Annotated in this window: 53 protein-coding genes and 2 pseudogenes (1 of these 55 running past the window's edge); 32 read left to right on the top strand and 23 right to left on the bottom strand. The window is 73.0% G+C overall.

What is annotated here, in order from left to right:
- From AB0D45_RS16720 to AB0D45_RS16710, 3 genes are all read right to left on the bottom strand, one after another.
- A protein-coding gene (locus AB0D45_RS16720) for a sialidase family protein (protein ID WP_362459379.1) crosses the window boundary here: on the bottom strand, positions 1–123 show its beginning. 1,767 nt of this gene lie to the left of the window's left edge; 123 of the gene's 1,890 nt are visible here — the first part of the coding sequence; it begins with the start codon at positions 121–123; its stop codon lies off the left edge, out of view.
- 134 nt (positions 124–257) lie between these two features.
- Positions 258–992, bottom strand: coding sequence for a hypothetical protein (locus AB0D45_RS16715; RefSeq protein WP_362459377.1), 735 nt, complete (start codon positions 990–992; stop codon positions 258–260).
- A gap of 65 nt (positions 993–1,057) precedes the next feature.
- The gene (locus tag AB0D45_RS16710) at positions 1,058–2,794 is read right to left on the bottom strand and encodes a FadD3 family acyl-CoA ligase (RefSeq protein WP_362459374.1); all 1,737 of its coding nucleotides are present in this window, start codon (positions 2,792–2,794) and stop codon (positions 1,058–1,060) included.
- 94 nt (positions 2,795–2,888) lie between these two features.
- Here AB0D45_RS16710 and AB0D45_RS16705 point away from each other — a divergent pair, with 94 nt between their 5' ends.
- From AB0D45_RS16705 to AB0D45_RS16695, 3 genes are read left to right on the top strand one after another with little or no spacing between them, the layout of a single operon-like run.
- On the top strand, positions 2,889–4,040 hold the full coding sequence (locus tag AB0D45_RS16705) for a lipid-transfer protein (protein WP_362459371.1): 1,152 nt from the start codon (positions 2,889–2,891) through the stop codon (positions 4,038–4,040).
- An 11-nt stretch (positions 4,041–4,051) separates the two neighbouring features.
- Complete coding sequence (locus AB0D45_RS16700) at positions 4,052–4,498, top strand: OB-fold domain-containing protein (RefSeq protein ID WP_361605708.1); 447 nt, start codon at positions 4,052–4,054, stop codon at positions 4,496–4,498.
- Positions 4,495–5,271, top strand: coding sequence for an enoyl-CoA hydratase/isomerase family protein (locus AB0D45_RS16695; protein ID WP_361605711.1), 777 nt, complete (start codon positions 4,495–4,497; stop codon positions 5,269–5,271). Before AB0D45_RS16700 ends, AB0D45_RS16695 begins: the two co-directional genes overlap by 4 nt.
- A 24-nt stretch (positions 5,272–5,295) precedes the next feature.
- Here the strand turns inward: AB0D45_RS16695 and AB0D45_RS16690 are convergent, their stop codons facing one another.
- Positions 5,296–5,970 (bottom strand): hypothetical protein, encoded by a 675-nt coding sequence (locus tag AB0D45_RS16690; RefSeq protein WP_362459367.1) that lies wholly within the window; start codon positions 5,968–5,970, stop codon positions 5,296–5,298.
- Positions 5,971–6,195: 225 nt separating this feature from the next.
- Between AB0D45_RS16690 and AB0D45_RS16685 the strand changes: the two genes are divergently transcribed.
- Both AB0D45_RS16685 and AB0D45_RS16680 read left to right on the top strand, forming a co-directional pair.
- On the top strand, positions 6,196–6,639 hold the full coding sequence (locus AB0D45_RS16685; protein ID WP_362459364.1) for an SRPBCC domain-containing protein: 444 nt from the start codon (positions 6,196–6,198) through the stop codon (positions 6,637–6,639).
- Positions 6,640–6,711: 72 nt separating this feature from the next.
- Positions 6,712–7,212 (top strand): hypothetical protein, encoded by a 501-nt coding sequence (locus AB0D45_RS16680; protein WP_362459361.1) that lies wholly within the window; start codon positions 6,712–6,714, stop codon positions 7,210–7,212.
- 31 nt (positions 7,213–7,243) lie between these two features.
- On the opposite strand, the gene AB0D45_RS16675 is transcribed toward AB0D45_RS16680, so the two are convergent.
- The 3 genes from AB0D45_RS16675 to AB0D45_RS16665 all read right to left on the bottom strand — a co-directional run bounded on the left by AB0D45_RS16675 (position 7,244) and on the right by AB0D45_RS16665 (position 11,310).
- Positions 7,244–7,738: a peptidylprolyl isomerase gene (locus tag AB0D45_RS16675; RefSeq protein ID WP_361605723.1), complete on the bottom strand. Its 495-nt coding sequence runs from the start codon at positions 7,736–7,738 to the stop codon at positions 7,244–7,246.
- Positions 7,739–7,921: 183 nt separating this feature from the next.
- Positions 7,922–10,378, bottom strand: a complete 2,457-nt coding sequence (locus AB0D45_RS16670; protein WP_362459358.1) for a PQQ-binding-like beta-propeller repeat protein — start codon at positions 10,376–10,378, stop codon at positions 7,922–7,924.
- A 98-nt stretch (positions 10,379–10,476) separates the two neighbouring features.
- Complete coding sequence (locus AB0D45_RS16665; RefSeq protein WP_362459355.1) at positions 10,477–11,310, bottom strand: VOC family protein; 834 nt, start codon at positions 11,308–11,310, stop codon at positions 10,477–10,479.
- A 409-nt stretch (positions 11,311–11,719) separates the two neighbouring features.
- Here AB0D45_RS16665 and AB0D45_RS16660 point away from each other — a divergent pair, with 409 nt between their 5' ends.
- Complete coding sequence (locus AB0D45_RS16660) at positions 11,720–12,367, top strand: TetR family transcriptional regulator (protein WP_362459352.1); 648 nt, start codon at positions 11,720–11,722, stop codon at positions 12,365–12,367.
- Positions 12,368–12,433: 66 nt separating this feature from the next.
- Here the strand turns inward: AB0D45_RS16660 and AB0D45_RS16655 are convergent, their stop codons facing one another.
- Positions 12,434–12,907, bottom strand: a complete 474-nt coding sequence (locus AB0D45_RS16655; protein WP_361610801.1) for a nitroreductase family deazaflavin-dependent oxidoreductase — start codon at positions 12,905–12,907, stop codon at positions 12,434–12,436.
- Positions 12,907–14,106 (bottom strand): acyl-CoA dehydrogenase family protein, encoded by a 1,200-nt coding sequence (locus tag AB0D45_RS16650; protein WP_362459349.1) that lies wholly within the window; start codon positions 14,104–14,106, stop codon positions 12,907–12,909. The genes AB0D45_RS16655 and AB0D45_RS16650 overlap by 1 nt, the downstream gene beginning before the upstream one ends.
- 268 nt (positions 14,107–14,374) lie before the next feature.
- On the opposite strand from AB0D45_RS16650, the gene AB0D45_RS16645 reads away from it, so the two are divergent.
- Positions 14,375–15,574: an acetyl-CoA acetyltransferase gene (locus tag AB0D45_RS16645; protein WP_362459346.1), complete on the top strand. Its 1,200-nt coding sequence runs from the start codon at positions 14,375–14,377 to the stop codon at positions 15,572–15,574.
- Positions 15,575–15,683: 109 nt separating this feature from the next.
- A complete protein-coding gene (locus tag AB0D45_RS16640) occupies positions 15,684–16,217 on the top strand; it encodes an NUDIX hydrolase (protein ID WP_362459402.1) in 534 nt (177 codons plus the stop codon).
- A gap of 481 nt (positions 16,218–16,698) precedes the next feature.
- Here the strand turns inward: AB0D45_RS16640 and AB0D45_RS16635 are convergent, their stop codons facing one another.
- Positions 16,699–17,286, bottom strand: coding sequence for a hypothetical protein (locus AB0D45_RS16635; RefSeq protein WP_362459344.1), 588 nt, complete (start codon positions 17,284–17,286; stop codon positions 16,699–16,701).
- A gap of 140 nt (positions 17,287–17,426) precedes the next feature.
- On the opposite strand from AB0D45_RS16635, the gene AB0D45_RS16630 reads away from it, so the two are divergent.
- Entirely contained in the window at positions 17,427–17,933 is a 507-nt protein-coding gene (locus AB0D45_RS16630) for a DinB family protein (RefSeq protein ID WP_362459342.1), read from the top strand.
- A gap of 41 nt (positions 17,934–17,974) precedes the next feature.
- Complete coding sequence (locus AB0D45_RS16625) at positions 17,975–18,640, top strand: pyridoxal 5'-phosphate synthase (protein ID WP_362459339.1); 666 nt, start codon at positions 17,975–17,977, stop codon at positions 18,638–18,640.
- Here AB0D45_RS16625 and AB0D45_RS16620 read toward each other — a convergent pair.
- From AB0D45_RS16620 to AB0D45_RS16610, 3 genes are all read right to left on the bottom strand, one after another.
- Positions 18,589–19,104, bottom strand: a complete 516-nt coding sequence (locus tag AB0D45_RS16620; protein WP_362459336.1) for a Zn-ribbon domain-containing OB-fold protein — start codon at positions 19,102–19,104, stop codon at positions 18,589–18,591. The two genes, AB0D45_RS16625 and AB0D45_RS16620, sit on opposite strands and share 52 nt — an antisense overlap.
- Positions 19,101–19,553, bottom strand: coding sequence for a DoxX family protein (locus tag AB0D45_RS16615; protein ID WP_361601015.1), 453 nt, complete (start codon positions 19,551–19,553; stop codon positions 19,101–19,103). The genes AB0D45_RS16620 and AB0D45_RS16615 overlap by 4 nt, the downstream gene beginning before the upstream one ends.
- 66 nt (positions 19,554–19,619) lie before the next feature.
- A complete protein-coding gene (locus tag AB0D45_RS16610) occupies positions 19,620–20,390 on the bottom strand; it encodes a maleate cis-trans isomerase (RefSeq protein WP_361601012.1) in 771 nt (256 codons plus the stop codon).
- Positions 20,391–20,549: 159 nt separating this feature from the next.
- Here AB0D45_RS16610 and AB0D45_RS16605 point away from each other — a divergent pair.
- The 3 genes and pseudogenes from AB0D45_RS16605 (at position 20,550) to AB0D45_RS16595 (ending at position 25,344) form a co-directional block, all read left to right on the top strand.
- Positions 20,550–21,702, top strand: a pseudogene (locus AB0D45_RS16605) (NAD(P)/FAD-dependent oxidoreductase).
- Positions 21,703–21,864: 162 nt separating this feature from the next.
- Positions 21,865–24,099, top strand: coding sequence for an acetate--CoA ligase family protein (locus tag AB0D45_RS16600; protein ID WP_361601006.1), 2,235 nt, complete (start codon positions 21,865–21,867; stop codon positions 24,097–24,099).
- A 429-nt stretch (positions 24,100–24,528) separates the two neighbouring features.
- The gene (locus tag AB0D45_RS16595) at positions 24,529–25,344 is read left to right on the top strand and encodes an enoyl-CoA hydratase-related protein (RefSeq protein WP_362459331.1); all 816 of its coding nucleotides are present in this window, start codon (positions 24,529–24,531) and stop codon (positions 25,342–25,344) included.
- Positions 25,345–25,396: 52 nt separating this feature from the next.
- Here AB0D45_RS16595 and AB0D45_RS16590 read toward each other — a convergent pair whose 3' ends face one another.
- Both AB0D45_RS16590 and AB0D45_RS16585 read right to left on the bottom strand, forming a co-directional pair.
- Complete coding sequence (locus AB0D45_RS16590; RefSeq protein WP_361601033.1) at positions 25,397–26,191, bottom strand: VOC family protein; 795 nt, start codon at positions 26,189–26,191, stop codon at positions 25,397–25,399.
- A 124-nt stretch (positions 26,192–26,315) separates the two neighbouring features.
- Positions 26,316–26,927, bottom strand: coding sequence for a hypothetical protein (locus tag AB0D45_RS16585; RefSeq protein WP_362459328.1), 612 nt, complete (start codon positions 26,925–26,927; stop codon positions 26,316–26,318).
- Positions 26,928–27,044: 117 nt separating this feature from the next.
- On the opposite strand from AB0D45_RS16585, the gene AB0D45_RS16580 reads away from it, so the two are divergent.
- Together AB0D45_RS16580 and AB0D45_RS16575 are read left to right on the top strand one after the other, a co-directional pair.
- Positions 27,045–27,659 carry a flavin reductase family protein gene (locus AB0D45_RS16580; RefSeq protein ID WP_362459325.1) on the top strand — a complete coding sequence of 205 codons (615 nt, stop codon included), beginning with the start codon at positions 27,045–27,047 and terminating at the stop codon, positions 27,657–27,659.
- Between the two features lie 53 nt (positions 27,660–27,712).
- Positions 27,713–28,612 (top strand): hypothetical protein, encoded by a 900-nt coding sequence (locus AB0D45_RS16575; protein ID WP_362459322.1) that lies wholly within the window; start codon positions 27,713–27,715, stop codon positions 28,610–28,612.
- A gap of 18 nt (positions 28,613–28,630) precedes the next feature.
- Here AB0D45_RS16575 and AB0D45_RS16570 read toward each other — a convergent pair whose 3' ends face one another.
- Genes AB0D45_RS16570 through AB0D45_RS16560 form a run of 3 tightly spaced genes read right to left on the bottom strand, consistent with a single transcriptional unit; the run spans position 28,631 to position 31,821 of the window.
- The gene (locus AB0D45_RS16570) at positions 28,631–29,698 is read right to left on the bottom strand and encodes a Zn-dependent alcohol dehydrogenase (RefSeq protein WP_362459319.1); all 1,068 of its coding nucleotides are present in this window, start codon (positions 29,696–29,698) and stop codon (positions 28,631–28,633) included.
- On the bottom strand, positions 29,695–30,897 hold the full coding sequence (locus AB0D45_RS16565) for an acyl-CoA dehydrogenase family protein (RefSeq protein ID WP_361600988.1): 1,203 nt from the start codon (positions 30,895–30,897) through the stop codon (positions 29,695–29,697). Before AB0D45_RS16565 ends, AB0D45_RS16570 begins: the two co-directional genes overlap by 4 nt.
- Positions 30,898–30,909: 12 nt before the next feature.
- Positions 30,910–31,821: an SDR family oxidoreductase gene (locus tag AB0D45_RS16560; RefSeq protein WP_362459316.1), complete on the bottom strand. Its 912-nt coding sequence runs from the start codon at positions 31,819–31,821 to the stop codon at positions 30,910–30,912.
- Positions 31,822–31,909: 88 nt separating this feature from the next.
- Here AB0D45_RS16560 and AB0D45_RS16555 point away from each other — a divergent pair, with 88 nt between their 5' ends.
- From AB0D45_RS16555 to AB0D45_RS16515, 9 genes and pseudogenes are all read left to right on the top strand, one after another.
- Positions 31,910–32,836: a cyclase family protein gene (locus AB0D45_RS16555; protein WP_362459313.1), complete on the top strand. Its 927-nt coding sequence runs from the start codon at positions 31,910–31,912 to the stop codon at positions 32,834–32,836.
- Positions 32,837–33,102: 266 nt separating this feature from the next.
- A complete protein-coding gene (locus AB0D45_RS16550; protein ID WP_361600979.1) occupies positions 33,103–33,630 on the top strand; it encodes a hypothetical protein in 528 nt (175 codons plus the stop codon).
- Positions 33,631–33,804: 174 nt separating this feature from the next.
- On the top strand, positions 33,805–36,426 hold the full coding sequence (locus AB0D45_RS16545) for a hypothetical protein (RefSeq protein ID WP_362459310.1): 2,622 nt from the start codon (positions 33,805–33,807) through the stop codon (positions 36,424–36,426).
- An 11-nt stretch (positions 36,427–36,437) separates the two neighbouring features.
- Positions 36,438–37,295, top strand: a complete 858-nt coding sequence (locus tag AB0D45_RS16540; protein WP_362459307.1) for an immunity 49 family protein — start codon at positions 36,438–36,440, stop codon at positions 37,293–37,295.
- 100 nt (positions 37,296–37,395) lie between these two features.
- The gene (locus AB0D45_RS16535) at positions 37,396–38,049 is read left to right on the top strand and encodes a DNA alkylation repair protein (RefSeq protein ID WP_362459399.1); all 654 of its coding nucleotides are present in this window, start codon (positions 37,396–37,398) and stop codon (positions 38,047–38,049) included.
- Positions 38,050–38,269: 220 nt separating this feature from the next.
- Positions 38,270–38,784: pseudogene (locus AB0D45_RS16530) on the top strand (DinB family protein).
- A gap of 22 nt (positions 38,785–38,806) precedes the next feature.
- Positions 38,807–38,962, top strand: coding sequence for a hypothetical protein (locus AB0D45_RS16525; protein ID WP_362459305.1), 156 nt, complete (start codon positions 38,807–38,809; stop codon positions 38,960–38,962).
- Entirely contained in the window at positions 38,959–39,666 is a 708-nt protein-coding gene (locus AB0D45_RS16520) for a hypothetical protein (protein ID WP_362459302.1), read from the top strand. The genes AB0D45_RS16525 and AB0D45_RS16520 overlap by 4 nt, the downstream gene beginning before the upstream one ends.
- Positions 39,667–39,948, top strand: a complete 282-nt coding sequence (locus AB0D45_RS16515; protein ID WP_362459299.1) for a hypothetical protein — start codon at positions 39,667–39,669, stop codon at positions 39,946–39,948. It begins immediately after the preceding gene.
- Positions 39,949–40,230: 282 nt separating this feature from the next.
- On the opposite strand, the gene AB0D45_RS16510 is transcribed toward AB0D45_RS16515, so the two are convergent.
- The gene (locus AB0D45_RS16510; protein ID WP_362459296.1) at positions 40,231–41,643 is read right to left on the bottom strand and encodes an FAD-dependent monooxygenase; all 1,413 of its coding nucleotides are present in this window, start codon (positions 41,641–41,643) and stop codon (positions 40,231–40,233) included.
- A 71-nt stretch (positions 41,644–41,714) separates the two neighbouring features.
- Between AB0D45_RS16510 and AB0D45_RS16505 the strand changes: the two genes are divergently transcribed.
- The 5 genes from AB0D45_RS16505 (at position 41,715) to AB0D45_RS16485 (ending at position 48,435) form a co-directional block, all read left to right on the top strand.
- Positions 41,715–42,368 carry a TetR/AcrR family transcriptional regulator gene (locus AB0D45_RS16505; RefSeq protein ID WP_362459293.1) on the top strand — a complete coding sequence of 218 codons (654 nt, stop codon included), beginning with the start codon at positions 41,715–41,717 and terminating at the stop codon, positions 42,366–42,368.
- Complete coding sequence (locus AB0D45_RS16500) at positions 42,365–43,738, top strand: pentapeptide repeat-containing protein (RefSeq protein ID WP_362459290.1); 1,374 nt, start codon at positions 42,365–42,367, stop codon at positions 43,736–43,738. The genes AB0D45_RS16505 and AB0D45_RS16500 overlap by 4 nt, the downstream gene beginning before the upstream one ends.
- Positions 43,739–44,094: 356 nt before the next feature.
- Positions 44,095–46,608, top strand: a complete 2,514-nt coding sequence (locus AB0D45_RS16495) for a hypothetical protein (protein ID WP_362459287.1) — start codon at positions 44,095–44,097, stop codon at positions 46,606–46,608.
- 5 nt (positions 46,609–46,613) lie between these two features.
- Complete coding sequence (locus tag AB0D45_RS16490) at positions 46,614–47,486, top strand: immunity 49 family protein (RefSeq protein ID WP_362459284.1); 873 nt, start codon at positions 46,614–46,616, stop codon at positions 47,484–47,486.
- Positions 47,487–47,628: 142 nt separating this feature from the next.
- Entirely contained in the window at positions 47,629–48,435 is an 807-nt protein-coding gene (locus AB0D45_RS16485) for an immunity 49 family protein (RefSeq protein WP_362459281.1), read from the top strand.
- Between the two features lie 165 nt (positions 48,436–48,600).
- On the opposite strand, the gene AB0D45_RS16480 is transcribed toward AB0D45_RS16485, so the two are convergent.
- The 4 genes from AB0D45_RS16480 to AB0D45_RS16465 form a co-directional block, all read right to left on the bottom strand.
- Positions 48,601–49,053: an ATP-binding protein gene (locus tag AB0D45_RS16480; RefSeq protein ID WP_362459278.1), complete on the bottom strand. Its 453-nt coding sequence runs from the start codon at positions 49,051–49,053 to the stop codon at positions 48,601–48,603.
- Positions 49,054–49,410: 357 nt separating this feature from the next.
- The gene (locus tag AB0D45_RS16475) at positions 49,411–50,349 is read right to left on the bottom strand and encodes an acyl-CoA dehydrogenase (protein WP_362459275.1); all 939 of its coding nucleotides are present in this window, start codon (positions 50,347–50,349) and stop codon (positions 49,411–49,413) included.
- A gap of 5 nt (positions 50,350–50,354) precedes the next feature.
- Positions 50,355–51,509, bottom strand: coding sequence for an acyl-CoA dehydrogenase (locus AB0D45_RS16470; protein ID WP_362459272.1), 1,155 nt, complete (start codon positions 51,507–51,509; stop codon positions 50,355–50,357).
- Complete coding sequence (locus tag AB0D45_RS16465; protein ID WP_362459269.1) at positions 51,509–52,717, bottom strand: amidohydrolase family protein; 1,209 nt, start codon at positions 52,715–52,717, stop codon at positions 51,509–51,511. The genes AB0D45_RS16470 and AB0D45_RS16465 overlap by 1 nt, the downstream gene beginning before the upstream one ends.
- 154 nt (positions 52,718–52,871) lie before the next feature.
- Between AB0D45_RS16465 and AB0D45_RS16460 the strand changes: the two genes are divergently transcribed.
- The 3 genes from AB0D45_RS16460 to AB0D45_RS16450 all read left to right on the top strand — a co-directional run.
- On the top strand, positions 52,872–54,515 hold the full coding sequence (locus AB0D45_RS16460) for an AMP-binding protein (RefSeq protein WP_362459266.1): 1,644 nt from the start codon (positions 52,872–52,874) through the stop codon (positions 54,513–54,515).
- Positions 54,516–54,795: 280 nt separating this feature from the next.
- On the top strand, positions 54,796–55,074 hold the full coding sequence (locus AB0D45_RS16455) for a hypothetical protein (protein WP_362459263.1): 279 nt from the start codon (positions 54,796–54,798) through the stop codon (positions 55,072–55,074).
- Between the two features lie 219 nt (positions 55,075–55,293).
- On the top strand, positions 55,294–56,360 hold a 1,067-nt coding region (locus tag AB0D45_RS16450; protein WP_362459260.1), incomplete at its 3' end, for a CHAP domain-containing protein.

Here is a 56,360-nt window from a genome sequence, read left to right as displayed (position 1 = left end):
GGTCAGCCCGGGCGCCTTCTTCGGTGTCGCGGGGGTGCCGCCGCCGGCCGGGCCGGGCGTCGGGACGAGGGTGAACCAGCCCAGGGTGCACAGGCCCAGCGCGCCGGTGACGGCCCAGGCCACGCCCGCCGCCCGGACCGGGCGACGGGACCGGAAGCGGAATCGGAATCGGACGCCTGACTGATTCGACCTCATCCGTGCAGGCTAACGCCCTCCCGGGGCCCGGCCGTCGGTCGGCCCGTCCGGTTCCGGTTCCGTCACTTGCCCCATACGACGACGTCGAACGTGCCGTTCGTGCTGCCGCCGCCCCCGGCGAACCGCTTGACGGTCAGCCGCACGACGCGGCCCTCCTTCGTCTTGCCGCAGAAGACCCTGCCGGTCTTGAGGTCCGCCTCCTTGGTGGTCCCGAGGGTGTCGACGACCCCGGCGCAGTCCTCGTACGAGGGCACCTTCGACGGGCCCTCCCACACCAGCATCTTGGCTCCGCCTTCGGGACGCAGCCGCTCGCTGCCGAAGGAGTAGACGGAGAAGTCGTTGTCGCTGTTGACCTCGGACTCCTCCGGGGGCGCCGCGTCCAGGTCCTTGGGGCCGGCGTACTCGATCACCAGGGCGCCCTCCCACTGGACGGTGCCGGGCGGCTTCCCGGAGGGCGTCCGGGGGGCCGGCGCGGCCGGGGACGGCGAGGACTGCGGCGGGGCGGGGTCCGACGGGGCGGCGGCCGCGCCCGGGTTCTGCGCCGCGGGGGCCGCGGCGGCGGCCGCCGGGTTCTTCGCGGGGGACGCCGGGCTGGTGTTGCCGGCCACCATGTACGTGCCGACGACGCCGATCACGGCGGCCACCAGGGTGGCTCCCGCGCCGATCCAGGCGCCCCGGTGCGAGGAGGCGCTCGGCGGGGCGGCGGGCTGCGGCGCCCCGGGGGCTCCGTACGCGGGGCCGGGCGGCGGGTACCCCGGGGGTGTCGGCCAGTCCTGACGGGGTGCGTCGCTGCTCATCGTGCCCATCTCCATACGATCCGATCTTCGGAGGGCACAGCGTACTGACGGCGGCCGACGGGGCGTCATGCAGGGTTTGGGCCACCTCCGTTGGCCGTTTCCGCCGCCGTCCCGCGGCGGGCCCGCAGTTCCGTCTTCAGGACCTTGCCGCCGGCGTTGCGCGGGAGGGCGGTGAGGAACTCCACCTCCCTGGGGACCTTGTAGTTGGCCATCTCGCGGCGGGACCAGGCGATCAGGTCGTCGGCGGTGAGGGTGGAGCCCGGGCGGCGGACCGCGTACGCCTTGCCGACCTCGCCGAGCCGGGGGTCGGGGATGCCGACCACGGCGACGTCGGCGACGTCCGGGTGCAGGCCGAGGAGCTGCTCGATCTCGGCGGGGTAGGCGTTGAAGCCGCCGACGATGAACATGTCCTTGATCCGGTCGGTGATGCGCAGGTTGCCCGCCGCGTCGAGGACGCCGATGTCACCGGTGCGCAGCCAGCCGTCGGGGGTGATCGCGGCGGCGGTGCCCTCGGGGTCCTCGAAGTAGCCGCGCATGACGTGGTGGCCGCGGACCCGCACCTCGCCGGCCTCTCCGGCGGCCAGGGCGGTCCCGTCGGGGCCGGTGACGCGCACCTCGGTGTCGGGGATGGCCCGCCCGGAGGTGGCGGCGACGGTCTCGGCCGGGTCGTCGCGCCGGCACATGGTGACGATGCCGCCGGCCTCGGAGAGCCCGTACGCGGTGAGGACGGTGGCGATGCGCAGCTCGGCGCGCAGCCGTTCGACGAGCTGGAGGGGGACCACGGCGGCGCCGGTGACGACCAGGCGCAGGGCCGACAGGTCGTGCTGGGCGCGCTGGGGGTGGTCGAGGAGGGACTGGTGGAGGGTGGGCGGGCCGGGGAGGACGGAGATCCGCTCGGCGGCGATGTTGGCGAGGACGGTGTCCACGTCGAACACGGGCTGGGGGACCATCGTGGCGCCGCGCATCAGGCAGGCGATGATCCCGGCCTTGTAGCCGAAGGTGTGGAAGAAGGGGTTCACGATGAGGTAGCGGTCGCCTGCGCGCAGTCCGGCGAGCTCGCTCCAGACGGCGTAGCAGCGCAGGGTCTGGGCGTGGGTGATGACGGCGCCCTTGGGGCTGCCGGTGGTGCCGGAGGTGTAGATGATGTCGGAGGGGGTGTCGGGGCGTATCGCGTCGGCGCGTGCGCGGACGGTCCGGGCGGGTACCGCGTCCCCGCCGGCGAGGAAGTCCTTCCAGGTGCGGAAAACCTCGGGGGCGTCGTCGGCGAGGACGACGACCTGCTCCAGGTGGGGCAGCGCGGGCAGGGGCCCGGTGCCGGGCCCTTCGGCCGCCGCCCGGCGCAGGGAGGCGACGTAGGAGGTGCCGAGGAAGGTGCCGGTGACGAACAGCAGGCGGGCCCGGCTGCGCCGCAGGACGTACGCCGCTTCCGCGCCCTTGAAGCGGGTGTTGAGGGGGACGAGCACCGCGCCGGCGGAGACGGCGCCGAGGGCGGAGACGATCCATTCCAGGCTGTTGGGCGCCCAGACGGCAACCCGGTCGCCCGCCGCGACGCCGGCGGCGAGGCAGGCGGCGGCGGCCCGCTCGACGCGGGCGCCGAGCTCGGCGTAGGTGATGCGGACCCGCCCGTCGGCGACGGCCTCGCGGTCGCCGTACCGTTCGGCGGCGTCCCGGACGAGCCCTGCGACGGTGCCCCAGCGCAGGTCGCCCCGGGGGCCGGCGGGGGCCTGCGGGGGCGGGTCCTCCTGGCCTGTGCCGCCTTCCGAGCCGTGGTCGAGACCGTCCGCGCCCGTGCCCTCGTACATCCGCCCGCCCTCCCTGGATCCCAGTAGCTGACTATCCGTCAGATTAGCTGTAGCCTTCGCGGCTGTCAGTACTGGCGCACCCCCGGAGGTGGCGATGGCGGCAACGCTCAAGGACGCTACGGCAATCGTCGGCATCGGCCAGACCGCCTTCGCCAAACGGCTGCCGGCGTCCGAGAAGGAACTGGCCTGCCGGGCCGTCCTCGCGGCCCTCGCCGACGCCGGCATCGAACCGTCCGAGGTCGACGCCTTCGCCTCCTACACGATGGAGGAGACCGACGAGGTCGAGGTCGCCAAGGCCATCGGCGCCGGCGACGTCACCTTCTTCTCCAAGGTCGGCTACGGCGGCGGCGGCTCCTGCGCCACCGTCGGCCACCTCGCCGCCGCCATAGCCGCCGGCCAGGCCACCGTCGGCGTCGCCTGGCGCTCCCGCAAACGCGGCTCGGGGCCCAGACCCTGGAAGAACACCGCCGTCCAGCTGCCCACCCCCGGCCAGTGGACCCGCCCCTTCGGACTGCTGCGCCCCGCCGACGAGATCGGCATGCTGGCGCGGCGCTACATGCACGAGTACGGGGCCACCCGCGACCACCTCTTCAACGTCGCGATGGCCTGCCGCAACCGGGCCAACGAGAACCCCGCGGCGATGATGTACGAGCGCCCGCTGACCCGCGAGATGTACATGACCTCCCGCATGATCAGCGACCCGCTCTGCCTGTTCGACAACTGCCTGGAGACCGACGGGGCGCTCGCCTGCGTGGTCGTCTCCGCCGAACGCGCCCGCGACTGCCGCCAGAAGCCCGTCTACGTGCACTCCGTCGCCCAGGGGCTGCCCTCCCAGCACCACGGGATGGTCAACTACTGGAACGACGACCCGCTGTCCGGCCCCGCCTGGACCGCCGCCCGCCACCTGTGGAAGCAGGCCGACTTCGGGCCGCAGGACGTGGACGTCGCCCAGATCTACGACGCGTTCACCCCGCTCATCCCGCTGTCGCTGGAGGGCTACGGCTTCTGCGGGCGCGGCGAGGGCGCCGCCTTCACCGAGGGCGGGGCACTGGAGACGGGCGGCCGGCTGCCGATCAACACCGGCGGCGGCGGGCTCAGCGAGGCCTACGTCCACGGGTTCAACCTGATCAACGAGGGCGTCAAGCAGCTGCGCGGCACCTCAACCGCCCAGGTGCCGGACGCCTCGACCTGCCTGGTGACGGCGGGCGAGGGCGTGCCGACGTCCGCGATCCTGCTGCGTGCGTGAGGAGCCGACCGATGACCACCGCCGAAGAGTCCCTCCTGCTGCCCGTGCCCGACGAGGACGGCGCCCCCTTCTGGGAGTACGCCGCCCGCGGCGAACTGCGCGTCCAGGCCTGCGCCGCGTGCGGCCGGCTGCGCTTCCCGCCCCGGCCCTGCTGCCCGCACTGCCGGTCCTTCGACTCCGAGTGGCGCCCGATGAGCGGCCGGGGCCGGATCTGGTCCTACGTCCGGCCGTACCCGCCGCTGCTGCCCGCGTACGCCGCGCAGGCCCCGTACAACGTCATCCTCGTGGAGCTGGCGGACGCGCCGCGGATCCGGCTGGCCGGGAACCTGGTCGCCTCCGCCGACGCCCCGCTCGACTCCGTGGACCCGGCCCGGCTGCGCATCGGCGCCCGGGTGCAGGTGGTGTTCACCGAGACCGGCGGGATGAGCGTGCCGCGCTGGATCCTGGAGAAGCCGTGACGCTGCGCGTGGAGCGGGACGAGGGGGCCGGGGTCGCGGTCGTCACCCTGGACCGGGAGCACCGGCACAACGCGATCGACCTGGAGACGGCCGCCGCGCTGGCCGCGGTGTGGCGCGAGCTGCGCTTCGACGCCGGCGTGCGGGCGGTGGTGCTGACCGGTGCGGGCACCGCCGCCTTCTGCACGGGGATCGACCGGTCGGCGCGGGTGCCGCAGCCGGCGTCCCCGTACTCCGTCGACGACCCGCTGACGGCGATCGGGCCCAAGGCGAACGACCTGTGGAAGCCGGTGATCGCCGCCGTCAACGGCATGGCCTGCGGCGGCGCGTTCTACCTGCTGGGCGAGGCGGAGTTCATCGTCTCCTCCACGAGCGCCACGTACTTCGACCCGCACACCTCCTACGGCATGGTCAGTGCCTACGAGGCCGTGTACATGACGCAGCGGATGCCCTTCGGCGAGGCCGCCCGGATGTCCCTGATGGGCACGGCGGAACGGCTCTCCGCGCGGCGGGCGTACGAGATCGGGCTGGTCTGCGAGCTGGCGGAGCCCGGGGAGCTGCTGGAGGCGGCGCTGCGCTCGGCGCGGACCCTGGCGGGGTTCCCGACGGAGGGCGTCCAGGGCACCGTGCGGGCCCTGTGGTCGGCGAAGCGGGCGGCGCTGAGCCAGGCCCTGGACCAGGCGCCGGCGCTGATCGCGCTGGGCAACCTGCCGCCGGAGCGGCAGGCGGAGCTCTTCGCGTCCCGGCGGCCGGGGGCGGAGTTCCGGCTGCGCTGATCAGCGGGTGCGGGTGGGCGCTGATCAGCGGGTGCGGGTGGGCCTGGGCGCGCCCGGCTTCGGGGCCCCCGGCTTCGGCACGGTCGGCGGGGCGGTCGCCTTCGGGGCGTCCGGCTTCGAGGTGTCGGGCGTCGAGGCGTCCCGCGTCGGCCGGGTCGGCTTCGGGGAGGCCGTGCCCGCGGCGGTCGACACCGGCCCGATCCGGCAGTTCTTCACCTCGCCGGCCTTCTCGGGCGCGGTCATGGCGATGACCAGGTCACCCCGTCCGCGCGCTTCGAGGGTCAGCTCCCCGCGGGCCGACTCCACGGTGACGCCGTTCGCGTCCTCCCGGTACAGCACCACCTCGAAGGCCGCCGGCCGGTCCAGGCGGGAGGTGACCGCGATGACGGTGGAGCGGCCGTCGGCGCCGCCGAGGCACGAGGTCACGACGGCCGTGGCCGGCTCCTGTGTGCGGCGGGGGGCGGGTGTGCTGTCGCCGCCCTTGCCGCTGCTGACGTGGCTCTTCTTCTTCGCGCTCTTCGAACTGGAGCAGCCGCCCCCGCCGCTGCTCTTCCCCTTGCTCTTCCCGCTGCTCCCGCCGCTGGTGGAGAACCCGGTGAGGGCCAGCACCACCGCCACGAGCACCGCGGCGAACCTGAGCCGTCTTCCACGTCCGGACATCATGACCTCGACCCCTCCCCGGGCGGCAAAGGCGGTCACCGTAGCAGGCGGCCCCGGCGAACGGCACTGCCCGACGTGTCGGCATTCACCACCCGACACCCGGAACGCACTCCTCCACTCTCTGCGCCACCAGCGAAGACGCCCCCCGGCCGGCGCTCGGGCCGCGGAAAGCGTGGTTGCATCCCGAGCACCGAACCCGGCGGCGAACCGCACCTGCCCGCGTCCCTTCGGTGGCCGCCAACCACCACGAGGAGCACGCCACCAGTGCGCACCATCGCCACCGAGATCGCCATCGACGCACCCCCCGAAGAGGTCTGGGCGGTTCTCACCGACTTCCCCCGCTACTGCACCTGGAACCCGTTCATCCGGGCCGCCGCCGGCGAGGCGGTGCCCGGGGAGCGGCTGACCCTCACGACGTACCCGCGGTCGGGCAGGCCGACGACCTTCCGGCCGACCGTCGTGGTGGCCGTTCCCGGCACGGAGCTGCGCTGGACCGGCCACTTCCTCGTCCGCGGCCTCTTGGACGGCGAGCACTTCCTGCGCCTGTCCGAGGGCCCCGGCCGCTCGACCCGGCTGCAGCACGGCGAGCGCTTCCGCGGTCTGCTGGTCCCCTTCCTCGGCCGGCTGCCGGCGGGGACCGCGCGCGACCTCACCGCGATGAACGACGCCCTGCGCGCCCGCGTCGAAGCGGCCCGCGCCACGTCCTGACGCGCCCCGCGTGCGACGCCCGGGGGCCGGGCGTAGCGTCGGGATCATGACCCCCACCCCCGAGGCCCGGACATGATCCGCAACGTACTCGGCTCGCTCATGGGCCTGATCGGAGCGGCGGCCGCCGTCTGGAGCCCCTTCCGGGCCTGGTACGACGGCCGTCGCGGGCGCGACTACCGGGTCGAGGAGCTGTTCTCCGGCCCGGGCATCACCGGGGACGGGGCCTCGCTGTGGGGGTCGCTGCTGCTGCCGTCCCTCGTCGCGGCGCTGCTCGTGCTGTTCGCGATCGTGCGGCGCTCGCGGCTGCTGATGGCGCTCGCCGGGGTCGTCGTGCTGGGCTTCGCGGTGCTCTGGGCGGTCCGCCAGGGGCAGGCGGCCGGGGGCCTGTCGGTCGGCTCCGACGGGACGGGCATCGGCGACGGCGTCGCCAACGCCTTCGGCGCGGGCGCGCTGCTCCTGCTGGCGGCGGTGGTCATGCGCGGCCGCCCCCGGCGGGCCCGCCGCGCGCTGCCGAGGGACACGACGGGCCCCGGGCCGGAGTACGGGAACGGCGGCGGCCCCGCACCCCGGTGAGGGGAGCGGGGCCGACCGGCGCGTGCGTGGATCAGGCCTCGACGGTGCCGGAAGCGGCGATCTCGATCTTGCCCTTGGTGGAGCCGGACGGGGTGCCCAGCTTCTCGATCTTGTCGACGATGTCCTGGCCCTGGACGACCTCGCCGAAGACGACGTGCTTGCCGTCCAGCCACGGGGTGACGACGGTGGTGATGAAGAACTGCGAGCCGTTGGTGTTGCGGCCGGCGTTCGCCATCGACAGCAGGTACGGACGGTCGTGCTTCAGCTGGAAGTTCTCGTCCTCGAACTTCGCGCCGTAGATGCTCTTGCCACCGGTGCCGTTGTGGTTGGTGAAGTCACCGCCCTGCAGCATGAACTGCGGGATGACGCGGTGGAAGCCCGAGCCGGCGTAGCCGAAGCCGTTCTGGCCGGTGGCCAGCTCGCGGAAGTTCCGGGCGGTCTTCGGGACGACCTCGTCGAAGAGGGCGAAGACGATGCGGCCGGCGGGGGCGCCGTCGATGTTGATGTCGAAGTAAACGTTGCTCATGGGTCCCATCCTGTCACTCCCGGTACGAACCGCACCCCGCCGGGGGCCGCAGACGCCCCCGTGGCGCGCCCGGCGACCCGTCCGGGTCACTCCGGAGGATCCGCCGGGACGCCTCGTGCCCGGGGCCGGGCCCGGGCACGGCGGCGGGCCCCCGCCGCCTCGTCCGGGGGCCGTTCGCGCGGGTCAGGCGCCCGTACGGGTGCCCGTGCCCTTGGCGGCGTCCAGGGCGTAGACGCAGCGGTCCTTGCTGCACGCGTAGACCACGCCCGCCTCCGCCACCGGGGCGCCGGTGATCTCGCCGCCCGTGGCCAGCTTCCAGCGGAGCTGCCCGCCGGCCGCGTCCAGGGTGTAGAGGCAGTGGTCGGCCGAGCCGAAGTGGACCCGGCCGTCCGCGACCACCGGGGGGCCGGTGATCTCGCCGCCCGCCGCGAACCGCCACTTCGGGGTGCCGGTGACCGCGTCGAGGGTGTACAGGGCGCTGCCGGCGCCCAGGTGGACGTTGCCGTTCGCCACCAGCACCGGGTCCACCGCCGGGCGCGGCTCGGTGGCGATGCGCCAGCGGTCCTTGCCGGTGGCGGCGTCCAGGGCGTAGACGGTGCCCAGGTAGTCGGCGAGGTAGACCCCGCCGCCGGTGACCGCGGGGCCCGGGGCGAAGGCGGGCGGCGCCAGGAAGACCGCCGGGGCCTCGAAGTGCCAGCGGACCCGGCCGGAGGCCCGGTCCACGGACAGCACCCGCGTGCCGGCCGCGACGTAGACGTTGCCGTCGGGGGCGGGGGTCACGCGGACCGGGACGTTGCCGCAGGAGGCCGCGTCGCCGACCGGGTACGACCAGGCCTCCTGCCCGGAGCGGGCGTCCAGCGCGCGCAGCCGGGCGTCCTGCCAGACGTAGACCGTGCCCTCGTGGAGGACGGGGGCGGCCTCCGGGGTCTCGAAGTCGGACTGGGCGCCGCTCAGCTCCCACAGCTTCTGCCCGCTCGACGCCTCCCAGCCCTGGACGCCCCCGCCGCGCGTGGCGGTGATGACGGTGCCCCGCTCGGCGCGCAGCGCGTACACCCAGGCCTCGGTGGACAGCCGCCACCGCTCGGAGCCGTCGGTTGCGTCGAGCGCGTACAGGGAGGGCCCGTCGGAGGCGTGGATGCGGCCGTCGGCGACGGCCATGGACCAGGCGACGTCCCGCGTCTTGAACTGCCGCCGGCCGCTGCCGACGTCCAGGGCGTGCACCTCGAAGGAGGTCACGTACAGCAGGTCGCCGGCGACGGTCGGGGTGCCCCACACCTCGTTGGACATGCGGAAGCGCCACGGCCGCCAGCGGCCGCTGTCCGGGGACGGCCCGGGCGCGGGCACGGACGGGGTGGCCACCGGGGCCGCGGCGGCAGCCGGGGTGCCGGCCGGCGGGCGCACCCAGCCGGTCGCCGAGTCCGCTGCGGCGAGCCCCGCCGGGGCGGAGGCCGTCGCGCGCGGGCCGGGCCCGATCGGCACCGGCGAGCCGCCGAGCCGTACGGGCATGCCGGGCATGGAGGACACCGGCACCGGGGCAGGGCCCTGGACCGGCACGGGAGCGGGGCCCTGCACCGGGGCCGGGGTCAGCGGCGGCCGGTCCGGCCGCGGCGGCGCGGCCTGCCCGGTCCGCGGGTCCACCCACGGGTCGGCGGCGCCGCGCGGGGGCCGGCGGTGCGTGGCGGGGCCGGCGGGCGGGGCCGACGAGCCGCCGGGGGCCCGGCCCGCCGGGGCCGGGGTGGTCCCCGTACGGTTGCCGGCCCGCCGGGCCTCGATCATCGCGACGGCCCGCTCCGGGAGCCACGCCGAGGCGGTCCCGCTGTCGTCGCCGCCGTCGAACAGGTGCGGGGCGAGCTGCGCCTGGAGGTCGGCGGGGGTCGGGCGCTGGGTGGCGTCCATCTGCATGCACGAGTCGATCAGCGGCCGCAGTTCGTCGGGCAGGCCCTCCAGGTTGGGGCCCTCGCGCAGCAGCATGAACACCGTCTCGACCGGGTTCGCCCCGTGGTACGGCGGGTGCCCGGTCGCAGCGAAGACGAGGGTCGAGCCGAGCGAGAAGACGTCGCTGGCGCCCTTGACGCTGCGCGAGTCCTTCGCCTGCTCGGGCGACATGTACGCCGGGGTGCCGACGGCGACGTTCGTCATGGTCAGGCGGGTGTTGGACACCCCGCTCGCGATGCCGAAGTCGATCACGCGGGGGCCGTCCTCGACGACGAGCACGTTGGACGGCTTCAGGTCGCGGTGCACCAGGCCCGCGCCGTGGATCGACTGCAGCGCCTCGGCGATGCCGGCCGCGAGCCACCGTACGGCCTGGGCGGGCATCGGCCCGCACTCGTTGACGATCTCCTCCAGCGAGGGCGCGGGGACGTACGCGGTGGCCAGCCAGGGCACCGCCGCGCGCGGATCGGCGTCCACGACGGCCGCCGTGTAGAAACCGGACACGGCGCGCGCCGCCTCCACCTCGCGGGTGAAGCGCACCCGGAACAGCTGGTCCTCGGCGAGTTCGGTCCGCACCGTCTTGATCGCGACCCGGCGCCCGGATGCCGACCGTGCGAGATAGACCAGCCCCATGCCGCCGGCGCCGAGCCGTCCCAGCACCTCGAAGGGGCCGATCCGTCTCGGGTCGTGCTGCGTCAGCTGCTCCACCACTCGCCTCCACTACCTCCCCGTACGGGCCCCTGCCGGACCCGCTTCCACCCGTGCGCGCCTGCCAGCCGCGCGCGCACCGGTACGACCCGATTCTGTCAGGCCCGCGCCTGGTCCGGCCCCGGCTGCGGGTGTGCGTTCGCGCGCGGCTCCGACAGGAGGGCGAACACGGCCCCCTGATTGTCGGCGACGACCGCGATCCGCCCGTACGGCGTGTCGAACGGGTCGGCGGTGACGCGCCCGCCGAGCCGCTGCACCGTGCCGACGGCGCGGTCGCAGTCGGCGACGGCGAAGTAGACGAGGAAGTGCGCCGGCATGATCTCCGGGAAGGCGTCGGTGATCAGGCTGCGCCCCAGGACGGCCGTGTCGGGGCCGGGCGCGCTGCCGGGCGGGGACCAGACGCGGTACTCGACGCCGCTCTCGGAATCGTCCTGGTCCTGGGGGACGTAGCCGAAGACGTTGGCGTAGAAGACGTCGACGGCGTCGCGGGCGCGCGTGTAGACCTCGGCCCAGCAGTACGTGTTCGGCTCGTCCTGGGCGTCGAAGCCGTGGTGGGTGCCGGGCTGCCAGAGGCCGAAGACGGCGCCACCGGGGTCGGCGGCCATGGCGGCGGTGCCGTACGGGCCGACGGGCTGCGGGTCCATCACCATCTGGCCGCCGGCGGCGCGGATGCGGGCGGCGCAGGCGTAGGCGTCGGAGGTGTACAGGTACACCCCCCAGACGGTGGGCATGCGGCCGTCGGGCTTGGGGGCGAGGGCGGCGACGTTGCGGCCGTGGCTGTAGGCCTGGGTGTAGTGGCCGTACTCGGGGCCCGAGCTGCCGCCGAAGGTCCACCCGAAGAGCTCGCCGTAGAAGCGCTTGCCCGCCTCGACGTCCGGGAGCGAGGCGTCGACCCAGCAGGGCGAGCCTTCCGCGAATGCGGCTGCGGCCATGGGGCGGGTTCCTTCCGTCGTGCGGGGCGGTGCGCGTGGTGCGGTGGGCGCCGGGTGGGGCGGGTGCCGGCCGAGGAGGCCGGGGGCGGGTTGGACCGGTTACGCGTCCTCCGTACCGCTTCGGGCTGCTTGTCCCGGCAGCACGCCTTTCATGCCTGCGCTCCATGGTCCGCCCGAAAACTTGTCCACAGCCTGTTGACAAGACTATTCGGGGGATACGCCACGATACGGAGCGGCCCGGCCCGGCCCACCGGGCGGGGACGGCGCGCGTCCGGCGCCACCGGTCCGGTTCGGCCGGAATCCGCCGCCGAGGCCGCCCCGAGGGCCCTTATGGGCAGGTCGGCGGCCCCTTGACCCCATTTGCAGGCGGCCGAATAGCGCGCCGATCCCCCCTCGGTAAGCTGACGGCATGACAGGACAAGTACGCACCGTCGACGGGCGTGTCGCCGGCCGGCGCGGCCAGGCGACGCGGCAGAAGCTGCTCGACTGCCTCAGCGAGATGCTCAGCTCCTCGCCGTACCGCGACGTCAAGGTGATCGACGTCGCTCGCAAGGCCGGTACCTCCCCCGCGACCTTCTACCAGTACTTCCCGGACGTCGAGGGCGCCGTCCTGGAGATCGCCGAGCACATGGCCACGGAGGGCGCGCAGTTGACGGCGCTCGTCGAGGGCCGCAACTGGGTCGGCAAGGCCGGCTGGGCCGCCGCCGAGGAACTCGTGGACGGGTTCCTGGAGTTCTGGCGCAGCAACGACGCGATCCTGCGGGTCGTCGACCTCGGCGCGGCCGAGGGCGACAAGCGCTTCTACAAGATCCGCATGAAGATCCTGAACTCCGTCACCAACTCCCTGACGGAGTCGGTGAAGGAGCTCCAGGCCAAGGGCAAGGTCGACAAGGACCTCAGCCCGGCGGCGATGGCGGGCTCCCTGGTCGCGATGCTGGCCGCGGTCGCCTCGCACCAGAAGGGCTTCCAGACCTGGGGCGTCAAGCAGGCCGAGCTCAAGCCGAACCTGGCGCTGCTCGTGCACCTGGGCATGACCGGCAAGAAGCCGACCAGGTGACGGCGGACCCCCTGGAGGGTCCGCCACCGGCCTCGTACGGCCGTCCTCCCGCGGGACGGGCCGTGATCAGCGCCGCTCCAGGCGGAACAGCCTGATCTCGCGCTCGATGCGCGCCTGGTACGTCGCGTACGGCGGCCAGAACCCCAGCACCGCCCGCCACGCCGCCGCCCGTTCGTCGCCCTCCAGCAGCCGGGCCCGTACGGCGATGTCCTGCCCCTGCCAGCTCACGTGCGCGTCCGGGTGCCTGAGCAGGTTCCCGGTCCAGGCCGGGTGGCCGGGCCGGCCGAAGTTGGAGCCGATCAGCAGCCAGCTCGTGCCCCCGTCCTCGGGCATGCACGCGAGCGGGGTGGTGCGCGGCTCGCCGGTCCTGGCGCCCTTGGCGGTGAGGACGACCCCGGGCAGCATCCGTGCGCTGAGGAGCACCTTTCCCCGGGTCAGCCGGTGCACCGCCTTGTCCATGGCGGGGATGAAGTGCGGTGCGATCTTGGCGAAGAGGAGGGTCGAGGAGACCTTCTGGATCAACGTGACGCCGGGAGCCATCAGACGGCCGCCCTCTCTGGGGTCGCGGACGGGCCGAAGAGGCCCGCGTGGTGCGCGGCGTGCGCGCGCAGGCGGTGGACGGGGCCGAAGAGCAGTTCGTCGGCGGCCGCCCGCTTGAAGTAGAGGTGGGCGTCGTGCTCCCAGGTGAAGCCGATGCCGCCGTGCAGCTGGATCGCCTCGCCGGCGGTGGTCCGCAGGGCTTCCAGGGCCTGGGCGAGGGCGAGGCCGGCCTGGGCCGGGTCCCAGGCGGCGTAGTAGGCGGCGGAGCGGGCCGCCTGGACCTGGACGTAGAGGTCGGCGAGCCGGTGCTTGACCGCCTGGAAGGAGCCGACGGCCCGGCCGAACTGCTCGCGCTGGCGCACGTACTCCACGGTGCGGGCCAGCGCCCGGTCGGCCGCGCCGACCGCCTCGGCGGCGAGGACGGCGGCCGCGGCCCGGCCGGTGGCGGCGAGGGCGGTGAGGGTGGCGCCGGGGGTTGCGCCGCCGTCCGGGCCCAGCGGTTCGGCGGGTACGTCGCGCAGCTGGAGGCGGCCCTGCGGGCGGGTCTCGTCCAGGGTCGTCTGCCGGGCCCGTACGAGGCCGGGGGCGTCCTCCCGTACGAGGAAGAGCAGGGTCCGGCTGCGGGCGAAGCCGCCGGTGTGCGCGGCGACGACGAGCAGGCCCGCGCTGTGCCCGTCGAGCACCTGGGGCACTTCCCCGTACAGCCGCCAGCCGTCCCCGGCCGGGTGCGCCTGCACCCCGCCGGCGCGGCCCCCGCCGGCCCAGTCGCCGGGGGTGTTGTCGCCGGTCAGGGCGAGTGCGGTGGCCAGGGCGGTGCCGGGGACGGCGAGGGCGGCCGTCAGCTCGCCGGCCGCGAGCGGCGGCAGCAGGGCGGAGCGCTGGCCGGGGGTGCCGAGGGCGGCGACCAGCGGCGCGGCGAGGGCGGCGGTGGCCAGGAGCGGCGAGGGCAGCAGCACGCGCCCGGTCTCCTCGCAGGCCAGCGCGAGGTCGCCGGGGCCGCAGCCGACACCGCCGTACTCCTCGGCGACGGCGAGGCCCGGCAGCCCGAGCCGGCGGGAGAGCTGCTGCCACAGCTCGGGGTCGTGTCCCTCGGCGGTGCGGACGGCGGCTTTGACCTCGTCCGGGCCGCTGCGTTTGGCCAGGATCTCGCGCAGGGTACGGCGCATCTCGTCCTGCTCCGCGGTGAAGGCGGCATCCATCGTCGGGCTCCTCCCCGTATCTGACGGGGCGTCATGTTAGGGCGGCGGGGATGAGATGCACAGGGGGCGGGGGCCCGGGGGTTCCGGGGCGGCGGGCCCCGGGGGTTCCGGGTGCGGGGTGGTTGTTGCGGCGCGCCGCGGGCCCCGGGGGCTCCGGGGGGCGGGGCGGGGGTCGCGGTGCGCCGCGGGCGCCGGGCGGCAGGGCTCCGGCGCATGCGGGCCGACGGCGGTCTGGCTTCTGACGTACCGTCAGATGTACCGTCCCCCCATGCCTGGACCCCTGTCTGCACCCCCGTCCCCCGCCGCACCCCGCCGCCGGGTCGCGGTGGTCGGCGTCGCCCTCTCGGACTGCGGCCGGGTCGACGGCCCGACCCCCTACGCCCTCCACGCGCAGGCCGCCCGCCGCGCCCTCGCCGACTCCGGCCTGGACCGCTCCGTCATCGACGGCTTCGCCTCGGCCGGCCTCGGCGTCCTCGCCCCGGTGGAGGTCGCCGAGTACCTCGGGCTGCGTCCCACCTGGGTCGACTCCACCTCCGTCGGCGGCTCCACCTGGGAGGTCATGGCCGCCCACGCCGCCGACGCCATCGCCGCCGGCCACGCCAACGCCGTCCTGCTGGTGTACGGATCCACCGCCCGCGCCGACATCAAGGCCCGCCGCCGCACCGCGAACCTCTCCTTCGGCTCGCGGGGGCCGCTGCAGTTCGAGGTGCCGTACGGACACACCCTGGTCGCCAAGTACGCGATGGCCGCGCGGCGGCACATGCACGCGTACGGGACGACGCCGGAGCAGCTCGCCGCGGTGGCCGTGCAGGCCCGGGCGAACGCCGCGACCAACCCCGACGCGATGTTCCGCGACCCCCTCACGGTGGACGACGTCCTCTCGTCGGAGCCGATCGCCGAGCCCTTCACGAAGCTGCACTGCTGCATCCGCTCGGACGGCGGCTGCGCGGTGCTGCTGGCGGCGGAGGACTACGTACCCGACACGGCGAAGGAGCCGGTCTGGGTCCTGGGGACGGGCACGTCCGTCTCCCACACGACGATGTCGGAGTGGGAGGACTTCACCGTCTCCCCGGCGGCGGTCTCGGGCCGCCTGGCCTTCGAACGCGCCGGCCTGACCCCGGCCGACGTGGACGTCGCCGAGATCTACGACGCCTTCACCTACATGACCCTGGTGACCCTGGAGGACCTCGGCTTCTGCGCCAAGGGCGAGGGCGGGGCCTTCGTGGAGAAGGGCCGCCTGCTCCGGGAGGGCGAACTGCCGGTCAACACCGACGGCGGCGGCCTCTCCGCCTGCCACCCGGGCATGCGCGGCCTCTTCCTGCTGGTCGAAGCAGTCCGCCAACTCCGAGGCGAAGCGGGCCGGGGCCAGGTCACCAAACCCGGCGGCCGACGGCCGCAGGTGGCGCTGGCGTCGGGCACGGGAGGGTGGTTCTGCTCCTCGGGGACGGTCCTGCTGGGCCGGGGGTAGGAGCCCCGCCCCCTGGACCGGGCGGGAGGGGGGATGGGGGCTTCCCGTCTCAGCGACTGGCGGACGTCTGGGGGGGTGCATGCTGGGGGCCGATGAGAGGGGCATGGACATGCAGTGGAAGATCCACGGGGAACGTCCGATCTACGAGAACCACTGGTTGAACGTGTGGTTCGCCGACGTGGAGACGCCCGATGGAAGCCGCTTCGAACACCACGTCGTCAAGTTGCGGAACCTGGCGGTGGCCGCCGTGGTCAACGACCGGCGAGAGGTCCTGATGATGTGGCGCCACCGCTTCATCACCGACACATGGGCCTGGGAGCTCCCCATGGGCCTGGTCGAGGCGGACGAGACCCCGGGTGAGGCCGCCGCCCGCGAAGTCCTCGAAGAGACGGGCTGGCGACCGGGTCCGATGAAGCCCCTCGTCTACGCCGAACCGGCAGCCGGGATCACCGACTCCCAGCACCACCTCTTCCGTGCCGACGGCGCCACGTACGCGGGACCGCCGACCGAGCTGAACGAATCGGACCGGATCGAATGGATCCCCTTGGCGGACATCAGGGGCATGATCGACCGTCGTGAGATCGTCAGCAGCGGCTCACTCGTCCCCCTGCTCTACGTCCTGATGGACGAAGGAATCCGCTGACCCCGTCACCCCGGACAGCGATCTGACACCTCTACCGGTCCCGGACGCGCTCCTGATCGTCATTCGGTGCAGGTATCAGCCCATGTCGGCCGCCAGTCGCCGAGACGGGAGGAGCGCGTAGCGATCTGTCGCGTCTGGGCCGCGCAGGTGGTTGCCACCGGTCCGGAATCACTGATGTGGGGCCCGGATGCCCGAGGGGTCATGGCCCCTGACCCCTCGCCTCGTCCCTGAGGGAGCCGCTCCTCGGACGTATCCCTGGTGACCGTTCTTTTGGGGGCTTCCCGGCAGTCTTTCGGCTTTCCGGGGCGGGTCGGTCGGTCAAGGGTCGCCGAAGGCGATCGCGAAGCGACGCGACCGAAGGGAGCGCCCTTGAGGGACCGGCCCGACACGGAATGACGATGGGACTGACGGGAAACCCCCGAACCAGCCCTGACACCGCCCAAGAGGGCACCGCTCCCCACCCCCGTCCCACCCCCGTCCCCTACCAGACCAACGCCTCCAGCGGCCGCCCGTCCCGGGCTATGCGCACGGTGTGGGCGGTGTGGTCGAAGTCGGTCAGCTCGATGTGGTCCGGGTCGGACCAGGCGGCCTGGAGGACGCCCTCCGGCCACTCCTGGTCCGGGCCCGAGCGGTACTCGGCGACCGGCCAGCGGCGGGCCGTCGGGAAGGGGCCCGCGTCCACATAGATCCGCCAGACCGGGTCGGTCAGCGCGTCGGTCCGCTCCACCACCAGCCGCCGCGGCGAACCGTCCGGGGCGGCGACGTCCCACTCGCGGTCCGGGAAGGGGTCGGCGGCCAGCCCGTACGCGGGGACGGCGAGGGCCCCGAGGGCCGCTGCCCCGGCCAGGACCTGGGCGGCCGCCGTGCGCACGTCGGCGCGGCGGGAGCGGAGCAGGGCGCCCCCCGTGAGGACGACGGCCGAGAGGACGGCCAGCAGCACGGGGTGGTTCAGCTCGGCCGCCAGCGCCAAGCCGCCCGGGCCGTCGTACAGCGGGGCGATGGCCGCGGTGGCTGCGCCGGCTCCGGCGAGGGCGAACAGCCCCCACCCGGCGGCTCTGTACATGTCCATGACCCCGCACCCTAGGTGCTGTCCGGCGGATCGTGGCCGGCGGTGCCGACCCGCTGGAGCGACCCGCCGGGCACCAGCTAGACCAGGTCCGCCGGTAAATGCCTCGACATCGCGCGCAGTGATCGGCGACGCTTCGCGCGATGACGAAAATCGACGACACGCCGCCCGCGTGGGACGAGCGCACCCAGCTCACCACGTTCCTCGACTACGCACGCACCACCGCCCGCGCCAAGTGCGACGGCGTCTCCGCGGAGAACGCCCGCACGGCGCTCCTGCCGGGCTCACCGCTGATGACCATGAGCGGAGTGATCAACCACCTCCGCTGGGTCGAGTACTACTGGTTCCAGGTGGTCTTCCTCGGCGAGGAAGACCGGGGTCCCTGGACCGAGGAGGACCCCGACCGCGAGATGCGCATCGCCGTCGACTTCCCCCTCGCGCAGTTGCTCGACGAATACGCCGACCAGAGCGCCCGCTATCGCGAACTCGTCGCCGGCAACGGCCTGGACGAGCGGGCCCGGCGAGCCGTCCGCAACGGCCTCCACGTCGACCTGCGCTGGATCCTCCTCCACCTCACCGAGGAGACGGCCCGCCACAACGGCCACCTGGACATCCTGCGCGAGATGCTCGACGGCACGACCGGCCCTTAGGCGGCCCGGCGGTCTCCCGGCACGGCACTAGCCTGGGGCGCATGAGCGACAGCAGCGCATTCCACGAGGTCCTGCACTCCCTGCGGGTGTGGGACGTCCCGCTTCCCGGCTTCGATCCGGCGGCCGCGCCCGGTGAGCCGCTGGAGCTGTTCCGGGAGTGGTTCGTCCACGCCGCCCGGGCGGGGCAGGCCGAGCCGCACACGATGAGCCTGGCGACGGTGGACGCCGAGGGGCGGCCCGACGTGCGCGTGCTGATGCTGCACGACGCCGACGAGCGGGGCTGGCACTTCGCCTCGCACTCCACGAGCGCCAAGGGCCGTCAGCTGGCCGGCCGGGCGGACGCGGCGCTCGGCTTCTACTGGCCGGCGGTGGGCCGGCAGGTGCGGATCCGGGGACGGGTCGTGGCGTGCGGGCCCGACGAGAGCCGGGCTGACCTGGCGGTGCGCTCGCGCGGGGCGCTGGCGGCCGCGCTGACGGGCCGGCAGAGCGAGGTGCTGGACTCCGCCGACGAGCTGGCGCGGGCGTCGGCGGCGTCGTGGGAGCGGGCGGGGGCGGAACCGGACGCGCCGGCGCCGACCTGGACGCGGTACGTACTCGAGCCCGCCGAGGCGGAGTTCTTCCAGGGTGACGCCGCCCGCCGGCACGTCCGCCTGCGCTACCGGCGCACGGACGGCGCCGCCTGGCTGCGTGAGCTGCTCTGGCCGTAGGCCGCCTCTTCCCGGGAACTCCAGGCGTCGGCCGCACGAGCCGAGCCCTGCTCCCGCGGCCGGAAGACCGCCACCCAGACGCCCTCCGCCGCCTCCCGGAAGGCGACCCGCAGGGGCATGCCGATGCGCAGGTCCCCGTACGGGCAGTCGACGACCTCGGTCATCATCCGCGGTCCCTCCGCGAGGTCGACGACGGCCGCCGCGTAGGGCACGCGCGTGCCGAAGGGCGGCAGGTCGTTGCGGTGGACGACCGACCAGGTGTAGAGCGTCGCGCGGCCGCTCGCCGCCTCCCACGTCACCCGGTCCTCGCCGGCCCAGCAGAAGGGGCAGAACTCGCGCGGGTAGTGGTGGGCGCGCCCGCAGTCGGCGCAGCGGCGCAGCAGGAGGCGGCCTTCGGCCGCGGCGTCCCAGTAGGGGCGGGTGAACTCGTCCGCGTCGGGGAGGTCGTACCGTACGGCGCTCACAGCAGGATTCCGATCGTCGCGTCGAGGGACCAGGTCTGCCAGGACACCGTGAAGAGGGCGACGAGCGAGATGAGCGCCATCATCGAGTTCTGTCCCTGCTCGGCCCAGTCGTGGATCATCAGGACGAGGTAGAGCAGGTTCAGCAGCAGCCCGCCGACCAGGGCCACCGGGGTGAGGAGTCCGAGCACCAGGCCGAGTCCCAGGGCGAGTTCGGCGTAGACGACGACGTACGCCATCAGCCGGGGCCGGGGCTGGACGACCTTGCGGAAGCCGCCCCGTACGAAGGTCCAGCGGTGCTTCCCGGCGACGTCGGCGGCCCAGGCGATGCCGGTGCCGCGCTGGAACCAGGCCTTCTTGTCCTTGTGCCGCCAGCTCTCCAGCCACCACAGGCCGAGGCCTATGCGGAGCACGGCGAGCCATTCGGCCCCGGTGAGCCAGACGGTCTGCATGGGGGCGCCCTCCTCGATCTGACGGTACGTCAGTTCAGCGGATGGTGGCCGATCCCGCAAGGGGCCTCACACGCCCGAGAACAGGCGCCCGTACCCCTTCACCCCGTCCACCGGCTCGCCCGCCGCACGCAGGGCGGCCCACAGCAGCACCTGGTTCGCGGTCAGCACCGGCCGTTCCAGCTCCGCCTCCAGGGCCGCGATCACCCCGACGGCACGGAAGCCGTTGCCGCCGACGACCACCGCCTCGGCCGCGTCGGGAACCTGCTCCAGCACCCAGCCGTACAGCGCGTCCGGGCGGATCAGCGCCTGCCCGCTGGGCAGCCCGCACGGGGCGGCGTACACGACCTCGAACCCGGCCTCCTCGTAGTAGCCCCGCCCCAGGTCGCTCAGGGTGGCGTCGAACCACGGCGGATCGACCAGCGCGAGCCGCCCCGCCCCGAGCGCCGCCAGGGCCTCGACGGCGGCGGCGCAGGTGGCGACCACGGGCCGCCCGCCGGCCCGCTCGCGCAGCCGGTCCAGCATGTAGGCCTCCCCGCGCGCGCCGATCACGTACGCGGAGCTGGTGAAGGCGTACGCGATCGCCGCCACCGGCGCGGCCGCCAGCAGCTCGGCGGCGTCGTCCACGTGCGGGGGCTCGGCGAAGGCGCGCACCGGGGCGAGCGGCACGGTGAGCCCCATCGCGCCGCCGGGCCCCATCGCCGCGAACGGCACCCGGGCCACGTGCAGGCCGACGTCCGCCGGGGCCATGGCGCGCAGCTCCGATTCGGGGCCGACGTCGGCGTGGGGGGTGAGGACACCGAGGCGGACGCGTACGTCCCACCCGTCGGGCTGCCACATCGCGCACTCCTCTCGGGGGCTGAACGCCCCACTTTGTCAGCATCCGCCCCGTCCGCACGACGGGCCGCGCCGGACCGGCCCCCGCCCGTGATCGATCCGCAATCGATTCCCTCCTCGACCGAGACCCATCAACGCTCGGTGGCGATACGCTCACTCCCCATGTCCGAGCCCGCGCCCGACCTGACCTCCACCCAGCCCCGCCCCGTGTACGTGATCGGCGCGGGCCCCGGCGGCCTCGCCGTCGCCGCCGCGCTGCGCGCCCGCGGGGTGCGCGCGGTGGTCGTCGAGCGGTCCGGGGCGGTCGGCGCCTCGTGGCGCGGCCACTACGAGCGGCTGCGGCTCCACACCACCCGGCGGCTGTCGGCCCTGCCCGGGCTGGCCATCCCGCGCCGGTTCGGGCGCTGGGTCGCGCGCGCCGACGTGGTGCGGTACCTGGAGCAGTACGCCGAGTTCCACGAGCTGGAGCTGGTGACCGGCGTCGAGGTGTCCCGGATCGAGCGCGCCGCCGACGGGCAGGGCTGGACCCTGCACGCCTCGGGCGGGCGCCTGCTCGCGGCCCGCGCGGTGGTGGTGGCGACGGGCTTCAACCACACCCCCGCGCTGCCGGACTGGCCGGGCCGCGCGACGTACACCGGGCAGTTGCTGCACGCCCGCGACTACCGCGAGCCGGCCCCGTACGCCGGCCGGGACGTGCTCGTCGTCGGCGTCGGCAACACCGGCGCCGAGATAGCCGTGGACCTCGCCGAGGGCGGGGCGCGGCGGGTGCGGCTCGCCGTGCGCACCGCTCCGCACATCGTGCGCCGCTCCACCCTGGGCTGGCCGGCGCAGCGCACCGGGATCCTGGTGCGCAGGCTGCCGGTGCGGTGCGTGGACCGGCTCGGGGCGCTCGCGGCCAGGGCCGTGCCGGACCTGTCGGCGTACGGCCTGCCGCGCCCGCGGACGGGCCTGTACAGCAGGGTGCGGGAGGGGGCGGTGCCGGTGCAGGACGTCGGCCTGATCAGGGCAGTGCGCTCGGGCCGGGTGGAGCCGGTGGCCGCCGTGGCCGGCTTCGACGGCGCCGAGGTGGTCCTGGCGGACGGTACGCGGATCACCCCGGACGCGGTGGTCGCGGCGACCGGCTACCGGCGCGGGCTGGAGGGCCTGGTGGGGCACCTGGACGTGCTGGACGAACGCGGCCGCCCCATCGCCCACGGCCCGCGCGCCCCCCCGGAACGCCCCGGGGCTGTACTTCACCGGGTACACGAACCCGATCAGCGGCATGTTCCGCGAGCTGGCCCTGGACGCCGTACGCATCGCCAGGGCGCTGTCCTAGAGGGCCGAAACCAGCCCTGTACCGGAACGAACACCTCTGCCACCGTTCAAGCACACCACCTCCACCACCTTTCCTGCGCATCCCTGTTCCTGACGGCGTGTCAGTTCAGTAATCTGACTACGCGTCAGTTAGGGATTCTTCGAGCAGGGAGCGGGCGAAGCGATGCTTGGATCTACTCACGGCACCCTCACCACCGACTTCCGCGCACGCGTCGAGGCCTGCGGGGAGTCCCCCAGGACGGCCGTCCACTCCACGGCGGCCCCCTCCGCCGAGGACTCGGCCGCCCTGGACGTCAGCGGACGGCCCCTGCACTCCGACGTCCCCGACCTGGACCGGTTCTTCCGGCCCGAGTCCGTGGCGGTCATCGGCGCCTCCGACACCGACGGCCGGCCCAACACCGGCATCACCCGGCAGCTCATCGCCTGGGCCGAACGCGTCGGCGCCCGCGTCCACCCCGTCCACCCGACGCGCACCGCCGTCTTCGGCCTGCCCTGCCACCCCTCGGTGGCCGAGCTGCCCGAACAGGTCGACCTCGCGGTGCTCCTCGTGGCCGACCCGCTCCCGGTGATCGAGGAACTGGCCGACACCAAGGTCAAGTTCGCCGTCGCGTTCGCCTCCGGCTTCGCCGAGACCGGGGACGCCGGCGCAGCCGCCCAGGCGCGCCTGGCCGCCGCCGTCCGCCGCTCCGGGCTGCGCCTGCTCGGCCCGAACACCAACCTCAACGCCTTCCAGGAGTTCCGCGACGACCTCGACGGCCCGGCCATCGCCCTCATCACCCAGTCCGGCCACCAGGGCCGGCCCGTCTACACCCTCCAGGAGCTGGGCATCCGCCTGTCCCACTGGGCGCCGACCGGCAACGAGGCCGACCTGGAGACCTCCGACTTCATCTCCTACTTCGCCGAGCGGCCCGAGGTCGGGGCCATCGCCTGCTACGTGGAGGGCCTCAAGGACGGCCGGTCCTTCCTGCTCGCCGCCGACCGCGCGGCCCGCAACAAGGTCCCGGTCGTCGCGGTCAAGGTCGGCCGCACCGAGACCGGCGCCCGCATGGCCGCCTCCCACACCGGCAAGCTCACGGGGGCCGACACCGTCGTGGACGCCGCCATGCGGCAGTTCGGGGTCATCCGGGTCGACGGGCTGGACGAACTCCAGGACACCGCCGCCCTCCTGGCCCGGGCCCGCCCGCCGCGGGCCGACGGGGTCGTCGTGTACTCCATCTCCGGCGGCACCGGCGCCCACTTCTCCGACCTCGCCACCGAAGCCGGCCTGACCCTGCCCACCCTCTCCGAGGCCAAGCAGGCCGAGCTGCACCAGTGGATCCCGCCGTACCTCAACGTCGCCAACCCCGTCGACAACGGCGGCCACCCCGTCGGCGACTGGCGCGGCCGGAAGATCATCGATGCCCTCCTCGCCGATCCCTCCGTCGGCGTGCTGATCTGCCCGATCACCGGCCCCTTCCCCCCGATGAGCGACAGGCTCGCCCAGGACCTGGTCGACGCCGCCGAAGCCACCGACAAGCTGGTCTGCGTCATCTGGGGCTCCCCCGTCGGCACCGAGGAGGCCTACCGCACCACCCTGCTCGGCTCCTCCCGCGTGGCCACCTTCCGCACCTTCGGCAACTGCATCACCGCCGTCCGCGCCTACCTCGGCCACCACCGCTTCACCGCCTCGTACCGCTCCCCCTTCACGGACGCCCCCCGCACCCCCTCCCCCTCCCACCGCAAGGCCCAGGCCCTCATGCGCCCCGGCCAGCAGCTCAGCGAACACGCGGCCAAGCAACTGCTGCGCGCCTACGGCATCCGCGTCCCGCGCGAGCAGCTGGTGACCAGCGCGGCGGCCGCCGTCCGCGCGGCCGGCCTGGTCGGCTACCCGGTCGTCATGAAGGCCTCGGGCCCGCAGCTGGCCCACAAGACGGAACTCGGCCTGGTCAAGGTCGGCCTCACCTCGGCGAGCCAGATCCGCGACGCGTACCGCGAGCTGACGGACACAGCCCGCTACGAGAACGTCCCGCTGGACGGGATCCTGGTCTGCCAGATGATCGAACGCGGCGTCGAGATGGTCGTCGGCGTCACCCAGGACACCCTCTTCGGCCCGACCGTCACCGTGGGCCTGGGCGGCGTCCTGGTGGAGGTCCTGGGCGACGCCGCGGTCCGCGTCCCGCCCTTCGGGGAGGACCAGGCCCGCACGATGCTCCGCGAACTGCGCGGGCACGCCCTGCTGGAGGGCGTGCGGGGGGCACCCCCGGCGGACGTGGACGCGCTGGTGGAGGTCATCCTGCGGGTCCAGCGGATGGCGCTGGAACTGGGCGACGACCTGTCCGAACTGGACATCAACCCCCTGATGGTCCTCCCCCGGGGCCAGGGCGCGGTGGCCCTGGACGCCCTGGCCGTATGCCTCTGATTCCTCACGGCTCGTACGGGCGGAGCCGGATCCCCTCCCCGCCCTTCGCCCGTTCCCCGGACTCCGCCCGGACCCGCGCCTCAAACGCCGGCCGGGCTGGGTTGGGCCGACCAGGCAGGGTCATGCCCGCGAGGCGGGGACGCGGACACGCGACGGAGGGGGCGGGGGCGGGGTGGGGTGTCGTCCGGGACTAAAACGAGATGAATTCGGCGCGCGGTACCGCTCCGCCACCCGACCCGGAACAGGCGCCGAACATCGAAGCCCGTCCCGGACGACACCCCACCCCGCCCCCGCCCCCGGCCCACAGCACCCCGCCACCCACACCCCGCACCCCGCACCCCGCACCCCGCACCCGCACCCGCACCCGCACCCGCACCCGCACCCGCACCCGCACCACCCATACGCACAACTCCGGCCCCAGGAGCCCCCATGGACGAGATCCTGCACCGCGTCGACGCCGGCGTCAGCTGGATCACCCTCAACCGCCCCGACGCCATGAACGCCCTCACCCCGGACCAGCGCGAGCGCGTGATCGCCCTGCTCGACGCCGCCTCCGCCGACCCCGGCATGCGCGCCGTCGTCCTCACCGCCACCGGCAAGGGCTTCTGCGCCGGCGCCGACCTCCGCAGCAGCGGCACCACCGGCCCCGGTCCCAACAGCGGCAGCGCCCCGGCCGACCGCGTCGCCGGCGACGTCGCCCGCCTGATCCGCCTCGGCGCCCAGCGCCTCGTCACAGCGGTCCTCGACTGCGAGAAGCCCGTCATCGCGGCGGTCAACGGCACCGCCGCCGGCATCGGCGCCCACCTCGCCCTCGCCTGCGACCTCGTCATCGCCGCCGAAACCGCCCGCTTCATCGAGGTGTTCGTCCGCCGCGGCCTCGTCCCCGACGGCGCCGGCGCCTACCTCCTGCCCCGCCTCCTCGGCCCGCAGAAGGCCAAGGAGCTGATGTTCTTCGGCGACGCCGTCCCCGCCCAGGAGGCCGCCCGCCTCGGCCTCGTCAACAAGGTGGTCCCGGACGGCGAGCTGGAGGTGGCCGCCCGCGACTGGGCCGAGCGCCTGGCCCAGGGCCCCACCCGCGCGCTCGCGCTCACGAAGCAGCTGGTCAACGCCTCCCTGGACGGCGACCGGGCGACCGCCCTGGCCGCCGAGGCCACCGCCCAGGAGCTCAACATGACCACCATCGACGCGAACGAGGGCGTGGCGAGCTTCGTGGAGCGCCGCACCCCGAAGTACGTGGGCCGCTGACCGTCCCCCCGCCCCGGGGAGCGGCCGGGCCCCGGGGAGCAGCCCCCGGCCCCTACATCCGCGGGTCCGGCTTCAGCAGCGCGAACACCGCTCCCGCCGGGTCGGCGCCCCACGCGATGCGGCCGACCCCGGGTACGTCCGCCGCCGGCATCAGCACCGCGCCGCCGTTGTCCTCGACCACCGAGACGGTGGCGTCGCAGTCCGCCACGTGGAAGTACGGGACCCAGCGCGGCACCATCGTGGACGCGCCGCCCGCCCCCTCGCCCTGCGGCGCCACCCCGCCGAAGGACCCCTCCTGCTGGTCGCCGTCGCCGACGCTCAGCACCCGGTACGTCATCCCCGGCACCTCCCTCTCGGTGGACCGCCAGCCGAACACCCCGGCGTAGAACCGGATCGCCGCGACCGGGTCCGGTACGTGGAGCTCCACCCACACCAGGCTGTTCTCGGCGGAGGCCAGCTCCAGACCGCCGGTCTTCCCCGGCTGCCAGGAGGCGAACTCCGCCCCCTGCGGGTCGGTGAACTGCGCCAGCCAGCCCTCTCCCATGACGTCCATGGGTTCCATCCGCACCCGCCCGCCCCCGGCCCGCACGGCCTCGGCGGTGGCCCGTACGTCGGGGCTCTGGAAGTGCACCATCCACGCCGAGCGCGCGCCCTCGTCGGTGAGCGGGCCGAGGGCGGCCACGGTCCTGCCGCCAAGCCGGAAGAACCCGTACCCGCCCGCCTCGGGGCCGGCGGAGACGAACTCCCAGCCGAAGACCGCCCCGTAGAACGCGGCGGCCGCGCCGGTGTCGGGGCTCCCGAGGTCGAGCCAGTTGGGCGATCCGGTACGGAAGGCGGTGCCGAGCATGGGGTCCTCCAGCGGGTGGGGCGACACGGTCGGTGGCCACCATGCCCACCCCTCGGGCGGAGGGCGGCGTGCGGCCGCCCGGGCCCGGGCGGATTCACCCGTTCGGTGGTCGCAGGTCAGGCCCTCAACCGCCCACGGCGAGCCCCACACCCACGAGCAGCATCACCAGCAGCCCCGCGCCCGTGACGGCGGCGGCCCGAGCGAGCATTTCCAGGGGCCGCGCGTCCCGGGCCCGCGCGTACAGCGCCCCGGCGACCGGCAGTACCGCGAGGCCGGCGGTCCACGCCCAGGCCGGCCCGAAGGGCAGCCCGCGCGACCGTCCCCAGGCCGCGTACAGCGCCGCGAGGGCCGCGCCCAGCAGGACGGCCGGGCCGGCGGCGGGCAATCCGGTACGCCGCCCCAGGGACCGGGCCGCGGCCGCGACCGGCAGGGCGAAGAGGACGGCGTGCACCAGCCCCAGCAGCGGCAGCAGTACGGGCCCGAGGACGAGCAGCAGCAGGATCCCGAAGGCTCCGCCGGCGGCGGGGTCGTAGTCCTCGTGCCGGGAGGCGATCAGCACCGAGCCCGCCGCCAGCAGCAGCGGCTGCCCGGCCGCCAGGGCCAGGGCCCCGGGCAGCTCCCGGGCCCACACGCTCGCGGGCTGACGCGGCTGCGGCTCCCGCACGTGCGGCCCCCGCACCTCCGGCTCGGCCACCTCCGGCTCCCGCGCCAGCGGCCCCCGCACCTCGTGTGCCATCGCCCCCACCCCCGCCACTTGAACGCGTTCAACCAGCCCGCACCCTACACCCGCACCCCGACCCGGCCTCCGCGCCCCTTCCCATCTGACGTATCGTCAGCTTCAATCGGGAGGGTGATGGGACACGCAGGGATGGCGGCCACCGTCGTCCGATACCTCAGGTCAGCCGGCTCTCCCACCTCCGCCGGACACGTCGACGCCCTGCCCCGCCCCGACCTGCGGGCCGTCGGCGAGGACGAGCGCGCGCCCGTCGATCCCGCCGAGTTCCGGGCCGTCCTGGGCAACTTCGCGAGCGGGGTCACCGTCATCACCGCCCCGGCCGCCGAGGGCGAGGAGGGCCCGGCCGGCTTCGCCTGCCAGTCCTTCGCCTCGCTCTCCCTCGACCCGCCCCTGGTCACCTTCATGGTGGCCCGTACGTCGACCACCTGGCCGCGGATCGCCCGCGCCGGGGTGTTCTGCGTCAACGTCCTCGGGGCCGCACAGGGCGAGCTGTGCAGGGCCTTCGCGGTCAGCGGCGCCGACAAGTTCGCCGGGGTCCCCCACCGGCCCGCCCCCGTGACCGGATCCCCGCAGCTGGACGACGTACCGGCCTGGATCGACTGCCGCATCCACGCCGTCCACACCGGCGGGGACCACCTCATCGTCGTGGGCCGGGTCGAGGCCCTGGGCGCGGCCGGCGAGGACGGCCCGCTCCTCTTCCACCGCGGCCGCTTCGCCCGCCTGGCCGACTGACGCCCCCGCCCCGCCCGCCGGTTATCCTGCGGGCGACGTCAGGGCGGGGGGCCATGGGGAACACGTACGGGCCGGGTCGGACCCGGTGGACCACCACCACCGGATGGCTGATGCTGGCGAGCGCCGTGGCCGCCGTCCTGTGCGCCCTCGTCGGAGTGAGCCCGTACCCGCCGCTGACCACGGAGACGTCCCTGGCCGGCGCATCCGTCCTCTTCGCGGTGTGCTGGGTCGCGGCGTCCCTCCACGCCCGCCGCCTCCCGCCGAAGGCCGACCTATGCAAGCGGCCGCCGGGCCGGCGGAACCGCGCGTTGATCCACGTGATCGCCTTCGGCGTCCCCCTCGCCACCTTCGCCGCCCTGATCATGTGCTTCACCGAGTCCGGCGAGGAGGGCAGGCGCACGGAGCGGCTGGAGCGGGCCGGCTACGACCGCCACGAGGCCCGGATCGTCCGGCTGGCCGGCGAACCGGAGCACACCCCGGCCACGGACGACGGCAACGAGCACTACACCACCGACGTGGTCGTCCGCGTCCCCTACGACAGCGGCCCGCGGGACGTCGCCGTCGCGGGTGTGCACACCGGGAAGCGCCCCGAGCCGGGCGCCACGGCCGAGGTCTACTTCGCCCCCGCCCACCCCGAGGTCGGCGTGGGCACGTCGCCGGTCCGCGCCCCCGCCGGTCTGCTGGTCACCGCGATCTTCCTGATCACCCTCGGGCCGTGGCCCTTCATCGCGGGCGCCGCGATCAAGTCCTCCATGGAACCTGAGTACGTGGACCGGCTGCGCCGCTTCGACGCCCGGACCCACCTGCCCGCCCTCGGCCTGCTGCTCCTCGGCGTCCTCGCGCTGCTGCCGGTGGCCCTGGGCGTGCCGGTGGCGGGCTTCACCCGCCTCTGGGCCCCGCTCGCCCTCCCCGCGCCGGCCCTGGCGCTGACCTGGGTGGCCCGGCGCGCGTAGTGCGGCCGGGCCACCGGCTCAGAAGGTGAGCACCCCGCGCGCGACCCGCCCGTGGCGGGCGTCGTCCACGGCCTTCGCGAAGTCCTCCACCGGGTAGACCTCCGTCACCAGCTCGTCCAGCAGCAGCCTGCCCTGCCGGTACAGGTCGGCGTAGAGGGCGATGTCGCGCTGGGGGCGGGAGGACCCGTACCGGCAGCCCATGATCGTCTTGTCCAGGTACAGGGAGGACACGAGGAACGACGCCTCCTCCGCGAAGCCCGGCACTCCGAGCAGCACCGCCTGTCCGTGCCGGTCGAGGAGGTCGACGGCCTGGCGGATCAGTGCGACGCTGCCCACGCACTCGAAGGCGTGGTCCGCGCCCGTCGGCAGGATCTCCCGTACGGCGGCCGGGGTGTCCTCGACGGCCGAGGCGTCGATGAAGTGGGTGGCGCCGAACTGCCGGGCCACCGCCTCCTTCGCCGGGTTCGCGTCCACCGCGACGATGGTGGCGGCGCCCGCGATCCGGGCGCCCTGGAGGACGTTCAGGCCGATCCCGCCGGTCCCGATGACCACGACGGTCTCGCCGAGGCCGACCTCGGCCCGGTTCAGCACGGCGCCCACCCCGGTGAGCACGCCGCAGCCGATCAGCGCGGCCGAGGTCAGGGGGATGCCGTCAGGGATCTTCACCGCCTGCACGGCCTTGACGAGGGTCCGTTCGGCGAAGGCCGAGTTGGAGGCGAACTGGAACAGCGGCTTGCCGTCCCGCGAGAACGGCCGGTCGGGCATCCCGATCGCCTTGCGGCACATCGTCGGCCGGCCCCGGTCGCAGTCCGCGCACGTCCCGCAGTTGGCGAGGGTGGACAGGGCGACGTGGTCCCCGGGCGCCACGTGCGTCACACCCGCCCCCACCGCCTCGACCACGCCCGCGCCCTCGTGCCCGAGCACCACCGGCGGCGGGAAGGGGATCGTCCCGTCGATCACCGACAGGTCGCTGTGGCACAGCCCGGCCGCCGCCATCGCGACCAGCACCTCCCCCGGCCCGGGGTCCCGGATCTCCAGGTCCCCGACCACCTGGGCCTGCTTGCCGTCGAACACGACGCCTCTCACCTGGGCTCCTTAGGCAGGCCGAGCACCCGCTCGGCGATGATGTTCCGCTGGATCTCGTCCGAGCCGCCGTAGATCGTGTCGGCCCGCGTGAACAGGAACAGGCGCTGCGTCTCGTCGAGCCCGCGTTCGTACGGCGCTCCGCGCGCCCACGGCCCCGGCCCGGCCGTCGCCGCCGCGCCCCGCACCGCCACCGCCAGCTCCCCGAGCCGCCGGTGCCACCCGCCCCACAGCAGCTTCGCCACGCTGGGCGCACCCGCGTCGCCCGCCGCCCCCAGGGTCCGCAGGGCGTTCCACCGCATGGTGCGCAGCTCCGCCCACTGCCGTACGAGGCGCTCGCGCAGGACCGGGTCCGGGGAGCCCGAGGCGGCGTGGTCCCGGACCACGCGCTCCAGTTCGGCGGCGAAGCCGATCTGCTGGACGAGGGTGGAGACCCCCCGCTCCAGGGCGAGCAGGCCCATGGCGACGGCCCAGCCGTTGCCCTCGCCGCCGACGACCTCCTCCGCGAGGGCCCCGTCGAAGAAGACCTCGTTGAACTCCGCCGTCCCGGACATCTGCCGGATCGGGCGGACCTCCACCCGCCCGGGCTGGTCCATCCGAACGAGCAGGAAGGACAGGCCCCGGTGGCGGCGGGAGCCGGCCTCGGTGCGGGCGAGGACGAAGCACCAGTCGGCCTCGCGGGCCAGGGACGTCCAGATCTTCTGCCCGGTGACGCGCAGCCGCCCGGACGCGCCGCGCCCGGGTTCGCGTACGGCCGCCGTGCGCACCGCGGCGAGATCGGATCCGGCACCGGGCTCGCTGTAGCCCTGGCACCACAGCTCCTCGCCGCGGGCGATCGCGGGCAGGAAGCGGTCCTTCTGCTCGCGGCTGCCGTAGGCGATCAGGGTAGGCGCGAGGAGGTTCTCCCCGATGTGACCGACGCGGGCGGGGGCGCGCAGCGCCGCGTACTCCTCGGCCCACACCACCTGCCCGGTGAGGGAGAGCCGGCGGTTGCCGTACCCCTGCTCCTGCCAGCCCTGGCCGATCCAGCCGCCGCGCCCCAGCTCCCGCTCCCAGTCGCGGCGGGCGTCGACGCCTTCGTGCTCGCTGCCCGGGCCGCCGAGGCCGGCGGCCTGCGCGTACGGGCCCACGAGGTGCGCGGTGAGCCAGGCGCGGGCGCGGGCGCGCAGTTCCTCGTCCTCGGCCCCGAAGCTGAAGTCCACGCGGCGCCCCTCTCAGGCGTTGGGCCGGTCCTTGGCGGCGGCGGCCCTGGCCATCGCCTCCAGTTGGCCGAGCATCGGCATGGGGTCGGTGCCCACCGTCCCGGGGAGGAAGTCGGCGATCTTCTCGGGCGTCCAGGGGCCTTCGGCGTAGCCGGCGCGCAGTTCGCGCGGCTGGGCCCAGACGGCGATCTTGGGGCCGGCGACCGTGTAGACCTGCCCGGTGATGCCCTCGCCCTTGGCGCGGTCGCTGAGCAGGTAGGTCACGAGCGCGGCGACGTCCTCGGGCTCGCCGATCTCCTTCAGCTCCATCGGCACGTTGGCGGACATCCGGGTGCGGGCGACGGGGGCGACGGCGTTGGCGGTGACCCCGTACTTGTGCAGCCCCAGGGCGGCGCTGCGCACCAGCGAGATGATCCCGCCCTTGGCCGCGCTGTAGTTGGCCTGGGCGACGGATCCGGTGTGGTTGCCGCTGGTGAAGCCGATCAGGGTCCCGGAGCCCTGCCGGCGCATCACGGCGGAGGCGGCGCGGAAGACGGTGAAGGTGCCTTTGAGGTGGGTGGCGACGACGGGGTCCCACTCCTCCTCGGACATGTTGAACAGCATCCGCTCGCGCAGGATGCCGGCGACGCAGACCACCCCGTCGACGCGCCCGTACCGGGCGAGGGCGGTGTCGACGATGCGCTGGCCGCCGGCCATGGTCGAGACGTCGTCCGCGACGGCGACGGCCTCGCCGCCGGCGGCCTGGATCTCCTTGACGACGTTCTCCGCGACCTCGCCGGCCGGCTCACCGCCCTCGATGCCGACGCCGTAGTCGTTGACGACGACCCTGGCGCCCTCGGCGGCGGCGGCGAGGGCCACCGCCCGGCCGATGCCGCGGCCGGCGCCGGTGACGGCGACGACCTTCCCTGCCAAGAAGTTCCCCACGGACGACCCCTTCCCGTACTTTCTGACGGACCGTTAGATTCTATGGCCTGTCGGATCCCTTCACACAAGCCCTAGGAGCTGATGGCCGGTGACGCTGCCCCCCGAGTTCCACGACATCGCCGAGCGGATCAACAACTGGGGCCGCTGGGGCGCCGACGACGAGATCGGGACGCTGAACCTCATCACCGACGAGGTGGTGCGGGCGGCCGCCGCGGAGATCCGTACGGGCCGCCGGGTCCCCCTGGCCCTCCCCCTCGAGGAGGGCGGGGTGCAGACCGGGATGATCCCGGGGCGCGTCAACCCGCTGCACACGATGGTGCAGATCAACCAGGAGATCTTCGGCCCGGGCACGGTCGCGTGCAGCGACGACGCGGTGACGATGGGACTCCAGGCCGCCACCCACTGGGACGCCCTGACCCACGTCTCGCACTCGGGCCGGATCTACAACGGCCGCCCCGCCTCCACCATCACCGCGCACACCCGCGCGCAGTTCAGCGGCATCGACAAGGCCCGGCACATCGTCTCCCGGGGGGTCCTGCTGGACGTGGCCCGCGCCAAGGGCCTGGACCGCCTCCCGGGCGGCCACGCGGTCACGCCGGGGGACCTCGCGGAGGCGGAGGAGTTCGGCCGCGTCACGGTCCGCGCGGGGGACGTCGTCCTGGTCCGTACCGGCCAGATCCAGGTCTGCCTGGCGGGCGACCGGCACGGCTACGGCTTCCCCTCGCCCGGACTCTCCGTCCGCACCCCGGAGTGGTTCCACGCGCGCGACGTGGCGGCCGTGGCGAACGACACCCTCACCTTCGAGATCTTCCCGCCGGAGATCGAGAACCTCTGGCTGCCGGTGCACGCCCTCGACCTGGTCGAGATGGGCATGCACCAGGGCCAGAACTGGAACCTGGAGGAGCTGTCCACAGCCTGTGCGGAAGCGGGCCGCCACTCCTTCCTGCTGTCCGCGATGCCGGAACCTTTCGTCGGCGGCACCGGCACGCCGGTGGCCCCGGTGGCGGTCCTCTGACCCCCGCCATCACGCCACGCCCGCCGGGCCGGTCCCGCGGACCCGGGCCGGCCAGCGGAAACGGTGCATTGACCACACACCTGATCGGATACCCCTGCGGCTGGTGGGGCTGACGCGCTCGGGGATATCCCTCCAACTGCCGCGAACCGGCCGATTCCCCCCTTCATGCCGCGACTCGGCTTCGGAACGATGAGTCCCGCGACTCCCAGGCCGCCGCCCCGAACGGCCGGCCTGACAGGCTGCCGAAGAAGAAGAGGGGAACACCCATGTCACCGCGCAGGATCCTCGCGATGATGACCGCGACCGCGGCCCTGATGGCGGGCCCGGTACTGACAGCCGAAGCCTCCACCTCGACCGCCTTCTCCCAGCAGACCCGCGCCGCCGGACTGACCGCCGCGCAGGCGGCCGAGCTCCAGCAGCGGGTCGACGCCGTACTCGCGTCGGACCCGCAGGCCCGCCAGACCTCCGCGAACAAGCTGACCACCGCCGGCGGCGAGCTGGTCCTCAGGGCCCCGGGCCAGACCGAGACCCGCGACCTGGCCGCCCCGGGCGTGGCACTGGCCTGCAACGACGGCCACCTGTGCATCAGGGACGGGCAGGGCAACAACTACGACTACTACCGCTGCGGCTACTACAGCTTCAGCGGCATCGGCGACGGCACGTTCAACAACAACCAGACCCCGGGCACCCGGGCCCGCTTCTACAACCAGAACGGCAGCGAGCGCTGGTCCAACGTGGCCAAGGACTCCGGCACGGCGTCCTGGACCCCGGTCTACCACATCCGCCCCTGCTGACACCCCGACCCGGCGCCCGGCGCCCCCGCCCCACCGGGCGCGGGCCCGGGCGCCCCGGTTTCCCCACCTCTCCCGCACCCCGCCCCCGGAACCAATCGCATTTGTGTTCGCGTCACCTGACGGGTAGACAAGGATGCTCGCGAAGGCAGCTCGACCTCGGGGGGCGGGTCAGAAGTGACCGACCACGTACCGATCAATCCGTGCACGATCCCGCAGTTCACGGGTGACCTGGACGCGTTGGAGCAGGACCATGCGGCCATCACGACGGCCGCGGGGACGTTCCGTGACGCGGGTGCGAACGTGGACGCGGAGTTCCAGGGGCTGTCGGCGTTCTACTCGGCTCCGGAGGCCGCGAAGCTGTTCGCGACGACGAAGCCGGTCAAGACGGACAGTGATTTCTTCGCCGACCAGCTGGAGTCGGCGGCGAAGGCGCTGGGCGAGTACGTCACCGAGGCCCGTCCGATCGTGGCGCGGCTGAAGGAGCTCCAGGCGAAGGCGACCACGTTCTCCAACAAGATCGCCGGGGATGAGCACTGGAAGGACGACGGGGACAAGATCGATGAGAACAACGATCTGATCCACGACGTCAACGCGGCGGCCGAGGCCTTCTGGGCGGCCGAGCGGACCTGTGCGAACAAGATCCGTGCGCTGTACTGTGCGCCGCCTTTGACGGTGAACGACGGTTCCAACGGCGCGAACATGTACGGGTACAAGGCCGAGGACCTGAACAAGGTCCAGGACCTGCCGTGGGGTTCGCAGCTGGAGGAGACCCACCGGGCGTGGGAGGTCGGGTACTGGGTCAAGTCGTTCGTGTGGGACGGCATCATCGTCGACGGCATCTGGGGCACCATCCGGGGCCTGGGCACGCTGGTGGGTGTCGACGGCTGGGACGCGGCCGGGCAGGCCTGGACGGGCCTGGCCAAGCTCGCCACCGGACTTGCGATCACCACGGTCCCGGGTGTGGGGACGGCGTTCTGGATGGCGAAGGACAAGGACCTGCCGCCGTGGTTCCGGGATTCGCGTAAGGCGGTGAAGGAGACCGGCAAGGCGCTGGTGGCGTGGGACGAGTGGGGCAAGAACCCGGCGCGGGCGGCGGGCGCGGTCACCTTCAACGTCCTGACCACGGTGTTCACCGGGGGTGCGGGCACGGCGGCGAAGGCGGGCACGGTCGCGAAGGTCATCAGTGTGGCGGGCAAGGCCGGCAGGCTGATCGATCCGATCACCTACATCGGCAAGGCCGGCTCGCTGGCGAAGCTGAAGATCGGTGACCTGTTCGCGAACCTGGGCAAGGTCGACGGGGCGTTCCCCAAGCTCGACGACGTGGTGTGGAAGGACCTCCCCAAGGCCGACGCCCCCGGGATCAAGTTCCCGCACCCGGACGACACGGTCCAGCTCACCGACGACGCGCTCGGCCGCCCCCAGTACTTCGACAAGGTCACCAACCAGCTCCTGGACCACAAGGGCCTCCCGAAGCAGGACCTCACCTCGGTCCCCAAGGGGCCGGACCACCCGCTGGCCGAAGTCCCGGTGCGCCAGGAAGTCCCGGTCGGCGTCGGCGCCCACACGGCGGACGTCACCTCCCACACCCCGGCCGGCACCGCCACCCACACCCCGGGCGGCACCGCGTCCCACACCCCGGGCGGCACGGCCGACAACATGCCGCACAACAGCCACACCGAACCCGGCGGCACCGGAGGCACGGGCCACGGCGGCACCGACACCACCCCCACCGGCGGCGGAGCAGCGCACACCGACACCACTCCCTCCACCGGAGGCAGCCACGGCGGTGGTGGCGGCGGCATCCCCCACCAGGGCGGCGGCATCCCCGACCTGGGTCACGGGCACGGCGACGGCCCCGACCCGGCGGCGCCCGGCAACGGCGGACGACCCGAGCTGCCTCCGCACCGGGAGAACGCGCACAAGTACACGGACGCCGAGAAGCGGCAGATCATGGAGTACCAGGTCCACCGGGCGAACGACCCGACGGACCCCTACTTCAAGAAGTACTACAACAAGCTCGGCTACCGCCTGCGGGCCGACGTGCCGGACCACACCGGGCTGGTCCCGCCGCAGCTCGTGGAGACCGCCCCCGACGTCTGGGTGCCGAAGTCGGACATTCCGCCGCCGGTCCCGCCGGACTACCTGGGCAAGGCCAAGTCCGTTGACCACAAGGACGTGTTCGTCACCCAGGAAATGCGGGATTCGCTCGATCAGGCCGCGAAGGAGCGTCACGACGCCATCACCGCCGACAAGGGTCCTCACGACGCCTATGGCGAGGCCAAGAAGGCACACAAGCTCCACAACACGGCGGAAACCCAGGCGGCGCTCGACGCTGCCAGGGCGGAGCACGCCCCGCTTCACGAAGCCCTTTCCAAGAAGAGCGAGGCGTACGGCGAGGCCATAGCCAGGGAACACGCGATACCGAAGGAGTTCCCCGGTGCCAAGGAAGAGACGCTGCACGGCCCGGCCAACGGAAACGACCAGTTCGACCAGGTGTACAAGCACGGCGACCGGTACGTCGTGGTCGAGGCGAAGAGCCACGTCACCACGGACCTGGGCGAACGCCGGATCAACGGTACCCGCGTCTCGCAAGGAACCCGCGCGTACTTCGAGGACATTCTTGAGCAGATGAAGAAGCGCGGAAGGGACATCGAGAGCGAAAAGATCCTCTACAAGGCCCTCAAGGCAGCATTGGACGCGGAACCGCCGCGGATCGACTATGTCGTCGTCAAGGGAGCCGACAACACGGGAACTTACGCCGGATACACTCTTCGCCGTTTCGATCTCACCAAGTGACAGGAGATACGATGACCGTCTTCGTGGCCGGCCATTCGGAGCCGAGGCCCGACAGCGCGGCCTGGGTCAACGAGCTCTGTGAGGATCTGGTCAGCGACCTCGCAACCCTCACCTCCCCACGTAGGATCGAGTCGGCCTGGAAGGACGCCGCCTTCAACGTCGCAGCCTGCTTTGGGGTGGACCCGCAGGGCGCCGCGCTGGGTACCTGGGAATCCGTGGTCGCGGCGGCGCAGCTGGGAGTCGCGCTGTTCCGCACGGCGGGGATGACCGAGGGAACGACCGAGGTGCGCATCCACCACGAAATGCGAACCCTGCCGGCTGCCGGACCCTCTTGGCAGGCGAGCGCACCCACGTGGATCGAGGCGTTCTGGTACGCGATCATCACGCGCGACCAGCCGAAGATGACCGAGTTGTGCGAGCTCCCGATCGACGTCCTGCGCGCCTCGGGCGCGGACCACGACGACTACCTCTACCACTGGGTCGCCACCCTCCAGGCGTACTGGCTCAAGCGCCCCGAGCTGGTCCCGGAACTGACCCTGACCTTCCAGCGCTCCCACCCCGACGTCGCGGTCATCGCGGGACGCGAGTACATCCAGCAGGTCGCCTACCCGCCGATCAACCTCTTCTACAAGTTCCTGCAGAAGGACGAGGAGGGCTTCCACGCCGCCCTCCTCGAAGCCCTGGAACTCCACAAGCAGTACTGGACCGCCACCCCCGAACGCGCCAACGACATCGACGGCCTCGTACCGATCGGCATCCTCGCCGTGACGTGCCTCGCCTACGACGGCGGCATCCCCGTCAACGTCGAGTCCCCGTACCTTCCCGAGCACCTCCTCAAGCGCTCCTGGGTCGGCGAGTTCGAGGTCTGATCACCACAGGCGGAACGAAAGCGCCTCGTACGCTGAATCCGTACGCGACGACGGACAGGAGGCGGCCGAGGTGACCGGGACGACGACGGCGGCCGAGGTGATGGCCGAGCTGGCGGCGCTGGAGGACCCGAGGATCCGCGCCGTGAACGAGCGCCACGGTGACGACCACGGCGTGAACCTCACCAGGCTGCGCGCCGTCGCCAAACGCCTGAAGACACAGCAGGACCTCGCCCGCGACCTCTGGGCGACGGACGACACCGCCGCGCGGCTCCTCGCGCTCCTGATCTGCCGCCCGAAGGCGTACGACCGGGACGAGCTGGACGCCATGCTGCGCGGGGCGCGCACGCCCAAGGTGCAGGACTGGCTCATCGGTTACGTGGTGAAGAAGAGCCCGCACGCCGAGGAACTGCGCGCGGCCTGGTTCGCCGACCCGGATCCGGTGGTCGCGAGCGCCGGCTGGGCGCTGACGACCGAGCGGGTGGCGAAGAAGCCCGCGGGGCTCGACCTCCCCGGGCTCCTCGACACCATCGAGGCGGAGATGAAGGACGCCCCGGACCGCCTCCAGTGGGCGATGAACCACTGCCTGGCCCAGATCGGCATCGAACACCCCGAGCACCGCGCCCGGGCGCTCGCCATCGGGGAGCGCCTGGAGGTACTGAAGGACTACCCGACCTCCCCGGGCTGCACGTCCCCTTACGCGCCCGTCTGGATCAACGAAATGGTCCGACGGTCGACCCCGTCGACCACGCGGTAGAACGGGCAGGAGCGTTCGCGAGGGCGGAGGAGCTGGAGGGGGACGAGCCGGGGGTGCGCGTGTACGCGACGCAGACACCGGTGGCCGCCTTCCCGCGGGCGGCGGTGGAGGGTTTCCCCCGGTGGCGGACGGGCGGTCTGAGTCGCCCCCGCACGCACTGCCCTCCCGCCCCGGAAATCCAGGTGCCCGCCTCCCGACCGCCCCGCTAGCCTGCGCCGCTATGACACCCGAACTGCAACGCCCCCCGCTCCAGGCAGACGAACGCACGGCACTCATGGGCTGGCTGGACCTTCAGCGGCAGATCCTGCGCTGGAAGTGCGCGGGGCTGGACGACGCGGACGCGCACCGCTCGGTGATACCGACCTCACCCGCCATGACCATGGCCGGCCTCGTCTCCCACATGCGCTGGACCGAGCACACCTGGCTGGAGGTGCTGTTCCTCGGCGGCGACGAGAAGCAGAACCCGGCGTTCGACGAGTCGGACGAGGACGCCGACTGGCACACCGACGGCCGCCCCCTCGCCGAGCTCCTCGCGGAGTACGAGGCCCAGTGCGCCCGCAGCAACGCGATCATCGCCGCGGCCTCCCTGGACGACACCGGCCGCCACCCCGGCTTCCGCTCCGGCGGCGCCAACTCCGCTGGATGCTGATCCACCTGGTGGAGGAAACCGGACGCCACGCGGGCCACGCGGACATCGTTCGCGAGCTCCTGGACGGCACGAAGGGCTACTACTAGCCCTGCGGCGGGGAAGCCCACGATGCGGGTCACCCCATCGAAAGCCGAGATGCTCACACAGATCGATCAATTCAAGCAGCGCTTCGACGCGAAGAAGGTCCAGTTCATCATCCGCACACCGGACGGAACTGTTTTCGTGCCGCTTGACGGCCGCTTCACACCGGAGGTGGCACGGTGATCGCCAGTACAGCCGTTGCCCGTTGGACCTGGGGCCGCGATAGCGAGACCGCAGACCTTGTCTCGAGCTGCCTTGCCGATCTCGCGGCCGCACACTCGGCCCTTGCGGAGCATCAGATGGCCCGGGGTGAACCGGTAGTGCACCTGTCCGTGCCGGAGTGGGGAAACCCGCAGAATCGCTTGTTCGAGGACGAGGTCAGGCTGCCCGAAGGCCGTAACACGTCGCAGGTCGAACGTCTCTGCGGCGTGGTGAGAGGGGCGCTTCGCCCGGGCCGCATCGGATCCGTCGACGCGCACGTGTACTGCTCGGGAACGCGCGACGGCGAGGCGGGCGGGCCTGAGGAGAGGACGTTCCTTCTCAGCGCGTCCGCATTCGAGGGATTCGTCACCGTTGAACTGATCACGTACTCGGACATCTGGATGAGCCACGACCTCAGAGGACGCGCCCAGCCCGACGTGTATGCGGCGAACGCGCCCCGGCTGTCGGCAGCCCTTCAAGGTCTTGCCGAGGCGCTTGGCTCGGAAACGGACCCGGAAGACCCCACGTATTTCGGCAAGGCGACCGAGACAGGTGTGGAGAACTTCTTCGACAGCGACAGCCGCGCCTCGGACGTGTGGTCCAGCTTCGAGATCCCCTATCGGAAGCGACGCTTCCACCACACTGCCGTTTCCGACGTCACGTACAAACGCTCTGCTGAGGGCTAGGTGCAGTATGTTGCGGTCTCGAATGCGCACGGCGTGGTGCTCGGATACGTATGGACATCCGATGCCGAAGCGGCCGCGAGCTTCGAGCCGAGGGATGCCGCCGGTGAGGAGGCCTTCACGGTCGGGCACCTCTACCTGGAGCGCTTGAGCGCTGCCTGCGCACGCGGCCTGTCGCCCTCCCAGGCCCTCGCCGAACTCACGGCGCAGATGGGGACCGGCAAGCCCCGCAGGGTGGATCTGGCCTCTCTTCGGGAGCTCGCCGGCGAGGACCGGCCTGGATAGGGCCGCTGCAGCGACCCGCGGACGGAGCACGAAGGACGAAGGACGACGCAAGTGTGGCGCGACACCGCGAGCAGCCAGCGCCGCGGTCCAGGCGCGGACGGTCGACGGCGCCGGGGTCTCACTCGCCATGGCACTCGGCCGAGCGCACGAGGACCTCACCGCCGCCACTGGTACCGGCCTCGCCGGCCGCTCGCGTTGCCCTGGTCGGCCGACGGGTGACGACGCGACGGGGCGCCTGTCCCGGCGCGGGACGGGAGCGGTCCCCGGGAGCGAGGGCATGGGTCAGAGCCCCACCCCTGCCGCGTACGCCGCCGCTCCCTCCGCCGTCGGCCCCGCCCAGGCCACGTAGCCGTCCGGGCGGATGAGGAAGACGCCGTCGCCGTACGCCCCGTACGGCGGGATGTGGATCGGGCGGGTGCCCGGGAGGGTGGCCTTCGGGGTGGTGCCGACCGTCAGCAGGGTCCAGTGCGGGCCGCGGAAGGCGTCGAAGAGGCGCAGGCCGCCGCGGACGCCGTCCGGGGCGCGGTCGCCGGCCCGGAGGGCGTCCGGCGGGAGGTCCGGGCGGGTTTCCACCGCCAGGGACGAGCCGCGGTAGCCGAGGCCGAGCTGTCGCGTGGCCGTGCCGCGGCGGGCCTCGCCGCGGTGGATCCGGGTCGACAGGCCCAGCATGTCGGCGGCGACGGGCAGCCGTTCCTCCTCGTAGGTGGCGAGGAGGGACTCGGGGGCCGCCCCGCGCAGCACCGCGGCCAGCTTCCAGCCCAGGTTGTAGGCGTCCTGGACGCTGGTGTTGAGCCCCTGGCCGCCGGCCGGCGAGTGGACGTGCGCCGCGTCGCCGACGAGGAAGATCCGGCCCTCCCGGAACCGGTCGGCCAGCGCCGCGCGCGGCCGGAAGTCCGACGCCCAGCGCACCTCGGTCACATCGGCCGCGTCCAGGTGCGAGCGGGCGGTGATCAGTGCGCGGAGGGCGGGGAGGGAGAGGTCCACGGGTCCGGCGGACGACGGGAGCCCGGCCGCGACCTGGAAGTCCTCCGTCCCCGCCAGCGGGCAGATCGCCAGGAAGCCCGCGCCGGCGTCCGGCGGGAAGACGTGCCAGTGGTCCCGGTCGAGGCCGGTGATGCGCACGTCGGCCACCAGCACCGGGTCCGGGTCGACGGTCTCTCCCGTCATGCCGATCCCGAGCGTACGCCGCACCGTGGAGCGGCCGCCGTCGGCGGCGACCGCGTACCGCGCCCGGACCGGCGCGCCGGAGGTGAACTCGGCCGTCACCCCGTCCGCGTCCTGCGCGATGCCGGTCAGTTCCCGGCCGAAGGCGACCTCGCCGCCCAGTTCGGTCAGCCGGGCCAGCAGGATCTCCTGGGTGCGCCACTGGGGAACCATCCACGGCTCGGCGTACGGCGCCTCCTCGCCCCCCGGCCCGGTTTCGTCGGCGTCGAACATGGCGTGCTCCCCGACCCGTTCGCCGTCCCGCCAGATCATCCCGACCGGGTACGGGCCGCCCGCCGCCCGAATGGCGTCGAGGACGCCGAGGTCGTCGAAGACCTCCAGCGTGCGGGGCTGGATGCCCTTGCCGCGCGAGCCCGGGAAGAGGCCGGCGGACCGCTCCACGAGGAGGGCGCGGACCCCGTGGCGGGCGAGGTCGACGGCGAGGGCGAGCCCGGCCGGTCCCGCGCCGACGATCAGTACATCGGTGTCCAACGACTTCTCCTTAACGGTGTTAAGTGACGCGACTCCCCGAGCGTGCCCTTAACGCTGTTAAGCTGTCAAGCGTGGCTACGCGCAGATCCCCCAAGCTCGACAAGAAGCAGGCCGTCGACACCTCCCTCCGGCTGCTGAACGACCTCGGCCTCGACGGGCTCAGCCTGCGCGCCATCGCCAAGGAGCTCGACGTCCAGGCACCCGCCCTGTACTGGCACTTCAAGAACAAGCAGGAACTCCTCGACGAGATGGCGACGGAGATGTACCGCCGGATGACCGCCGACGTCGCCCTCCCGCCGGACCTCTCCTGGCAGGACCGCCTCCTCGCCGCCAACCGCGGCCTGCGCACCGCCCTCCTCCGCTACCGCGACGGCGCCAAGGTCTTCAGCGGCTCCCGCTTCACCGGCACCGAGCACGCGACCCTGATGGAGGAGCACCTGCGCGCCCTCACCGGCGCCGGCTTCACCCTCGCCCAGGCCGTCCGGGCCACCACCACGGCGTACTTCTTCACCCTCGGCTTCGTCACCGAGGAACAGGGCGTCGAGCCCCTCCCCGGCGAACGCCGCGACGGCTACGACGTCGCCGAACGCGCCGAGCGCCTCGCCGGCTTCCCCCTGGCCGCCGACGCCGGAGCCGACCTCTTCCAGGACTACGACCAGGGCTTCGAGGAAGGCCTGCGCCTCGTCGTCGCCGGCATCGCAGCCCGGTACGGGATCGTCCGATGACCGGACGCGGCTACGGGTTCTACCTCCCCTCCAGGCCGGACCCGGCCGTCCTCGGTCCGATCCTCGACGCCGTCTTCGCCGTCGGCGAGGGAGCCGTCGAGGTCGGGCCCGAGGGGGAGGCCGACGGCTGGCGGTGGGACACGCCGATCCAGTGCGGGTACGAGTGGTTCGGGCCCGGCGACATCGCCTGCCAGCTCCACGTCTACGCCGGCCCGGCCGTCCCGGACCCGCCGTCCACCGAGACCGTCGCACGGGCGCTGGCCCGGGAGTTGGGGACGGCCGTGATGACCGACCCGGGCGGCCTGCCGTGGATCTACCGGGTACTGACCCCCGGCGGCGGGTCGACCTTCGCCCGGGTCGACGCCCTGGACGGGCCGGCGAGCCTGGTCACGCACACCCAGGCCCGCGTCGCGGCGTTCCCGGACGCCGTGGTGCAGGGGCTGCCCGAGGTGGTCCGGTCCGCGCCCCTCGCTCCCCCCGGCACCGACCCGCGCCTGTGGCGGTGGACCGACCTGATCTGCCGCATGGAGGCCGGGTGGCCGCCCGTGCGCTGGTACGGGAGCGACATGTACCGCGAGGACCTGGACGAGCGGGACGCGCTGCGCGACCTGGAGGGCGATCCCCGCCTGGAGGCCCTCGACGCCCGGTTCCGGGCGCTGACCGTCGCGGACGACGGCCAGGAGACCGGCGCCGACCCGGCGTCCGCCCCCTGGTACCGGCTCCGGCGCCCCGCCGTACTGCCCTGGCGGGTGCTGCTGCCCGCCGACCCGGCGGCCGCCGACCGGCTGTGGGAGTGGGTCCGGGACGGCGCAGAGGGCGGGGAGGACCTGACGGAGCTCGACTTCAGCGGGGCCGTCCTGGACGGCGCCGACCTCAGCTCGTCCTGGGCCTACGACGCCAAGCTGGCCGGCGCCCGCCTGGTCGGCACCTGCTTCCACCGCTCCCACCTCAACGGCGCCGACCTCAGCGGGGCCGACGCCACCGGCGCCTGCTTCGTACGGGCCGACCTGGATGACGCCGTGCTGCGCGGCACCGTCCTGGACGGCGCCGACCTCGTCCGGGCCGACCTGTACGGGGCCGACCTGCGCGGCGCGAGCCTGCGCGGCGCCCGCATGCTCGGAGCGGGCCTCCACGGCGCCGACCTGCGCGGGGCCGACCTCAGCGGCGCGGTGCTCCGGCAGAACGGCTTCAAGGTGGTGCTGGACGACGACACCCGCGTGGCGGGCCTGACCGGCACCGTACTCGGCCCGGCGGAACACGCGGCGGCCGACGGCACCCGCACCCCGCTCGCCGGAGCGGCCCTGGAGGACTGGATCCGCGCCCGCGGAGGCGACGTACGGGTCAGCGAGTTCGACACCATCAGCACGTAGTCACGACCCCGGGGAGCGGTCGGCCCGGTGCGTTCGGGAAGGACCGGGCCCGAGTCGAAGTTCTCGGCGTACAGGTCGGCCCGGCACACGGCGCGCCGATTCACCACCCGCCCTCCGGCGGGGGCTGTCCCAGGATCCGCACCCGGTGCGCTCCATCCTCCAGCTTCCGCCAGCGCCGGCAGGCGAGGGTTTCCGAAGAAGGGCAAGGCCCCGCCAGCGTCCTGGCTGAAGTCAACCGCCGGACTCGTATCGAATTTGAGTTCGCAACAGCTCACCGGTAGACATTGCCAGGGATAGGTAGATCATCTTCTGGGGGCGGGGAATCTGTGGCGGATCACGTACCGATCAACCCGTGCATGATCCCGCAGTTCACGGGTGATCTGGAGGCCTTGGAGCAGGACCGGACCGCGATCGCGGCCGCCGCGAGCACTTTCCGCGAAGCCGGCGCCGACGTCGACAACGAGTTCCAGGGCTTGGCCGCGTTCTACACCGCACCGGAAGCAGCCCAGCTCTTCGCCACCACGACCCCGGTGCGAACGAACAGCGACTTCTTCGCGGACCAGCTGGAATCGGCCGCGACGGCGCTGGGCGAGTTCGTCGTCGAAGCACGCCCGCTGGTGGCCCGCCTCAAGCAACTCCAAGGGGAAGCCACAGCCTTCACCAACAAGATCATGGGCGACGAGCACTGGAAGGACGACAAGAAGAAGACCGACGAGAACAACGACCTCATCCACGACGTCAACGCGACCGCCGCCGCCTTCTGGACAGCTGAACGGGTATGCGCAAGCAAGATCCGAGCCCTGTGCGGCTTGCCGCCCCTGACCGCCGATGACGGATCGCACGGCGCGAACATGCACGGCTACACCGCCGCCGACCTCAACAAGGTCCAGGACCTGCCCTGGGGCTCACAACTGGCGGAAAGCCACCGCTGGTACGAGATCGGCCACTGGACGAAGTCCTTCGTCTGGGACGGCATCATCGTCGATGGCATCGTGGGCACCGTCCTCGGTCTCGGCACCCTCGTCGGCGTCGACGGAGCGGACGCCGCAGGCCAGGCCTGGAAAGGTCTGGCGAAACTGACGACGGGCCTGGCCCTCACCACGCTGGTCCCCGCATCGAACGTCGTGTTCTGGACCGCCGACGACAAGGCGATGCCCCCCTGGCTCCGCGACTCACGCAACGCGATGAAGGAAACCGGCAAAGCCCTCGTCGCCTGGGACCAGTGGAACAAGAACCCGGCCCGCGCCGCCGGCGCAGTCACCTTCAACGTCCTGACCACCGTCTTCAGCAGCGGCGCAGGTACCGGGGCCAAGACCGGCGCGTTCGCCAAGGCCATCAGCGCGGCGGGCAAAGCCGGACGCCTCATCGACCCCATGACCTACGTCGGCCAGGCCGCCGGCAAGGCCGGCTCCCTCGCCTTCAGCAAACTCAAGATCGGTGAACTCTTCGCCAACCTCGGCAAGGCCGACGGAGCCTTCCCTAAAGTCGACGACGTCACCTGGAAGGACCTACCCAAGGCCGACGCCCCCGGTGTCACCTTCCCCCACCCTGCCGAAACCGTCCGTCTTCCCGACGACGCCCTCGGACGCCCCCAGTACTACGACAAGACCACCAACCAACTCCTCGACCACACCGGCACCCCCAAACAAGACCTCACCGCCATCCCCAAAGGCACCGACCACCCCCTCGCCGAAACCCCCACCCGCCAGGAAGCCACCGTCGGCGCCCCGAGCACCCACACCGCGGCAGGCGCAACCCACACCCCCGGCGGAGTCGCGGACAACACCCCGCGCAACAGCCACACAGAACCGGACGGTGGCGGGAGCACCCGCCCAGGCAGCACAGACACCACCCCCACAGGCGGCAGTCGAGGCGACGGCCCCGCAGTCCCCCACCAAGGCGGAAACGCCACCGACAACCTCGGCCCCGCACCGGCCCATGGCCACGCTGGAGCCGGCCATGGTACCGGTGGTCCCGCGGGTGACGGCGCGCGGGCTGGTGACAACACATCCACTCGGAGCAGCGCGCCCGCACACCCGGACCCAGTGGTTCAGCGCCACGTCGATCTGGCGAATGACAATCCCGAGTGGCGTCGGCAGCACTACCGGAAGAACGCTCGCCGCCTGAGCGCGGAAGGGACGGACGAGCTCGGAAACCCGCTGAGCATGCTGCGCGAGACGGGGGATCCGGCACGGCCCTACACTGCGACAGACGTACAAGTCCTGAGCCCTACCTACTTGGGTCCCAGGGTCCACGGGGACCTGTCGACCCTTCACCCCGATTACCTCGAGGGACTACACCAGCGAGCGGCGGATCGTAGCACTGCCATCGCATACGATAACGCCGCCGAACGAGTCAAACTGGCTGCAATTGCAGAATATGACAGCTTCCCGACGCCAGAAAACGAAATCATTGCTAGGGAAGCCGTTTACGAATATAAGAGCACGCACACGGCGATGGGTGACGCCGGCGAACATCTCGGTGAAGATGCCGCGAAGTTCCATGCGATGCGCGACATCGACCCGCACGCGGTCAGGCTGGATGACGGAGCACGCGGGGCGCACCGGTTCGACCAGATTTGGCAGACATCCGACGGCCGTTACGTCGTCATAGAAGCCAAAGCTTCGCCCACAACCAAGCTGGGCGGCCGCAATCTTCCCGGCGGAGAGGTGCGGGCACTGCAGGGAACGCCCGAGTATTTCGATGAAATACTCCTGCAAATGCACAGTCGAGGAGAAAGCGACTTGGCTGACGCATTGACGATAGCGCGCCAGGATTCAAACCTGGACTATATCGAAATTAAGGCCAATCCCGTGGATGGTCGCTACAATGGCTACTTCAAGAGATTCTTCGATATTGGCAGAGGATGATCAATGTGACTGTACTCGTCCCCCGGCATGAGCTGCCCGGTGATCTGGGAAGCCGTGCCGAGAAGCTCGACAAGAGCGCAGCGCGGAACGTCGAGCGGCTGGAGTCGTCGCCCGCCGGGTTCCGGCTGGCCTTCGGGACGGCACTGCTCGCGGCCTTCACGCACTGCGGCGAGGACCCTCGCGCAGCCGGCCTGGCGACCTGGGAGGCGTGGGTGACGGCCACGCAGGTCGGCTCCGCGCTCTTCGCCACGTCGACCGCGACGACCGGCACGGTGAAGTGCCGCATCACCGACGAAGTGCGGGTCATCCCGGCGACCGGGCCGCAGTACCACAGCAACGCGGAGAACTGGATCAACGCCTTCTGGCTGGCGATCGCCTGCGGCGAGCCGGACCGGATGACGGCCCTGGCCCGGGTACCCCTGGAGCTCTTGCGGGCTTCGGGTGCCGAGTACGACGCGTACGTCTACCCGTGGATCGCGACCCTGCAGACCTGGTGGCTCGGCGGCGGCGAGCTGGGCGGGCTGCTGGACGCGGCGATCGCAGGTACCGACCCGGAGGGACTCGAGGGCGATGACCGGGACCTGATGCTGCGGGTCCTCTACCCCCCGATGAACCTCTTCCTGAACTACCTCACCGGCGACCACGCACGCTTCAACGAAGCCCTGGCCCAGGCCCTCCAGTGGCACAAGGAGTACTGGACGCGCGCGGACGGGGGCGCGGCTGCGGGCAACGCGAGCAGCTTCGTCGCCCTCGGCCCGCTGGCCATGGCCTGCCTGGCCCGCGACGCGGGATTCCCCCTGACCGTCGAGTCCGAATACCTGCCGAAGCACCTCGTCGCCCGCAGCTGGGTCGGCGAGTTCGACACCATCAGCACGTAATAACGACCCCGGGGAGCGGTCGGCCCCGCACACGGCGTGCCGCCCCCTGGGCAGAGCGTGGGCAATATTCGAGGAGTCATAACGTGGCTACGACCGTTTCCCGGCACTCGTTCCCCACGGAACATGCCGCCGAAGTCTTGCGGTGCTGACCAGTAGTGCGGGCCGGCTCGTCGACGGCCTGGAGGAAGACCCCACCGATCTGGGAGACGCCCTGCACCTGACGCTCACGCTGGCGAAGTCCCACTGCCTCCTGGATCCCGAGGCCGGCGAGCTCACCACCTGGGAGTCCTGGGTGACCGCCATGCAAACCGCCTCGGCGCTGTTCACCGCAGCCTCCACGGGCGGGGGGACCGTGACGTGTCGCATTGCGGACAAGGTCCGAGTCCTGCCGGCGACGGGCCCGCAGCCCTACGCCGACGCGGGAGCCTGGCTGGTGGCCTTCTACCTGGCAGTCGTCTGCCGCGAGAAGGCGCGACTGACGGCTCTGAGCCACATTCCTGTTTCCATGCTCCGTGAGTCCGGCTCTCGAAACGACGAGTACGTCTACGCGTGGGTGGAGACGCTCCAGACGTACTGGTCGGGCGGCACGGGCCTGGGCGACAAGCTGGTCGCCGCGGTCGACGGCACCGACCCGTCAGTTGTTTCCGTCACCGATGAGGAGCTCGTGGCGCAAATTCTCTATCCGCCGATGGAGCTTTTCCACCGCTTTCTCCGCCAGGACCACGACGGTTTCAACAGAGCGCTGGTCGATGCCCTCCAGTGGCACAAGGAGTATTGGAGCGACGGGGACCGCGCCCTGCAGGGTGCTGGCCTGGTCGCGCTCGCCCCACTGGCCATGGTCTGTCTCGCCCACGATGCGGACTTTCCGATCGATGTTCGGTCGGAGTATCTGCCGAAGCACCTCGTCGCCCGCAGCTGGGTCGGCGAGTTCGACACCGTCAGCACGTAGTCAGGACCTGCGGGTGGCGGCGTGCGGTCGTGCACGCCCCGAGCGCGGCACGGCAGCCGCCACCCCACGACCCGCACTCGTCAAGGCACAGGACCCTTGGCGTCCCCTCGCGACGAATCGCTCACCACCAGGGTGATCAACAGGTGACGAACCGTCAACACCTCGTTAGAGGTACACGCGCGGTTCCCGCATCAGCCCACATTTTTTCGGGACCCCCTCAGGGCCCTCCGCCGCGGCCCGGTCGATCTCGCACCAGATGCGTTTGCCCGCGCCCTCGCGCTGCCAGCCCCACCGGTCCGCGAGGCCGTCCACCAGCTCCAGGCCGCGTCCGCCGGTGTCCTCGCCGCCGGCCTGGCGCCGGGCCGGGGCACGGTCGCTGGCGTCGGCGACCTCGACCCGCACCCCCGGTCCCCCGAGCAGCATCCGGAGCACGGCCGGACAGCCCGTGTGCACGACCGCGTTCGTGACCAGCTCGGAGATCAGCAGGATCAGCGTCTCGGCGAGCGGCTCGTCGTCCCCTATGCCGGACCCCGCCAGCCGGGACCGTGCCCACCGGCGCGCCCGGCCGACCTCGGCGGGGTCCGGTCCTACCTCCAGCTGTACCTGAAGCACCTGCACCGCTCACACCATCCGAACCGGCGGACACTTCGCCTCGCGACGGGATGGGATCACCCGCTGTGACCCCCGTGCCGAGCAGCATGGTTGACGTACAGTCACCACAACAAGCGCTTCGGGCATATTCCAGCGCGAAGGAGTAGGCGTGGTGCATACTGTGCGACGCTCACGCCGCTCAACCGCTCGCATCGTCGGAGCGTACCGTGGCACGCCCCCGCCTCCGGGCCGCATCGGGCTGGGTGAAGGACACAAACCGATATCAACTCTCTGTAATCGGACATGCGTCCCGCCCCGTCCCTCCCGTGCCCTGCCGGGTCCTGCACGGACCTCCCGTCACAGCCCGCTACGGCGACCCGCCCCCTACGGCGCCGCGTCCCGCTCCAGCGCCTCCGCCAGCAGCTCCTGCGCCAGCAGTTCCTCCGCCCCCGCCGCCGTGCGCCACTGCTCCGCCCGCACCCAGGCCCGCTTCAGGTGCAGGTGGACGTCCGCCTCCCACGTGAAGCCCATTCCCCCGTGCACCTGGAGGCAGTCCCGCGCGCCCCGCACGGCCGCCCCGTCCGCGAGCAGCTTCGCGGCGGCGATCTCGGCGGGGTCGCCGGTCACCGCCGCCGCGTAGACCGCCGTACGGGCCACCTCGGCCCGGACCAGCATTCGCGAGCACAGGTGCTTGACGGCCTGGAAGCTCCCGATCGGCCGCCCGAACTGCTCGCGCTCCCCCGCGTACCGCACCGCCAGCTCCACCGTCCGCAGCGCGCTCCCGGCCTGGAGCGCCGCCGTCAGCAGCGCCCCCGCGTCCCGGTACTCGGCGGGCAGCGCTCCGGCGGCCCGCCACAGCGGGGTCAGCGGATCCGCCGACCGCACCGGCTCCCCCGCCGGGACGCCGTCCGCCCCCAGCACGGCGTCGGCCTCCCCCAGGTGCGCCACCAGCGGCCCCCGGAGGTCGAACGCGGTCACCACCGCCGAGCCCGAAGCCGCCCCCGGAACCACCCCGGCAGCCAGGTGGGTGGCCACCAGTGGCCCCGGCACCAGCGCCCGCCCGGCCTCCTCGAAGACGACCACCGCCTCCGGCAGGCCGAGGCCCACCCCGCCCTCGGACTCCGGCAGCCGCAGCGAGAAGAAGCCCGCCTCGCCCAGCTCCCGCCACAGCCCCCGGTCCACGGCCCCGCCGCCCCCGTCGGCCGCGGCCGCCTCCGCCCGCGCCACCGACGCCCGCAGCGCGTCGCGCCCGTACCGCCCCGCCAGCAGGTCCCGTACGCCCGCCCGCAGGTCCCGCTGCTCCGGCGTCGGCTGGAAGTCCACCGCCCTCACCGCCCCTTCGGCAGGCCGAGGATCCGCTCGGCCACGATGTCGTGCTGGATCTGCGAGGTGCCCGCCGCGATGGTGTACGACAGCGACGAGAGCCGCTCCGCCGTCCACTCCTCCTCCAGGGACAGGGACCGGGCCCCCAGGACCGCCGCGGCCGCCTCGTACAGTTCCTGCCGCGCGTGCGAGTACGCCAGCTTGAAGACGCTGCCGCCCGCGCCCGGGACGCCGCCGGAGCGCTGTGCCGCGCTGACGTTCCACTGCGTCAGCCTCCACAGGGCCCCGAACTCCCCGTAGAGCCGTCCGAGGGTGCGGCGCAGGACGGGATCGTCCCAGCAGCCGTTCTCCTTCGCGGTCCGGGCCAGCCGGGACAGGGTCCGCCGGCAGGCGACGACCTCGCCGACGAAGGCGGTGCCGCGCTCGAAGGACAGGGTCACCATCGTGACCCGCCAGCCGTCGTTCTCGGCGCCGACCCGGTTGTCCACCGGGATGCGGACCTCGTCCAGGAACACCTCCGCGAACTCGGCCGACCCCGCCAGCGTGCGCAGCGGCCGGACCGTGACGCCGGGCGCGTCCATCGGCATCGCCAGCCAGGAGATCCCGCGGTGCTTGGGCGCCGCCGGGTCGGTCCGCACCAGCAGCTCGCACCAGTCGGCGACCTCGGCGTGCGAGGTCCAGATCTTCGACCCGGTGACCACGTACGCGTCCCCGTCGCGCACCGCCCGCGTGCGCAGGGAGGCCAGGTCGGAGCCGGCACCGGGCTCGCTGAAGCCCTGGCACCACACCTCGTCCCCGCGCAGCACCGGCGGCAGCCAGCGCGCCCGCTGCCCGGCGGTGCCCTCGGCGGCGATGGTGGGCCCGGCGTGCAGCAGGCCGACGAAGTTGGCGCCGACGTACGGGGCCCCCGCGCGCTCGGTCTCCTCCAGGAAGATCAGGTGCTGGGTCGGGGTGGCCCCCCGCCCGCCGGCGTCGACGGGCCAGTGCAGGCCCGCGTAGCCGGCGTCGTACAGCCGCCGCTGCCAGCCCAGGTCGTAGGCGCGCCGGCCCGGCCAGTCGTCGGGCGAGGGCCTGGCGGGCAGCTCGGGCAGCACCTTGGCGAGCCAGGCGCGCAGCCGGGTGCGGAACTCCTGCTCCTCCTCGGTGTAGGACAGGTCCATCAGCGCGCCCGGTCCCGGTCGAGGGGCAGGCCCAGCATGCGGATGGCGTTGCCGCGCATCAGCTTGTAGACCGTCTCCTCGTCGAGGCCCGCCACGTGGTCGAGGGCGACCTCCTTGGTGTGCGGGAAGGTCGAGTCGACGTGCGGGTAGTCGGTCTCGAAGGTGGCGTTGTCGCGGCCGACGACGTCCAGCGAGGCGATGCCGTGCTTGTCGCGGAAGAAGCAGCAGTAGATCTGCCGGTAGTAGTACGTGGACGGCGGCTCGGGGATGAGCCCGCGCACCCCGCCCCACGCGCGGTGCTCCCGCCAGACGTCGTCGGCGCGTTCCAGCGCGTACGGGATCCAGCCCATCTGGCCTTCGCTGTAGGCGAGTTTCAGGGCCGGGAAGGTGACCAGGACGCCGCTGAAGAGGAAGTCCATCATCGAGGCCATGGCGTTGTTGAAGCTCAGGGAGGCCTGCACGGCGGGCGGCGCGTCGGGGGAGGCGGCGGGCATCTGGGAGGAGGAGCCGATGTGCATGTTGACGACGGTGCCGGTCTCCTGGCAGACGGCGAAGAAAGGGTCCCAGTACCCGGAGTGGATGGACGGCAGCCCCAGGTGGGTCGGGATCTCGGAGAAGGTCACGGCGCGCACGCCCCGGGCGGCGTTGCGGCGGACCTCCGCGACGGCGAGGTCGATGTCCCAGAGCGGGATGATGCACAGGGGGATCAGCCGGCCGCCGCTGTCGCCGCACCATTCCTCGACCATCCAGTCGTTGTAGGCGCGCACGCAGGCCAGCGCCACCTCCTTGTCGTGGGCCTCGGCGAAGGTCTGGCCGCAGAAGCGGGGGAAGGTCGGGAAGCACAGGGAGGCCTCGACGTGGTTGAGGTCCATGTCGGCGAGCCGCGCCGCGGGGTCCCAGCAGCCGCGCCGCATCTCGTCGCGGGTGATGCCCTCCAGGGTCATGTCGTCGCGGTCGAAGCCGACGGCGGCGATGTTGCGCTTGTACGGGAACTTCAGGTCCTCGTAGATCCACCAGTCGGTCGGCGGGCCGTCGGGGTCCATGGTGATCACGTACTTGCCGCCGGTGTACTCCAGCTCGCCGATGCCGGCGGTGAGGGGTTTGGGTCCGCGGTCGCGGTACTTCGCGGGCAGCCACACGTCGAAGAGGTGGGCGGGCTCGATCACGTGGTCGTCGACGCTGATGATCCGAGGCAGTTCCAGTGCCATACGCTCGCGCTCCTTCTCCCCAATCTGATGCATCGTCAGAAACAAGCTAGCCCCGCCACCCCTGGACCGACAAGCGCCGGAGCCCTACGCTCTGCCCTTGATCTGACTAACCGTCAGCTGGCGTCGCGCCGGCACGCCCAGGGGGAGGCCCCGGATGACGACCACGGAAACGGCGACGGCCACGGCCACGGCCACGACGGCGGACGCGACCCCCGGAACCCCCCGGACGGCGACGGCCACGACGGCGGACGCCGCCGCCACCGCGACGGAGCTGAGCCGGTCCGCGACCCTCTGGGAGCTGATCGCCCGCCGCGCCGCCCTCACCCCCGCCGCCCCCGCCCTCATCGAGGCCGCCGAGGACCCCGCCGCCGACCGCACCCTCACCTTCGGCGGGCTGCGCGACCGCGCCGAACGCGTCGCCGCCGGTCTCCACGGCATGGGCGTACGCCCCGGCACGGTCGTCGCCTGGCAGCTGCCCACCCGCATCGAGACGGTCCTGCTCTCGGCGGCCCTCGCCCGCCTCGGCGCCGTCCAGTCGCCCGTGATCCCCTTCTACCGCGACCGCGAGGCCGGCTTCGCGCTGCGCGAGTCCAAGGCGGAGTTCTTCGCCGTGCCCGGCGTCTGGCGCGGCTTCGACCACACCGCCATGGCCGCCCGGCTCGGCGCGCGCGGCGTCTTCGAGGCGTACGCGGACCTCCCCGACGGTGACCCCGCCGTCCTGCCCCCGCCGCCCGCCGACGGCACCTCCGTGCGCTGGATCTACTGGACCTCGGGCACCACCTCCGACCCCAAGGGCGTCCTGCACACCGACCGCTCCCTGATCGCGGGCGGCTCCTGCCTCGCCCACGCCCTGCGCCCGACCCCGGCCGACGTCGGCTCGATGGCCTTCCCGTACGCGCACATAGCCGGCCCGGACTACACGGTGATGCTGCTGCTGTACGGGTTCCCGGCGGTGCTCTTCGAGAAGTTCGCGATGCCGGACGCGCTGGACGGCTACCGGCGCCACGGGGTGACCATCGCCGGGGGCTCCACCGCCTTCTACTCCATGTTCCTGGCCGAGCAGCGCAAGGACCCCGGCGTCAGGCTGCTGCCGAGCCTGCGGCTGCTGGCGGGCGGCGGCGCCCCCAAGCCCCCGGAGGTCTACCACGCGGTGGTGCGCGAGCTGGGCTGCCAGCTGACCCACGGCTACGGCATGACCGAGGTCCCGATGATCACCATGGGGTCGCCGGACGACACCCCCGACCACCTCGCCACCACCGAGGGCCGCCCCCCGCAGGGCATGTCCATCCGCATCACCGCCCCCGACGGCACCCCCCTGCCGGCCGGCACCGACGGCGAGGTCCGGCTGCGCGGCGAGGCCGTCTGCCAGGGCTACCTCAACCGGGCGGACTCGGACGGGGCCTTCGACGCCGACGGCTACCTGATCACCGGCGACCTCGGCCACCTCACCACTTCCGGCCATCTGGTCCTGACCGGACGCAGCAAGGACGTCATCATCCGCAAGGGCGAGAACATCTCGGCGAAGGAGATCGAGGACCTCCTCCACCCGCTCCCCGGCGTCGGCGACGTGGCCGTCATCGGCCTGCCGGACGAGGAGCGCGGCGAACGGGTCTGCGCCGTCGTCGAGCAGCCCCCGGCCGCGGCTCCGCTCACCCTGCCCCAGGTCACGGCGCACCTGCGCGCCCAGGGGCTCGCCCCCCACAAGCTCCCCGAGCAGCTGGAGCTGGTCGAAGCGCTGCCCCGCAACGACGCCCTGCGCAAGGTGCTGAAGTACCGGCTGCGCGAGCGCTACAGCTGAAGCGGCAGGGGCCTGACACCAAGGTGTCAGGCCCCTTGGTGCCGGTCCGGAAACCTTCCCCGGGGCTTCCGCGCCGAGCAGGATGGTGATCACCGGAACGGCGGCGGGTACGAAACCCGGAGCCGGGGCCGAAGGGGCGACCAGCCCCCTCGGCCCGGGCACCCGCCTTCCGGATCCACCGGAACACGCGCCAGCCAGGGGGCACCGTCATGTCGAAGACCACTCAGAGCACCGCCGTCGCCAACTCCGCGGACCGCTCCATCGGGTGGGACTGAGCGGCATGCTCCTCGTCCGGCTCCCCCTCGTCAGCCACACCGGGGCACCGGGTACGGACAGCGGGGCGAGCCTCCTCCAGGACGCCCTCTGGGCCCACGCCGGCCCGCAGCACGCCCTCGAACACGTACGGGTGCGTCCCCTGCCCCAGGGGATGAGCGTGGCCCTCTTCGTCCGGGCCGAGAACGACGCCCGGGCCCATGAGAAGGCCCGCGCCCTCCTCACCGCCGTCCTCGGGACCGGCGCGGCCCGCCACTACTCGCTCGGCCCGCTGATCCGGTACTGACCGGCTCCCGGAACCCCACCGACGTCCCCACCGCCACCAGGGACCGCTGCTCCTGCAGGGCAGCTGTCACCCCGGCGGCCGGGCCGCCGCGCCCGCCCCTCCCCTGCCCGGGACTCCCGGCGCCGGAGCGGGCCGGCCCCCTCCCCGCGCGACAGCGCTGCTCACACACTTCCCCGGCCCTGACGCCTCGGGCCGCCATGCCCTCTCGGAGACACCACCATGACCTCGTACCGCTCCTCCCGCATGCTCGCCACCGCCCTCACCACCCTCGTCGCCGCCCCGATGCTGGCCGTCGCCCTGCCCGCGGTCTCGGCGCACGCCGAGTCCCAGACCGTGGCCTCGATCGCCCGCAACGAGGTCGGCGGCACGTGCAGCGACTACAACTGCCAGTACCCCGGCGCCTGGTGCGCCGAGTTCACCAGATGGGTGTGGAACAAGGCCGGGGCGAACACCTCCGGCATCAGCGCCGCGGCCGTCAGCATCTACCAGTACGGCAAGAACAAGGGAACGCTGCACAGCACCCCGCAGGTCGGTGACGCGGTCCTCTACGACAGGGACGGCAGCCTGAACGACGGCGATGCCGACCACGTCAACATCGTCGTCGCCGTCTCCGGGGACGACATCCAGACGGTCGGCGGCAACGAGAGCGGGGGCGTGCGCTTCCGCAGCTGGTTCAACTGGAAGACCAACTCCAGCCCGGTGGGCGCCGGCCGCGCCCTGGCCTTCGTCGGCCCGGCCGGCCTGGCCGAGACCCCCACGGCCCCGGTGAGCAAGGCCGGCGACCTCTTCCACGCCACCCGCCTGGTCGACGGCAGCTGGGAGGGCTTCGCACCGCTGAACGGCTTCGGCGGCGCGGCCTTCTTCAACGCCTCGCAGGAGTCCATCGCCGCGACCCCGGACGGTTCCACGCAGACCCTGGCCACGGGCAACGACGGCAAGCTCTACCACACCGCCCGGTACGCGGACCGCTCCTGGACGGGCTGGGCCCCGCTCGCCGGATACGACGGCGCCGCCGACTTCGCCGCCAAGGACCAGGCGATCACGGGCATGGGCAACGGTGACGCCCACGTCATGGCCATCGGCAACGACAGCAAGATCTACGAGAACACCCGCTTCAAGAACGGCACCTGGGCCGGCTGGACCCCCGTCGGAGCCTGGCAGGCCAAGAAGATCGCCACCGCCGGACTGCCCGACGGCAGCACCCAGACCCTCATCGTCGGCAACGACGGCAACCTCTACCACGCCACCCGCAGCGTCGAAGGAACCTGGACCGGCTGGAACGCCGT

The sequence above is a fragment of the Streptomyces sp. NPDC048352 genome, assembly GCF_040651895.1.
In the GTDB taxonomy this organism is placed as follows: Bacteria; Actinomycetota; Actinomycetes; order Streptomycetales; family Streptomycetaceae; genus Streptomyces.
The sequence above is the reverse complement of the archived record's forward strand: the minus strand, read 5'-3'. Positions and strand labels throughout refer to the sequence as shown.

Excerpts from the sequence above, each read along its gene's own strand:
- AB0D45_RS16715 (WP_362459377.1), bottom strand. The coding sequence starts at position 992 with ATGAGCAGCGACGCACCCCGTCAGGACTGGCCGACACCCCCGGGGTAC.
- AB0D45_RS16710 (WP_362459374.1), bottom strand. The coding sequence starts at position 2,794 with ATGTACGAGGGCACGGGCGCGGACGGTCTCGACCACGGCTCGGAAGGC.
- AB0D45_RS16705 (WP_362459371.1), top strand. The coding sequence starts at position 2,889 with ATGGCGGCAACGCTCAAGGACGCTACGGCAATCGTCGGCATCGGCCAG.
- AB0D45_RS16700 (WP_361605708.1), top strand. The coding sequence starts at position 4,052 with ATGACCACCGCCGAAGAGTCCCTCCTGCTGCCCGTGCCCGACGAGGAC.
- AB0D45_RS16680 (WP_362459361.1), top strand. The coding sequence starts at position 6,712 with ATGATCCGCAACGTACTCGGCTCGCTCATGGGCCTGATCGGAGCGGCG.
- AB0D45_RS16675 (WP_361605723.1), bottom strand. The coding sequence starts at position 7,738 with ATGAGCAACGTTTACTTCGACATCAACATCGACGGCGCCCCCGCCGGC.
- AB0D45_RS16665 (WP_362459355.1), bottom strand. The coding sequence starts at position 11,310 with ATGGCCGCAGCCGCATTCGCGGAAGGCTCGCCCTGCTGGGTCGACGCC.
- AB0D45_RS16660 (WP_362459352.1), top strand. The coding sequence starts at position 11,720 with ATGACAGGACAAGTACGCACCGTCGACGGGCGTGTCGCCGGCCGGCGC.
- AB0D45_RS16655 (WP_361610801.1), bottom strand. The coding sequence starts at position 12,907 with ATGGCTCCCGGCGTCACGTTGATCCAGAAGGTCTCCTCGACCCTCCTC.
- AB0D45_RS16650 (WP_362459349.1), bottom strand. The coding sequence starts at position 14,106 with ATGGATGCCGCCTTCACCGCGGAGCAGGACGAGATGCGCCGTACCCTG.
- AB0D45_RS16645 (WP_362459346.1), top strand. The coding sequence starts at position 14,375 with ATGCCTGGACCCCTGTCTGCACCCCCGTCCCCCGCCGCACCCCGCCGC.
- AB0D45_RS16640 (WP_362459402.1), top strand. The coding sequence starts at position 15,684 with ATGCAGTGGAAGATCCACGGGGAACGTCCGATCTACGAGAACCACTGG.
- AB0D45_RS16635 (WP_362459344.1), bottom strand. The coding sequence starts at position 17,286 with ATGGACATGTACAGAGCCGCCGGGTGGGGGCTGTTCGCCCTCGCCGGA.
- AB0D45_RS16630 (WP_362459342.1), top strand. The coding sequence starts at position 17,427 with ATGACGAAAATCGACGACACGCCGCCCGCGTGGGACGAGCGCACCCAG.
- AB0D45_RS16625 (WP_362459339.1), top strand. The coding sequence starts at position 17,975 with ATGAGCGACAGCAGCGCATTCCACGAGGTCCTGCACTCCCTGCGGGTG.
- AB0D45_RS16615 (WP_361601015.1), bottom strand. The coding sequence starts at position 19,553 with ATGCAGACCGTCTGGCTCACCGGGGCCGAATGGCTCGCCGTGCTCCGC.
- AB0D45_RS16610 (WP_361601012.1), bottom strand. The coding sequence starts at position 20,390 with ATGTGGCAGCCCGACGGGTGGGACGTACGCGTCCGCCTCGGTGTCCTC.
- AB0D45_RS16600 (WP_361601006.1), top strand. The coding sequence starts at position 21,865 with ATGCTTGGATCTACTCACGGCACCCTCACCACCGACTTCCGCGCACGC.
- AB0D45_RS16595 (WP_362459331.1), top strand. The coding sequence starts at position 24,529 with ATGGACGAGATCCTGCACCGCGTCGACGCCGGCGTCAGCTGGATCACC.
- AB0D45_RS16590 (WP_361601033.1), bottom strand. The coding sequence starts at position 26,191 with ATGCTCGGCACCGCCTTCCGTACCGGATCGCCCAACTGGCTCGACCTC.
- AB0D45_RS16585 (WP_362459328.1), bottom strand. The coding sequence starts at position 26,927 with ATGGCACACGAGGTGCGGGGGCCGCTGGCGCGGGAGCCGGAGGTGGCC.
- AB0D45_RS16580 (WP_362459325.1), top strand. The coding sequence starts at position 27,045 with ATGGGACACGCAGGGATGGCGGCCACCGTCGTCCGATACCTCAGGTCA.
- AB0D45_RS16575 (WP_362459322.1), top strand. The coding sequence starts at position 27,713 with ATGGGGAACACGTACGGGCCGGGTCGGACCCGGTGGACCACCACCACC.
- AB0D45_RS16550 (WP_361600979.1), top strand. The coding sequence starts at position 33,103 with ATGTCACCGCGCAGGATCCTCGCGATGATGACCGCGACCGCGGCCCTG.
- AB0D45_RS16540 (WP_362459307.1), top strand. The coding sequence starts at position 36,438 with ATGACCGTCTTCGTGGCCGGCCATTCGGAGCCGAGGCCCGACAGCGCG.
- AB0D45_RS16535 (WP_362459399.1), top strand. The coding sequence starts at position 37,396 with ATGGCCGAGCTGGCGGCGCTGGAGGACCCGAGGATCCGCGCCGTGAAC.
- AB0D45_RS16525 (WP_362459305.1), top strand. The coding sequence starts at position 38,807 with ATGCGGGTCACCCCATCGAAAGCCGAGATGCTCACACAGATCGATCAA.
- AB0D45_RS16500 (WP_362459290.1), top strand. The coding sequence starts at position 42,365 with ATGACCGGACGCGGCTACGGGTTCTACCTCCCCTCCAGGCCGGACCCG.
- AB0D45_RS16495 (WP_362459287.1), top strand. The coding sequence starts at position 44,095 with ATGATCCCGCAGTTCACGGGTGATCTGGAGGCCTTGGAGCAGGACCGG.
- AB0D45_RS16470 (WP_362459272.1), bottom strand. The coding sequence starts at position 51,509 with ATGGACCTGTCCTACACCGAGGAGGAGCAGGAGTTCCGCACCCGGCTG.
- AB0D45_RS16465 (WP_362459269.1), bottom strand. The coding sequence starts at position 52,717 with ATGGCACTGGAACTGCCTCGGATCATCAGCGTCGACGACCACGTGATC.
- AB0D45_RS16460 (WP_362459266.1), top strand. The coding sequence starts at position 52,872 with ATGACGACCACGGAAACGGCGACGGCCACGGCCACGGCCACGACGGCG.
- AB0D45_RS16455 (WP_362459263.1), top strand. The coding sequence starts at position 54,796 with ATGCTCCTCGTCCGGCTCCCCCTCGTCAGCCACACCGGGGCACCGGGT.